The sequence below is a fragment of the Labrys sp. E2SS-1L genome (assembly GCF_057073705.1).
This window is the reverse complement of sequence record NZ_CP172712.1, coordinates 2,770,472-2,828,142: the sequence shown is the minus strand read 5'-3', so window position 1 is coordinate 2,828,142 and position 57,671 is coordinate 2,770,472. Positions and strand designations below refer to the sequence as shown.

General features: G+C 64.1%; 48 protein-coding genes and 1 riboswitch (2 of these 49 running past the window's edge). Of the genes, 16 read left to right on the top strand and 32 right to left on the bottom strand.

What is annotated here, in order from left to right:
• Positions 1-868, bottom strand: the 5' portion of a protein-coding gene (locus ACIGJE_RS12995) for a CaiB/BaiF CoA transferase family protein (RefSeq protein WP_415083721.1). Its footprint begins 281 nt before the window's first position; 868 of the gene's 1,149 nt are visible here — the first part of the coding sequence; the start codon lies at positions 866-868; its stop codon lies off the left edge, out of view.
• Between the two features lie 90 nt (positions 869-958).
• Here ACIGJE_RS12995 and ACIGJE_RS12990 point away from each other — a divergent pair, with 90 nt between their 5' ends.
• The gene (locus ACIGJE_RS12990; RefSeq protein WP_415083723.1) at positions 959-1,888 is read left to right on the top strand and encodes a LysR family transcriptional regulator; all 930 of its coding nucleotides are present in this window, start codon (positions 959-961) and stop codon (positions 1,886-1,888) included.
• A gap of 28 nt (positions 1,889-1,916) precedes the next feature.
• Here the strand turns inward: ACIGJE_RS12990 and ACIGJE_RS12985 are convergent, their stop codons facing one another.
• The 3 genes from ACIGJE_RS12985 to ACIGJE_RS12975 form a co-directional block, all read right to left on the bottom strand.
• A complete protein-coding gene (locus ACIGJE_RS12985) occupies positions 1,917-2,363 on the bottom strand; it encodes a DNA polymerase III subunit chi (RefSeq protein ID WP_367625645.1) in 447 nt (148 codons plus the stop codon).
• A gap of 121 nt (positions 2,364-2,484) precedes the next feature.
• Positions 2,485-2,997 carry a glutathione S-transferase family protein gene (locus ACIGJE_RS12980; RefSeq protein ID WP_483677620.1) on the bottom strand — a complete coding sequence of 171 codons (513 nt, stop codon included), beginning with the start codon at positions 2,995-2,997 and terminating at the stop codon, positions 2,485-2,487.
• Complete coding sequence (locus ACIGJE_RS12975; RefSeq protein WP_415083726.1) at positions 2,994-4,490, bottom strand: leucyl aminopeptidase; 1,497 nt, start codon at positions 4,488-4,490, stop codon at positions 2,994-2,996. Before ACIGJE_RS12975 ends, ACIGJE_RS12980 begins: the two co-directional genes overlap by 4 nt.
• A 293-nt stretch (positions 4,491-4,783) precedes the next feature.
• Here ACIGJE_RS12975 and lptF point away from each other — a divergent pair, with 293 nt between their 5' ends.
• The 5 genes from lptF (at position 4,784) to rsmA (ending at position 11,389) form a co-directional block, all read left to right on the top strand.
• The gene (gene lptF, locus ACIGJE_RS12970; RefSeq protein WP_311933166.1) at positions 4,784-5,950 is read left to right on the top strand and encodes an LPS export ABC transporter permease LptF; all 1,167 of its coding nucleotides are present in this window, start codon (positions 4,784-4,786) and stop codon (positions 5,948-5,950) included.
• Positions 5,947-7,026 carry an LPS export ABC transporter permease LptG gene (lptG, locus tag ACIGJE_RS12965; protein WP_311933167.1) on the top strand — a complete coding sequence of 360 codons (1,080 nt, stop codon included), beginning with the start codon at positions 5,947-5,949 and terminating at the stop codon, positions 7,024-7,026. The genes lptF and lptG overlap by 4 nt, the downstream gene beginning before the upstream one ends.
• A complete protein-coding gene (locus ACIGJE_RS12960) occupies positions 7,026-9,470 on the top strand; it encodes an LPS-assembly protein LptD (protein ID WP_367625641.1) in 2,445 nt (814 codons plus the stop codon). Before lptG ends, ACIGJE_RS12960 begins: the two co-directional genes overlap by 1 nt.
• Positions 9,471-9,539: 69 nt before the next feature.
• On the top strand, positions 9,540-10,544 hold the full coding sequence (gene pdxA / locus ACIGJE_RS12955) for a 4-hydroxythreonine-4-phosphate dehydrogenase PdxA (RefSeq protein ID WP_483677618.1): 1,005 nt from the start codon (positions 9,540-9,542) through the stop codon (positions 10,542-10,544).
• Positions 10,545-10,546: 2 nt separating this feature from the next.
• On the top strand, positions 10,547-11,389 hold the full coding sequence (gene rsmA, locus ACIGJE_RS12950; protein WP_311933170.1) for a 16S rRNA (adenine(1518)-N(6)/adenine(1519)-N(6))-dimethyltransferase RsmA: 843 nt from the start codon (positions 10,547-10,549) through the stop codon (positions 11,387-11,389).
• A gap of 2 nt (positions 11,390-11,391) precedes the next feature.
• Here the strand turns inward: rsmA and gmk are convergent, their stop codons facing one another.
• The 16 genes from gmk to mobA all read right to left on the bottom strand — a co-directional run bounded on the left by gmk (position 11,392) and on the right by mobA (position 28,748).
• Complete coding sequence (gmk, locus tag ACIGJE_RS12945) at positions 11,392-12,057, bottom strand: guanylate kinase (protein WP_311933171.1); 666 nt, start codon at positions 12,055-12,057, stop codon at positions 11,392-11,394.
• Positions 12,054-12,941: a YicC/YloC family endoribonuclease gene (locus ACIGJE_RS12940; protein WP_367625638.1), complete on the bottom strand. Its 888-nt coding sequence runs from the start codon at positions 12,939-12,941 to the stop codon at positions 12,054-12,056. The genes gmk and ACIGJE_RS12940 overlap by 4 nt, the downstream gene beginning before the upstream one ends.
• Positions 12,942-13,102: 161 nt before the next feature.
• Positions 13,103-14,542 (bottom strand): endolytic transglycosylase MltG, encoded by a 1,440-nt coding sequence (mltG, locus tag ACIGJE_RS12935; RefSeq protein ID WP_367625637.1) that lies wholly within the window; start codon positions 14,540-14,542, stop codon positions 13,103-13,105.
• A gap of 158 nt (positions 14,543-14,700) precedes the next feature.
• Positions 14,701-15,078 (bottom strand): hypothetical protein, encoded by a 378-nt coding sequence (locus ACIGJE_RS12930; RefSeq protein WP_483677615.1) that lies wholly within the window; start codon positions 15,076-15,078, stop codon positions 14,701-14,703.
• A gap of 29 nt (positions 15,079-15,107) precedes the next feature.
• Positions 15,108-16,367: a beta-ketoacyl-ACP synthase II gene (gene fabF / locus ACIGJE_RS12925; RefSeq protein WP_311933174.1), complete on the bottom strand. Its 1,260-nt coding sequence runs from the start codon at positions 16,365-16,367 to the stop codon at positions 15,108-15,110.
• A gap of 255 nt (positions 16,368-16,622) precedes the next feature.
• Positions 16,623-16,859 carry an acyl carrier protein gene (locus ACIGJE_RS12920; protein ID WP_068287214.1) on the bottom strand — a complete coding sequence of 79 codons (237 nt, stop codon included), beginning with the start codon at positions 16,857-16,859 and terminating at the stop codon, positions 16,623-16,625.
• Positions 16,860-17,103: 244 nt separating this feature from the next.
• Positions 17,104-17,841, bottom strand: a complete 738-nt coding sequence (gene fabG, locus ACIGJE_RS12915) for a 3-oxoacyl-[acyl-carrier-protein] reductase (RefSeq protein WP_415083739.1) — start codon at positions 17,839-17,841, stop codon at positions 17,104-17,106.
• A 104-nt stretch (positions 17,842-17,945) separates the two neighbouring features.
• Positions 17,946-18,890, bottom strand: a complete 945-nt coding sequence (gene fabD, locus ACIGJE_RS12910; protein ID WP_440724403.1) for an ACP S-malonyltransferase — start codon at positions 18,888-18,890, stop codon at positions 17,946-17,948.
• Positions 18,891-19,127: 237 nt separating this feature from the next.
• The gene (locus ACIGJE_RS12905; protein WP_311933177.1) at positions 19,128-19,724 is read right to left on the bottom strand and encodes an NAD(P)H-dependent oxidoreductase; all 597 of its coding nucleotides are present in this window, start codon (positions 19,722-19,724) and stop codon (positions 19,128-19,130) included.
• 187 nt (positions 19,725-19,911) lie between these two features.
• Entirely contained in the window at positions 19,912-21,615 is a 1,704-nt protein-coding gene (gene ade, locus ACIGJE_RS12900; protein WP_483677611.1) for an adenine deaminase, read from the bottom strand.
• A 191-nt stretch (positions 21,616-21,806) separates the two neighbouring features.
• Positions 21,807-22,439: a thiamine ABC transporter ATP-binding protein gene (locus ACIGJE_RS12895; RefSeq protein ID WP_311933179.1), complete on the bottom strand. Its 633-nt coding sequence runs from the start codon at positions 22,437-22,439 to the stop codon at positions 21,807-21,809.
• Positions 22,423-23,979 carry an ABC transporter permease subunit gene (locus ACIGJE_RS12890; protein WP_483677609.1) on the bottom strand — a complete coding sequence of 519 codons (1,557 nt, stop codon included), beginning with the start codon at positions 23,977-23,979 and terminating at the stop codon, positions 22,423-22,425. The genes ACIGJE_RS12895 and ACIGJE_RS12890 overlap by 17 nt, the downstream gene beginning before the upstream one ends.
• A gap of 209 nt (positions 23,980-24,188) precedes the next feature.
• Positions 24,189-25,202 (bottom strand): thiamine ABC transporter substrate binding subunit, encoded by a 1,014-nt coding sequence (gene thiB, locus ACIGJE_RS12885; RefSeq protein WP_483677607.1) that lies wholly within the window; start codon positions 25,200-25,202, stop codon positions 24,189-24,191.
• A 53-nt stretch (positions 25,203-25,255) separates the two neighbouring features.
• Positions 25,256-25,368: riboswitch (TPP riboswitch) on the bottom strand.
• 133 nt (positions 25,369-25,501) lie between these two features.
• Entirely contained in the window at positions 25,502-26,164 is a 663-nt protein-coding gene (locus ACIGJE_RS12880; RefSeq protein ID WP_367623913.1) for an HAD family hydrolase, read from the bottom strand.
• 15 nt (positions 26,165-26,179) lie between these two features.
• Positions 26,180-27,925 (bottom strand): ABC transporter ATP-binding protein, encoded by a 1,746-nt coding sequence (locus tag ACIGJE_RS12875; RefSeq protein ID WP_367623914.1) that lies wholly within the window; start codon positions 27,923-27,925, stop codon positions 26,180-26,182.
• A 226-nt stretch (positions 27,926-28,151) separates the two neighbouring features.
• The gene (gene mobA / locus ACIGJE_RS12870; RefSeq protein WP_367624304.1) at positions 28,152-28,748 is read right to left on the bottom strand and encodes a molybdenum cofactor guanylyltransferase MobA; all 597 of its coding nucleotides are present in this window, start codon (positions 28,746-28,748) and stop codon (positions 28,152-28,154) included.
• 232 nt (positions 28,749-28,980) lie between these two features.
• Between mobA and ACIGJE_RS12865 the strand changes: the two genes are divergently transcribed.
• From ACIGJE_RS12865 to ACIGJE_RS12855, 3 genes are all read left to right on the top strand, one after another.
• The gene (locus ACIGJE_RS12865) at positions 28,981-29,247 is read left to right on the top strand and encodes a sulfurtransferase TusA family protein (protein ID WP_311933184.1); all 267 of its coding nucleotides are present in this window, start codon (positions 28,981-28,983) and stop codon (positions 29,245-29,247) included.
• Positions 29,247-29,765, top strand: coding sequence for a molybdopterin-guanine dinucleotide biosynthesis protein B (gene mobB, locus ACIGJE_RS12860; RefSeq protein WP_311933882.1), 519 nt, complete (start codon positions 29,247-29,249; stop codon positions 29,763-29,765). Before ACIGJE_RS12865 ends, mobB begins: the two co-directional genes overlap by 1 nt.
• Before the next feature lie 62 nt (positions 29,766-29,827).
• The gene (locus tag ACIGJE_RS12855) at positions 29,828-30,580 is read left to right on the top strand and encodes an SDR family oxidoreductase (protein ID WP_415083751.1); all 753 of its coding nucleotides are present in this window, start codon (positions 29,828-29,830) and stop codon (positions 30,578-30,580) included.
• 149 nt (positions 30,581-30,729) lie between these two features.
• Here the strand turns inward: ACIGJE_RS12855 and ACIGJE_RS12850 are convergent, their stop codons facing one another.
• The 6 genes from ACIGJE_RS12850 to ACIGJE_RS12825 all read right to left on the bottom strand — a co-directional run bounded on the left by ACIGJE_RS12850 (position 30,730) and on the right by ACIGJE_RS12825 (position 43,543).
• Positions 30,730-35,034, bottom strand: coding sequence for a translocation/assembly module TamB domain-containing protein (locus ACIGJE_RS12850; protein WP_415083753.1), 4,305 nt, complete (start codon positions 35,032-35,034; stop codon positions 30,730-30,732).
• Positions 35,034-37,019, bottom strand: a complete 1,986-nt coding sequence (locus ACIGJE_RS12845) for an autotransporter assembly complex protein TamA (RefSeq protein ID WP_367623918.1) — start codon at positions 37,017-37,019, stop codon at positions 35,034-35,036. The genes ACIGJE_RS12850 and ACIGJE_RS12845 overlap by 1 nt, the downstream gene beginning before the upstream one ends.
• Positions 37,020-37,492: 473 nt before the next feature.
• Entirely contained in the window at positions 37,493-38,590 is a 1,098-nt protein-coding gene (locus tag ACIGJE_RS12840) for a TRAP transporter substrate-binding protein (protein WP_415083756.1), read from the bottom strand.
• Positions 38,591-38,687: 97 nt separating this feature from the next.
• On the bottom strand, positions 38,688-39,584 hold the full coding sequence (locus ACIGJE_RS12835) for a glycosyltransferase family 2 protein (protein ID WP_415083758.1): 897 nt from the start codon (positions 39,582-39,584) through the stop codon (positions 38,688-38,690).
• A gap of 60 nt (positions 39,585-39,644) precedes the next feature.
• The gene (locus ACIGJE_RS12830; protein ID WP_367623921.1) at positions 39,645-41,561 is read right to left on the bottom strand and encodes an ABCB family ABC transporter ATP-binding protein/permease; all 1,917 of its coding nucleotides are present in this window, start codon (positions 41,559-41,561) and stop codon (positions 39,645-39,647) included.
• 251 nt (positions 41,562-41,812) lie between these two features.
• Positions 41,813-43,543: a LysM peptidoglycan-binding domain-containing protein gene (locus ACIGJE_RS12825; RefSeq protein WP_483677603.1), complete on the bottom strand. Its 1,731-nt coding sequence runs from the start codon at positions 43,541-43,543 to the stop codon at positions 41,813-41,815.
• Positions 43,544-43,901: 358 nt separating this feature from the next.
• Between ACIGJE_RS12825 and ACIGJE_RS12820 the strand changes: the two genes are divergently transcribed.
• From ACIGJE_RS12820 to ACIGJE_RS12810, 3 genes are all read left to right on the top strand, one after another.
• Entirely contained in the window at positions 43,902-45,032 is a 1,131-nt protein-coding gene (locus tag ACIGJE_RS12820; RefSeq protein ID WP_311933192.1) for a COG3904 family protein, read from the top strand.
• Between the two features lie 55 nt (positions 45,033-45,087).
• Complete coding sequence (locus ACIGJE_RS12815; RefSeq protein ID WP_311933193.1) at positions 45,088-45,690, top strand: LOG family protein; 603 nt, start codon at positions 45,088-45,090, stop codon at positions 45,688-45,690.
• 106 nt (positions 45,691-45,796) lie between these two features.
• Complete coding sequence (locus tag ACIGJE_RS12810) at positions 45,797-46,381, top strand: YceI family protein (protein WP_415083765.1); 585 nt, start codon at positions 45,797-45,799, stop codon at positions 46,379-46,381.
• A gap of 37 nt (positions 46,382-46,418) precedes the next feature.
• On the opposite strand, the gene cimA is transcribed toward ACIGJE_RS12810, so the two are convergent.
• From cimA to cysS, 3 genes are read right to left on the bottom strand one after another with little or no spacing between them, the layout of a single operon-like run.
• Positions 46,419-48,014, bottom strand: coding sequence for a citramalate synthase (gene cimA, locus ACIGJE_RS12805; protein WP_415083767.1), 1,596 nt, complete (start codon positions 48,012-48,014; stop codon positions 46,419-46,421).
• Positions 48,011-48,520: a GNAT family N-acetyltransferase gene (locus ACIGJE_RS12800; RefSeq protein WP_311933196.1), complete on the bottom strand. Its 510-nt coding sequence runs from the start codon at positions 48,518-48,520 to the stop codon at positions 48,011-48,013. Before ACIGJE_RS12800 ends, cimA begins: the two co-directional genes overlap by 4 nt.
• Positions 48,520-49,962 (bottom strand): cysteine--tRNA ligase, encoded by a 1,443-nt coding sequence (gene cysS / locus ACIGJE_RS12795; RefSeq protein WP_367623927.1) that lies wholly within the window; start codon positions 49,960-49,962, stop codon positions 48,520-48,522. The genes ACIGJE_RS12800 and cysS overlap by 1 nt, the downstream gene beginning before the upstream one ends.
• A 332-nt stretch (positions 49,963-50,294) precedes the next feature.
• On the opposite strand from cysS, the gene ACIGJE_RS12790 reads away from it, so the two are divergent.
• The gene (locus tag ACIGJE_RS12790) at positions 50,295-50,597 is read left to right on the top strand and encodes a hypothetical protein (protein WP_068287134.1); all 303 of its coding nucleotides are present in this window, start codon (positions 50,295-50,297) and stop codon (positions 50,595-50,597) included.
• 51 nt (positions 50,598-50,648) lie between these two features.
• Here the strand turns inward: ACIGJE_RS12790 and ACIGJE_RS12785 are convergent, their stop codons facing one another.
• Positions 50,649-51,164: a CreA family protein gene (locus ACIGJE_RS12785; protein ID WP_367623928.1), complete on the bottom strand. Its 516-nt coding sequence runs from the start codon at positions 51,162-51,164 to the stop codon at positions 50,649-50,651.
• 130 nt (positions 51,165-51,294) lie between these two features.
• Positions 51,295-52,623: a glutamate--tRNA ligase gene (gltX, locus tag ACIGJE_RS12780; RefSeq protein WP_367623929.1), complete on the bottom strand. Its 1,329-nt coding sequence runs from the start codon at positions 52,621-52,623 to the stop codon at positions 51,295-51,297.
• A gap of 361 nt (positions 52,624-52,984) precedes the next feature.
• Between gltX and ACIGJE_RS12775 the strand changes: the two genes are divergently transcribed.
• Positions 52,985-53,818, top strand: coding sequence for a MipA/OmpV family protein (locus ACIGJE_RS12775; protein ID WP_311933200.1), 834 nt, complete (start codon positions 52,985-52,987; stop codon positions 53,816-53,818).
• A gap of 143 nt (positions 53,819-53,961) precedes the next feature.
• On the top strand, positions 53,962-55,923 hold the full coding sequence (locus ACIGJE_RS12770) for an oxidoreductase (protein ID WP_367623930.1): 1,962 nt from the start codon (positions 53,962-53,964) through the stop codon (positions 55,921-55,923).
• Between the two features lie 73 nt (positions 55,924-55,996).
• Here the strand turns inward: ACIGJE_RS12770 and ACIGJE_RS12765 are convergent, their stop codons facing one another.
• Positions 55,997-56,701, bottom strand: coding sequence for an SDR family oxidoreductase (locus tag ACIGJE_RS12765; protein WP_367623931.1), 705 nt, complete (start codon positions 56,699-56,701; stop codon positions 55,997-55,999).
• Between the two features lie 128 nt (positions 56,702-56,829).
• On the opposite strand from ACIGJE_RS12765, the gene ACIGJE_RS12760 reads away from it, so the two are divergent.
• Positions 56,830-57,671 carry the 5' portion of a LysR substrate-binding domain-containing protein gene (locus ACIGJE_RS12760; protein WP_483677597.1) on the top strand. It continues 118 nt past the right edge of the window, so only the first 842 of its 960 coding nucleotides appear in the window; the start codon lies at positions 56,830-56,832; the stop codon falls past the right edge of the window.

Sequence of the window (57,671 nt, the reverse complement as noted above, 5' to 3'; positions counted from 1 at the left end):
AGACGCGCAAGGATGGTTCATTGTCCGAGCGCAGAGAATCGCTGCGATAACGCGGATCGCTCGCCAGTTCGGGCTGCCCGATGGTCGCGGCAAAATCGGCAAATAATTTCTCGTTGAGGACCGCAATCACCGCGTGGCCGTCCATGGTCCGATAGGCCCCGAATGGCGCCGAGAGTGGGTGACGGTTGCCGGCACGCATCGGCACGGCCCCCGTCGCCAGATAGCGGCACGCTCCGGTCGGCAGCAGCGACAGCAGGGCATCGAACATGGCGAGATCGATATGGCAGCCGCGCCCGGTGCGCTCGCGCTGCCACAACGCGGCGGTAACGGCCCAGGCGCCATACAGCCCAGCGCCGATGTCGCCGATCGCCTCCCCGACCAGGGTCGGCGGCCCGTCCGGCATGCCCGTCATCGCCATCAGCCCGCTCTCAGCCTGCACGATGATGTCATAGGCTGGCCGATCACGCCCGACGCCGTTCTGTCCGAAACCGGAAATGCTGAGATAGACGAGATCGGGATTCTCGCCGACGAGATCGGCATAGGCGATGCCGAGCCGGGACGTGACGCCCGGCCGGAAATTCTCGACCACGACGTCCGCCTGGGCGGCCAACCGCCGCGCCGTGATACGGTCGGCCTCGGCCTTGAGGTCGAGCACGATGCTGCGCTTACCGCGATTGGCAAACTCGAACATGGCGCTGTCATCCCCGACGAACGGGCCGACATGGCGATAGTCGTCGCCGGCGCTTCCCTCCACCTTGATGATATCGGCGCCGGCGTCGGCGAGAAGGGCGGTGGCGAAGGGGCCCGCAAGCACGCGCGAGAAGTCCAGGACGACGAGGCCCTCGAGCGGCAGGTCAAATCCAGTCATGGCTGCTCCTTGATGCCTGCGCAGGATTTGACAGCCCATGAATAAAGGCAAATATTCTTATTGCATTAAGAGAATAAGTTTTTCCTATTCATGGTCACCGTCCGCCAACTGAGCTATTTCGTGGCTGCCGCCGAGCATGAGGGCACGGCGCAGGCGGCACGCGCCCTTCATGTCTCCCAGCCGGCGATTTCCGTGGCGATCCGTCAATTGGAGGAAAGGGTCGGTCAACCCCTGTTCGTGCGCCGCCACGCTCAGGGCCTCGTCCTCACCCAGGCCGGACGCGACAAGCTTGCCGAAGCCCGTTCCATTCTCTCGCAGATAAATGCCTGGGCCGCCTCCCCCGGCGTTTCGTCCGGGCGTCAGACCTTCGTCGACGTCGGCTGCCTGACCACGCTGGGCCCGCTGCACATGCCGCCGATCATCAGCGCCTTTCGCCACTCCCACCCACATGTCGAAGTGCGGATGCGAGAGGGCGACATCGAGGAATTGCACCGGCTGGTCGACAATGGCCTGATCGAGGTCGCTCTGCTCTACGATCTCGACCTCGGCCGAACCGGCGCGGCCGAGACGGTCGCGGAATTCCAGCCCTACGTGCTCGTTCCGGCCGGTCACCCGCTTGCCGACAAGCGTCGCGTCCGGCTGCAGGACGTCGCCGCGTGGCCCCTGATCCTCATCAACCTGCCGCACAGCCGCGACTATTTCCTGGCGCTGTTCCGCCAGGCGGGTGTGACACCTACCCTGGGCATGGAAGCACGCACGATCGACATGGTACGCGGCCTCGTCGCCAACGGTCTCGGCATCGCGCTGCTGACCACACGTTCCCGGTCCGGTGTCAGCGAGGATGGCCTGCCGCTGGCCATCGTGGAACTCGAGGATGCGCTCCCCCCGCAGAAGGCAGCGATCATCACACCGCGCCAATTTCCGATCACCTGGATGGCAAGCGCGTTCATCGACCATGTCCGCGCGCATTTCGGGCAGAGCCAGGAAACTTCGTCGGCCGAGGGACAGCAGTGCGCCTAGATCGATTGCCGATCCGGTCGGACCTGGCCTAAGCCTTCTTCTCCCAGCGTCCCTCGTCGCTCTGCTGCCAATAGGTCGCAGCAAAGCCAAGTTCCTTGGCCTGCTTCCACTGATCCCGCGCCCCTTGCACCGCATCGGCGTCATTGCCGTCGAACATCAGCACGATGCGCTCATAGCTCGGGGCATCCGCCGGCAAGGGCGCGCCATCGACGAGGAAGCGGATCGCAGCGCCGTTGGGATTGCCCTCATGCGTCACCAGCACGATCGGCTGGGCGGGACCATCGTCGCTCTCCAGCCCATGCGGCAGAAAGGCTTCGTCATTATAGGTCCAAAGCACGTCGTCGAGTGCACGCAGCCGCTCCTGCGGCCCCTGCACCGCGCAGCGCCAACCCCGCTGCAGGGATTTTTCCAGAAGGCCCGGTAGAACCCGTTCGAGCGGGGCCCGCTGCAGATGATAGAAGAGCAATTCCGTCATCGCCTCGCCTTTCTCAATAGTGGCTCTCCCGGGAGCGTGTCCTCACCATGGCAGGCGCGTTCCGCACGGAATGCCACCATTCTTTCAGAACCGGTACGCGAGCGATCAACTCGCTTCCGGCCTAGACACTGTCGGCAACGGCCAGGACCGGCGCGAGGTAGCACCAAGCCAGGTTGGGAGAAAGTCCCACGCCCCCCTCACCCACCAATTCTTGCAAGGCACGCAATGCCGTCTCGGCTTCCGCCAGCATCTCTCGAGTGGGCATCGTGCCATCACGCCACCACAGCGGCACGTAAATTCCCCAGACAAGCGGTCGATAGGCGTAATGATCGACAACGCGCATGATCTGACGCATGCGTGCCGCGGTGCGTGCATCCGCAGGCACCAACGAAGAATCGGGAAGCAGTGCCTCTATATAATGGGCAATGGCGTCGGTCTCATAGACGACCGTGCCATCGATCTCGATGCTCGGGATACGCCGGAACGGATGGCGCCGTTCATAATCATCCGGTATACCCCTGTCGTCAAAAATGTCAGCCATGACAAAGTCATGACCGACATTCTTCAAATCGAGAACCAGCCGGATGATCCGCGTATAGACGCTGTCAGGCGTGCCGAACAGCGTGATCCTCACCCCTCGTAATGCTCCGCCACCAGCCGGTCGAGCAGGCGCACGCCCCAGCCCGAACCCCAGCTGCGGTTGACGTCGCTGGCGGGCGAACCCATGGCGGTGCCAGCGATATCGAGATGGGCCCAGGGCGTCTCGTTGACGAAACGCTGCAGGAACTGGGCGGCGGTGATCGAGCCGCCATTGCGGCCGCCGGTGTTCTTCATGTCAGCGAATTTGGAATCGATCAGCTTGTCGTATTCCGGGCCGAGCGGCATGCGCCAGACCCGCTCGCCCGTCGTCTGCCCGGCCACGAAGAGGCGCCCGGCCAATTCGTCATTGTTGGAGAAGAGGCCGGCATATTCCTGGCCGAGCGCCACCATGATGGCCCCGGTGAGGGTGGCGAGATCGATCATGAATTGCGGCTTGTACTTGTCCTGGATGTACCAGAGCACATCCGCCAGCACGAGCCGGCCCTCGGCATCGGTGTTGATGATCTCGATGGTCTGGCCCGACATCGAGGTGACGATGTCGCCCGGGCGCTGGGCATTGCCGTCCGGCATGTTCTCGACCACGCCGATGGCTCCGATCACATTGGCCTTGGCCTTGCGGGCGGCAAGCGCATGCATCAGCCCGACCACGCAGGCCGCACCGCCCATGTCGCCCTTCATGTCCTCCATGCCGGAAGCCGGCTTGATGGAAATGCCGCCGGTGTCGAAGGTTACGCCCTTACCGATGAAGGCAACCGGCTTGGCCTCGCGATTCTTGGCGCCGTTCCAGCGCATCACCACCAGCCGGCTGTCGTGCTCGGAGCCCTGACCGACGCCGAGCAGCGCCCCCATGCCGAGCTTCTTCATCGCCTTGACGTCGAGGATCTCGATTTCGACGCCGAGTTCCTCCAGTTCGGCCGCCCGCTTGGCGAAGGCTTCGGGGTAGAGCACGTTCGGGGGCTCGTTGACCAGGTCGCGCGCGAGCCTGACGCCGTCGGCGATCGCCTCGCGCGACTTGCCGGCCTTCTTGGCTGCGCCATCGACGCTGCTGGCGATCGTCAGTTCCAGCACCTTGTTCGCCGCATCGTCCTGCTTGCGCGTCTTGTAGCGTTCGAACTTGTAGGCCCTCAGCCGGGCGCCGAGGGTGAAGTCAGCCACCTGATCGGCGGTGATGGCGGCATCCGGCAGGTCCAGCACCACAGTCGCCGACTTTGCCGAAGCCGGCAGCTTGCCGACCACATTGCCTCCGGCCTTGACCCAATCGGTGCGGGCGCTGTCCTCGGCCTTGCCGAGCGAAACCACGATCACACGATCCACCGTCAGGCCCAAGGGCGCAAGAATGTCGAGGGAGGTCAGCGCCTTCCCCTTGAAATTATCGGCGGAAGCCGCACGTTTGACCAGACTGCCGATACCCGGTAGAGCAGCTTCCGTTTCAGGCGATACCGCCAAATCGATATTTGTGAATATGACGGCAATGCCGTCGGCAATTTTCTCGACTTTTGAAAAAGACAGTTTCAATTCGGAAACCATAATTGATGCCCATTCCAAGCGAAGTTTCTCAATTATCGCCCATTCGTGGACACTATCGAGAAACTTTGCAAGCGGTTGATATTCTGCCGATTCCTTCTCCCCGCGCCAATGGCTCGGGGAGAAGGAATCGGCTTGGAAGCTGCCGCGCGGTTGACGGCTTGTTGGGACTTTTGCATGTCAATCCGTAACCATGTCTACAACAATTCGCTTGCAGCCTCGGTCCTGCCATACAAACGTCTCGCCTCCTGCCTAGCACGAGGCTACAAGCAACGGGTAGGAGACCCGAAAAGGCAATGAACCTCGTCAGCCGATATATTGCCAGACAGTTTGGCTTTGCCTTTCTGGTCTGCCTCGTCGTGCTGACGCTCCTTGCCTGGATGGTCGGAGCCCTGCGCGAATTCAACGTCATGACGGCACAAGGCCAGTCCGTGCTGGTCTTCCTGGCCATCAGCTCGCTCGCTTTGCCGGCGCTGGTAGTCGTGGTCGCACCGCTGGCGGTCTTCCTGGCGGCCGTGTGGCTGCTGCAGCGGCTCAATGCCGGCTCTGAACTCGTCGTCCTCAACGCTGCGGGCTATTCCCCCTCCCGGCTGATCACGCCCTTTGCCGGCATTACCGGTCTCGTCGCTGCGGGAATTGCCGCCGTCACCCTCTATATCCAGCCCGCCAGCCAGCATGAGCTGACCGCCTGGCGCGTCGCGGCAGCGGCCGACGTAGTGCAGCACTTCCTCAAGGAAGGCCAGTTCACTGCCCTGCGCGGCTTCACCTTCCATATCCGTGAGCGCCAGCCCGACGGGACGCTGCTCGGCATTTTCGTGCAGGATGCCCGCGACAAGGGCAAGACCAAGACCTACATCGCCGGAACCGGCAAGATCGTCGATACGGCGACGGGGCTGGTGCTGGTTCTCAACAACGGCTCGCTGCAGCAGCAGGAAGGCGGCGCTTCCTCCGACGCCTCCATCGTCACCTTCGAGCAGTATCAGTTCGACCTCTCGCAGCTCGCCCGCGACGACAACGACACCATCAACTACAAGCCGCGTGACCGCTACACCAGCGAACTGTGGAATACCCAGCCATCCGAGATGAAGGGACAGGCCGAACGCGGCCGCATTCGCGGCGAACTGGTGGACCGGTTTACCGCTCCCCTCTATCCGATTGCCTTCATGCTGGTCGCCCTTGCCTTCCTGGGCCAGGCGCGCACCACCCGCCAGGGGCGAGCCAGCGCGATCGGCTTTGCCATTCTGAGCGTGCTGGTGGTGCGCATTCTCGGCTTCATTGCCACGCAGAGCCTGAGCGTGCATTCGGCCGGCGGCGTCTATATCGCATTCGGCGTGCCGATCCTGACCTCGCTGATCTGCCTTGCCGTGATCACCGGCCATCTGCGCCTGTCGCTGCCGCGCGGAGTGACGAACTGGTACAATGAGCTGACTTCGCGCCTCGCCAACCGGACGGCGCGCGCATGATCATGACCTCCACCCTCGGCCGCTACCTCAGCAAGCGCTTTCTGATCGCCATTTTCGGCGTGCTTGCCTTCCTGTTCGTCATGATCTTCCTGCTGGATTTTGCCGAGACCAGTCGGCGCGCCAGCGACCTGCCCCGCGTGTCCGTGGGCTCGATCGCGGCCCTGTCCCTGCTGCGAACACCGTCCATCATCGAGCAGACCCTGCCCTTCGTCTTCCTGTTCGGGGCCATCATCTGTTTCGTCAATCTCAGCCTGCGGCTCGAGCTGGTGGTGATGCGTGCCGCCGGCCTGTCGGTCTGGCAATTCCTGGCCCCACCGATCATCTGCGCCATCCTCCTCGGCATCCTTGCGGCAATTGCCTTCAACCCGCTGTCGGCGGCGCTGAAAACCAGAAGCGATCTTCTCGACACCCGCGTCTTCGGCGCCCGCCAGATCCGCGACGACGACAAGAGCCGCTGGATCCGCGACGGCCAGGCCGTCATCCATACTTCGGCGGAGAACAGCGACGACGGCACGCTGACGGGCGTTACCATCTATGCCCTCGATGCCGACGGTCGCTTTGTCAGGCGGCTGGAAGCCGATACCGCAAAACTTGACAAGGGCGCCTGGCATCTATCCAACGTCCAGGAATTCATTCCCAACCAACCGGTCAAAACGTCGGAAAGCATTGATTTTCCTAGTAATTTGACCAAGTCCCAGGTTGACCAGAAATTTGCGGTGTCTGCGGACAGCGTGTCTTTCTGGAGACTCCCGTCATCAATCGCACAACAGGGCGCCGCGGGACTTGATGCAAATGACTACCGGTTGCAATATCAGACGCTTCTAGCTCGTCCCCTGCTGCTCGTAGCGATGGTGCTGATCGCCGCGACGGTATCGCTGCGGTTTGCGCGTCTTGGCGGTATTGGTGTGATGATCTTGAGTGGAATCGGGGCGGGTTTCTTGCTGTATGTCGTAACCAAAATGGCCAAGGATCTGGGCATTGCGGGGCTGGTTGCGCCGGCCGTCGCCGCTTGGACTCCGGCTGCCGTTGCGGCCCTGATCGGATTTACCGTGTTGCTTAACCAGGAGGATGGCTGATGCGCGTATCAGCTCGCCACTTCCTTACGACCATGCTGTGCACCACCGTCGCGGTTGCAGCGCTGTCGTTTGCGTTGTTGCCGTCGAAAGCCCATGCCCAGGAGAACCTGCTCGGGCCCTTGGGTGCGCGTTCCGATGGTGCCGGAGGTCAGGGCAGCTCCAACATGGTCCTCAAGGCCAGGGAGATGCAGTATGACCAGGACAACGAGGTCGTAACCGCCATCGGCACGGTGCAGATCTATTACAACGGCCGCGCCCTGCAGGCCGACCGCGTGGTCTATGACCGCAAGGCCAAGCGCGTGCGGGCCAATGGCAATGTCGTCATCACCGAAGCCGACGGCACCAAGACCTATGCCGACAATTTCGACCTGACCGACGATTTCAGGGACGGTTTCGTCAATTCGCTGAAGATGGTGACGGCGGACGAACTCTATATCGCCTCCAACCGGGCCGAGCGCACCGGCGGCAATGTCACCGTGTTCCAGAACGGTGTCTATTCGGCCTGCTCGCCCTGTGCCGACAATCCGCAGAAGCCGCCTTTGTGGCAGATCAAGGCCGTCAAGGTCATCCACAACCAGCAGGAGAAGATGATCTATTTCGAAGATGCTCGCTTCGAGTTCTTCGGACTGCCGATCGCCTACCTGCCCTATATGTCGACCCCCGACCCGTCCGTCACCCGCAAGAGCGGCTTCATCACGCCGCGCTATTTCCACTCCTCGCGGATCGGCTACGGCCTCGAACTGCCCTATTTCATCGACCTCGCACCCAATTACGATCTGACCCTGACGCCCGGCTATGCCAGCAGCCAGGGTCCGACGGGCCAGATCGAATGGCGCCATCGTACGCTCAACGGCGCCTATTCGGTGATGGCGTCGGGCGCCTTCATCAGCGACCCGGACAAGTTCGCCAATGAGGATATCGGCAGGCCGAACTGGCGTGGCTCGATTTCGTCCAAGGGTGAATTCTGGCTGAACGACAAATGGCGTTTCGGCTGGGACGGCTCGCTGCTGAGCGACAAATATTACTGGCGCGACTACCGCCTCGACAATCTGCGGGGCAAGACGGAGGCAACCTCCACCGTCTATCTGACCGGCGTCGGCACCAAATCCTGGTTCGATCTGCGCGCCTATTATTTCCAGGGCCTGACCACGGCCGACGTGCAGAAGCAGCTGCCCGTCGTCGCACCTGTGCTCGACTATGACTACATCGTCGACCGCCCGGTCTTCGGCGGCGAACTCGGCTGGAACCTCAATCTGACCAGCCTGACCCGCCAGCAGGCCGCCTTCGACAACATCCTGGGCTACAACTGCGACAATCTCACGCCGAAGACGCGGACGAACTGCCTGCAGCGCGGCATCGATGGCACCTATACGCGCGCCTCGATCAATGCCTATTGGAAGAAGACCTTCACCGATACCTATGGGCAGCAGTGGACCCCCTTCGCCTATGTTCGCGGCGATCTTGGCTTCACCCAGCTCGACGGCAATCCGGCCGACCAGTTCGTCAGCAACAAGAAGAACGACACTGCGGCGCGCCTGGTGCCGGCCATCGGCCTCGATTATCGCTACCCCTTCATCTCGCAATCCGATTGGGGCACGCAGATCATCGAACCGATCGCGCAGGTCATCCTGCGCCCCAAGGCGATGCAGAGCGGCGTCTTCCCGAACGAAGACGCCCAGAGCCTGATCTTCGACGACACCAACCTGTTCGATTGGGATAAGTATTCCGGCTATGATCGGGCCGAGGATGGCTCTCGCGTCAATGCCGGCCTGCAATATTCGCTGACCACCAATGGCGGCGGCTACTACAACGCCATGTTCGGCCAGTCCTACTCCTTCGGCGGCACCAATTCCTTCACCAGGGGCGACATGGCCAATACGGGCCTGCAATCGGGCCTGGATCGCAACATTTCCGACTATGTCGCGCGTGTTTATCTGCAGCCGGTAAACAATTTCGCGATCCTGTCGGGTGCCCGCTTCGACCAGAAAAACTGGGACATGCGACAGTTCGAGGTCGGCGCCCTCGGCACGATCGGGCGCCTGAAGGCCGACATCATCTATGCACGCTACGATGCCCAGCCCCTGCTGGGGCTCGACGATCGCGAAGGCATCAACGGCAAGGCCGCCTTCAAGCTGAGCGAGAACTGGATTGCCAGTGCCGGCGCTCTCTACGACATGAGGACCAAGAAATTCTCGTCGAGCTATGCCGGATTGACCTATGTCGACGCCTGCATTGCACTCGGCATGAGCGTCTCGCGCTCCTATGACACCACGTCGTTGAAATACGACACCACGGTGCAGTTCCAGCTGCAGCTGCGCGGCCTGGGTGTCAGCGGCAGTCCGAAGGAATTCACCGACAAGATCTGGAACAACGACTTCGACAATCTCAATGTCACCAAGCCGAGCAGCTATACCGACCGCTACGGCAATCTGAAGACCTTCTGAGACGAAGCGAGCCGGCCTGCCCCGCCCGGGGCTGGCCCGCTCATGCAAGCGAGCTCATCTGACCTGATCATGCCGACCGAACAGTCCTCGCTGCCAATTGCCTTGACCATGGGGGAACCGGCAGGCATCGGCCCGGAGCTGATCGTGACGGCAGCCTCAGCCCGCCGCGAAGCCGCGCCTTTCTTCGTCTATGGCGATCCCGGCCTGTTATCGGACCGTGCTCGGCGCATCGGTCTCGATCTGACCATCGTCGAGACCGACGAAGCCGGCGCATTCGCAGCCTTCGCACGTGGCCTTCCTGTGGTTCCCTTGGCCAATCCCGCCCCTGACCAGCCCGGCAGGCCCGATGTCACCGGTGCCGCCGCGGTCATCGAGTCGATCGAACGCGCCGTGCTGTCTGTTCGCCGCGGGCAGGCCCGGGCCGTGGTCACACCTCCGATCATGAAGGAGGTGCTCTATCGCGCCGGCTTCAGCCATCCCGGCCATACCGAATTCCTGGGTGAATTGGCGCACCGCCATTGGGGCCACGACGGCAAGCCGGTGATGATGATCTGGTCCGAAACGGTGGCCGTGGTGCCGGTGACCATTCACATTCCCTTGGCCGAGGTGCCCGCAGCCCTCAGCGAGGAGCTGATCTTTGAGACCGGGCTGATCGTTGCCCAGGATCTCAAGGCTCGTTTCGCCATCATGGCTCCGCGGCTCGCGGTCGCCGGTCTCAACCCGCATGCCGGCGAGAATGGCACGCTGGGCCGGGAGGACAATGCCGTCGTCGCGCCCGCAATCGCCCGGCTGAGAGCGGCCGGCATCGACGCTCGCGGTCCCCTGCCCGCCGACACCATGTTCCATGCTCGCGCGCGCCAGGGCTTTGACGTCGCCTTGTGCATGTATCACGATCAGGCCCTGGCGCCGGCGAAGGCGCTCGCCTTCGACGAGGCCGTCAACGTCACCTTGGGCCTGCCCTTCATACGCACCTCGCCCGACCATGGCACGGCCTTCGACCTTGCCGGTACCGGCAAGGCCAACCCTTCCAGCTTCCTTGCCAGCCTGGCGCTGGCCGACAGGATGTCCCGCTGACCATGGCCCAGATCGACAACCTTCCTCCGCTGCGCGAGGTCATCCGACAGCACGAGCTGATGGCCAAGAAGTCCCTCGGCCAGAACTTCCTGCTCGACCTCAACCTCACCGCCAAGATTGCGCGGGCGGGCGGCTCGCTGGAGGGGGTGAATGTCGTGGAGGTCGGCCCCGGTCCCGGCGGCCTGACCCGCGCTCTGCTGGCCTGCGGCGCTCGCCATGTGGTCGCCGTCGAACGCGACGAGCGCTGCCTGGCGGCCCTTGCCGAAATCGCGGCCCACTATCCCGGCCGGTTGACGGTCCATGCCGGCGATGCCCTCGAAGCGGATTGGCCGGCGCTGATCGCCGGGCTGGAAGGGCCGGTGCGCATCACCGCCAACCTGCCCTACAACGTGGCGACTCCCCTGCTGATCGGCTGGCTGAAGACCGAGCCCTGGCCGCCCTGGTTCCAGTCGATGACGCTGATGTTCCAGAAGGAAGTTGCCGAGCGCATCGTGGCCACCGAAGCGGACGGGGCCTATGGCCGCCTCGGGGTCCTGGCCGGATGGCGGACGGAAGCGGAAATCGTCTTCGACGTGCCGCCGAGTGCCTTCGTGCCACCGCCCAAGGTCACCTCGTCTGTGGTGCATCTGCGCCCCCGTCCGGCGCCACTGCCCTGTACTCCGGCGGCCCTGGAGCGGATCACGCAGGCCGCCTTCGGCCAGCGGCGCAAGATGCTGCGCCAGAGCCTCAAAGGGCTTGGTGGTGACCTCGCGGCCGCGCTGGCCGATGCGGGCCTGCGCCCGGAGATGCGCGCCGAGGAAGTCCCGGTCGCCGCCTTCGTCGCGCTGGCGCATGCCTTGAAGTAGCGTCAGCGCCCGCGTGTGAGTGCGTCGAGGTCGGCCTTCAGCGTATCAACCAGCTGGCCGACCTGCGACTTGTCCTGGCGCTTCATGCGTTCGACGTCGAGGATTTCCTTGAGCTTGGCATAGGTCGTCTGCAGGTCGGTGTTGACCAGCACATAGTCATATTTCGTCCAGTGGCTGATCTCGACGCGGGCATTCTGCAGGCGCTGCAGGATGATCTCGGGACTATCCTCGGCCCGCCGCTCCAGCCGCGCCTTGAGTTCGGCCACCGACGGCGGCAGGACGAAGACGGAGACGATATCCGGCCTCATCTTGTTGTAGATCTGCATGGTGCCCTGCCAGTCGATATCGAACAGGACATCACGCCCGGCGGCCAGGGCCTCTTCCACCGGCCCGGCCGGCGTGCCGTAGTAATTACCGTGTACCTTGGCCGATTCCAGCAATTCGCCCTTCTCGCGCATGGTCTCGAAGCTACCGGCGTCGATGAAGCGATAATGCACGCCGTCAATCTCGCTGCCACGGCGCGGCCGCGTCGTTACCGAGATCGACAGATGCATCGACTTGTCTTCGGCCAGAAGAAGGCGTGTCAGCGTGGTCTTGCCGGCACCGGAGGGCGAGGAAACGATCAGCAGGAGGCCCCGGCGCTGGGGAACGGACGCAGTGCTACTCATTCGATATTCTGAACCTGTTCGCGGAATTGCTCGACCACTGCTTTGAGAGAAAGACCGGTCGCGGTCAAGCTGACATCATTCGCCTTGGAGCAAAGGGTGTTGACTTCCCGGTTGAACTCCTGCGCGAGAAAGTCGAGGCGCCGTCCCACCGGGCCGCCCTTGGCCAGCAGATCGCGCGCGGCGGCAACATGCGCATGCAGCCGGTCGAGTTCCTCGCGGATGTCGGCCTTGGCTGCCATCAGGATCGCCTCCTGGTGCAGCCTGTCGGGGTCGAGCGACGACGAGGCGTCGAGCAGGGCGGCAATCTGGGCGGCAAGCCGCTCCCGCACGGCCGCGGGCTGGCGCGCTGGATTGGTGTCCGCCTCACGGGTGAGGGCCTCGATCTCGTCGATACGGCCGAGCAGGACGCGGGCGAGCGCCTGCCCTTCCCGCCGCCTCATCTCGGCGCATTGGGCTACGGCCCTGGCGAACCCCTCCAGCAGGACCTCCTGCAGCGCGGCGCGTCCCGCCTCGTCCTCCTCCTGCTCCTCGACCTCGAGCACGCCCTTGATGGCAAAGAGGCCATCGAGGCGCGGCGCCGCCGCATCGACCTTGTGCGAGGCCTCGGCCATCGCCGAGACGATGGCATCGAGCACCGCCTGGTTGATACGCACCACCGGCGCCACGGCATCGCGCTTCAGCGACAGGCCGATCTGGCACGAGCCGCGAGCAAAGGCGGCGCCCAAGGCGGCGCGTGCCGAAGCCTCCAGCGCCTCGAATCCGGGCGGCAACCGGAAGCGGACGTCGAGGCTCTTGCCATTGACGGTCTTGATTTCCCAGGCCCAGCGGTTCGCGCCGGTCTGTCCTTCCACCCGGGCAAAGCCGGTCATGCTGACAACGGACATCTTCCAACGTTCCATACGGTGATTTCAGCATCCGACCGGACGGATTTCACCGGCAACCGGAACTGAGCGCTCGCTCCCGACGCGCCGCGAGCGCGTCGAATAAGCCTGACGGAAGATAGAGCCCCGCGGCCCCGCGCTCAAGCGGCTCGCACGCAGCCAGCCTATTGCACCGACTGCGGCGAATTCAGATCGAAGGTCTTGTCGAGCAGCGGGTCATGGTTGGTATTGGCGACAGGATCGTCAAAGCCGCCCTTCTTGGGCTTGCCAGCCTGGGCCGGGTCGGCATTGGGTGCGGCCGGCGCCTCTGCAGCCGGGGGCGCCGAAGGAGCAGGCAGCGGGACATCGGCTGCAGGTGCCGGTGACGGAGCGGGTGCTGGTGACGGAGTTGGTACCGGTGGCGGCGTGGGTGCAGACGGCGCCTCGGCCTCCGTCTGCTGCTTGCAGGCCTTGCTGCCTTTCTTGCAAGGCTTTGCCGGTGGCTTGGCTGCGGGGGCCTCGGCCGGGGCTGGCGCCGGCGCCGCTGCGGCATTGTCCGGTGCCGGCGCAGGTGTCGGCTGCGGCGGTGCGACGGTGGCATTGCCGCCCTGCTGCTGGAACTGGCGCCATTTGGCGACATTCTTGTTGTGCTCGTCCAGAGTCGGAGCAAAGGCATGCCCACCCGTGCCATCGGCAACGAAGTAGAGATCCTTGGTCGCCAAGGGGGTCGCCACGGCCTGCATGGCGGCCCTGCCGGGATTGGCGATGGGGGACGGCGGCAGGCCGGCTATGGTGTAGGTATTGAAGCGCGTCGGCTGCGAGAGGTCGGCGCTGGTCAGCGCCCTGTCGAGCTTACCCTTGCCGCCGACCATGCCGTAGATCACGGTCGGATCGGATTGCAGGCGCATGTTCTTCTGCAGCCTGTTGATGAAGACGCTCGCGACATGGGGCCGCTCATCCGCCTGGCCCGTCTCCTTCTCGACGATCGAGGCCAGCGTTACCATCTCAGCCGGGCTCTTCAGCGGCAGATTGGGCGCGCGCTGCTTCCAGATCTGATCGACCAGGGCCTTCTGCTCTTCCTGCATCTTGCGCACCATGGCCGAGCGCGTGGTGCCACGCTCATATTTGTAGGTGTCGGGCAGGAGAGCTCCTTCGGGCGGCACCGGCGGGGCATCGCCGGTGAGCAGGTCGTCCTGGCTCAGACGATCGATGATCATCTGGCTGGTGAGGCCCTCGGGAATGGTGATCGAATGCTGGATCACCTTGCCGTCCACCAGGATGTTCATGACGTCATACATCGAGGCGCCGGGCTTGAAGGCGTATTCGCCCGCCTTGAGATTGCTATGTCCCAGGATCAACGCGCCGGTGGTGAAGACGGTGGCACTGTCGATCACGCCCTGGCGCTCGAGGGAATCGGCGATCTCGTCACGGCCACTGCCCTTGGGCACATAAACGGTCTTGGCTTCGGAGAGCGGCCCGGGCGAGGTGAACTGGCGCAGACCGAAATAGCCGCCGATGGCGATCAGCATCAGCAGGACGAAGATCGCGTTGCCCGCGACCACGAAGGGATTGCGCACGGCGCTCGAACGTGTCGGCGGCTTGGCGACGGCATCGGGCTGGATCATGTTGCGGGATCCGCGCGAGCCGGCAGCACCTTTCCCGAAGGAGCGCGAGCGTTCGTTCGCTAGTCCCGAATCATCCCGATCATCGACCATAGAAACCTCGTACGCCTACATATTTGCCCGCCTCGACCGCGGGCCGCAGAGCCTGGCAACTGGCGGATCTATTGTGCCATGCCCGAGGCGCCCTGTGTTCCCACAGAATCGCCAAGAATCGCAAAAACGCGTCGAAACAAAGAGTTAGAGCAAAACACGGCCTTTGCCAAAATGCGCTTTGCCGCACAAATACCAGTGTGTTTCGGCGAAAATGCATCAAAATACGAACAATAAGGCGACCTCCGATTGCCGAAACCGGAAGCCGTATCACCTCTGCTCCGGCGGGCATGCCCTGCGAATATGGCAGAAATGCCGGCCAGCTCCCCCATGCCTGCCATGCGCCACGCGTTTTGCGATTTCTCGGAAGTACCAGGAACCGCAAGGACGCCCGAGCCGATCCGCTGGATTGGCTCGAAAACAAAGAACCCGAGCAAATCGACGTTCACGCCTGTACGCGCTCTGCTCGGGCAGAGGATCAATCGGCCTTGCGCAGGATCAAGGAGGCGTTGGTGCCGCCGAAGCCAAAGGAATTGGAGAGCACCACATTCACCTCGCGCTTGCGCGCCTGCAACGGCACCAGATCGATCGGCGTCTCCACTTCGGGATTCTCCAGATTGATGGTGGGCGGCACGATCTGGTCGCGAAGGGCCAGGATCGAGAAGATCGCTTCGATCGCACCGGCAGCGCCGAGCAGATGGCCGGTCGCCGATTTGGTCGACGACATCGAGGCCGTCGCGGACGCATTTCCGAGCAGGCGCTGGACGGCGCCGAGCTCGATCGTATCCGCCATGGTGGAGGTGCCGTGGGCGTTGATGTAGTCGATCTCGCCGACGGAGATACCTGCCCGCTTCACTGCCATCTGCATGCTGCGGAAGGCGCCGTCGCCGTCTTCTGACGGCGCAGTGATGTGATAGGCATCGCCGGAGAGGCCATAGCCGATGACTTCGGCGTAGATCTTGGCGCCACGCGCCTTGGCGTGACCATACTCTTCGAGCACCACGCAGCCGGCGCCCTCGCCCATGACGAAACCGTCGCGATCGCGGTCATAGGGGCGCGAGGCACGTGTGGGCTCGTCGTTGAAGCCGGTCGACAACGCACGGCATGCGGCAAAACCCGCAAGGGCGAGACGGCAGACCGGGGATTCGGTGCCGCCGGCCACCATCACCTCGGCATCGCCGAGCGCGATCAGGCGGGCGGCATCGCCAATGGCATGCGCACCGGTCGAGCAGGCCGTGACCACCGCGTGGTTCGGCCCCTTCAGGCCGTGACGAATGGAGACCTGGCCGCCGGCCAGGTTGATCAGGCGGCCGGGAATGAAGAAGGGCGAGATGCGGCCGGGACCGCGATCGCGAAGCGTGATCGCGGCATCCTCAATGCCCTGCAGGCCGCCAATGCCCGAACCGATCAGGACGCCGGTCTCTTCCTGGTCCTTCTGTGAGGCGGGATGCCAGCCGGCATCGTCGAGCGCCTGGGTGGCCGCGGCCATGGCGAAGACGATGAAGTCGTCGACCTTGCGCTGCTCCTTGGGCTCCATCCACTGATCGGCATTGTAGGTGCCGTTGCTGCCATCGCCATGCGGAATGAGGCCGGCAATGCGCGCCTTGAGATCCTCCGTCTCGAAACGGTCGATCTTGACGATGCCGCTCTTGCTCGCAAGGAGATTGGACCACGATGTTTCGACATCGCCACCCATCGGGTTGACCATGCCGAGACCTGTTACGACAACGCGCCTCATATAACCTCCAAAGGCCGGGGAATCGCCCTCCCCGGCTACTCAAACCCGTTTGATCGCAAAATTGCCTGACGCAAGGCGGGCATTGAAAGGCAGGCGCCCTGAGGGCTGCCCTTCCAATGCCTCGAACGCATTGCCTTTACGCTGAACTGGCAGCCGCTATGCCTGCTGTCACTCCAGGGTTCCCGGCAATGATGCAATCTCGTCCCCCGGCCGGTCGATGGATGGATATCGGGGAGCTTTCGCTCCCCGATCGTCTCAGGCCGTAGCCTTGGTCAGGAACTTGACGGCATCGCCGACGGTCAGAATCGTCTCTGCGGCATCGTCGGGGATTTCGCAGTTGAACTCTTCCTCGAAAGCCATGACCAGCTCAACCGTGTCGAGCGAGTCAGCGCCCAGATCGTCGATGAAGCTCGCATTCTCGGTGACCTTGTCCGGATCGACGCCGAGGTGTTCAACCACGATCTTCTTCACGCGGTCTGCGATATCGCTCATTTTTCGTTCCTTTGATAAACCAAGACTGCCTGCCGGCACTTTATTCCGCCGCCGGTGAGGCGGTCGGTGTTTGGATAGTTCCTTGAGCCGGGGCCAATCCTTCGATTGACCTCCGATTATCCCGGACAATCACATTCGTAGGGGCCATCGGAATGTCCCTCGGCGGTGATTAACACACTTCAAATGCCATTGCCAGCGGGCATCCCGCCAGTGGAAATCACTGTGGAATTGACGCCTAACTCGTTCAAATCATTGCCATTCCGCCGTTAATATTCAAAGTTTGCCCGGTGGTATAGGCAGCCTCTGAAGAGGCAAGGTAAACGGCTGCCGCCGCAATCTCGTCGACATGACCGAGCCGATGCACGGGGATCGCGGCAAGGATCGGTTCCATTTGCTTCTCGTTGAGGGCATCCGTCATCGCCGTTTCGATGAAGCCCGGCGCGATGCAATTGACGGTGATTCCGCGGCTCGCAACCTCATGCGCGAGCGACTTGGACATGCCGACCAGGCCGGCCTTGGAGGCGGCATAGTTGGTCTGGCCGGGATTGCCGATGACACCGGAAAGCGAGGCAATGTTGATGATGCGGCCGGTACGGCGCTTCAGCATTCCCTTCACCGCGGCCCGCGACAGATGGAAGGCAGCAGAGAGGTTGACGGCGATGACGCTGTCCCAGTCCTCATCCTTCATGCGCAGCATCAGATTGTCGCGGGTAAAGCCGGCATTGTTGACCAGGATGTCCAGCTGACCCAGGGCCCCCTCGACACTCGGGACCAGCGCGCCGAGCTGTTCCTTGTCGGTCAGGTCGCAGGCGAAGACGTGGGCACGCTCGCCCAGCTTGGCCGCCAGTTCCTCCAGCACCGCCTTGCGCGTACCGGAAAGCGCCACCGTGGCGCCCTGCCGATGCAGGGATGCGGCAATGGCCGCTCCGATTCCGCCCGTGGCGCCGGTCACCAGGGCTATCTTGCCAGTAAGGTCGAACATCGTCATCCCCAATCGAGTGCTGCCGGCCACTGCGGGCGCACCCTTTATTGTTTATCCTCACCCGAAATGACCACCCGCTATCGGGCGGGTGGCCGTGGGCCCTTTCATCGCAGTGTCGGCGCGAATGCCGCTACATCGTCCGGTGTACCAATGCTCACCGCTTCTACGCCGGAGGCTATACGCCTGACCAACCCGCTCAGAACCTTTCCAGAGCCGACCTCCACCAGCTTGGTGACACCGGCCCCGGCAAGATATTCGACACTTTCCCGCCAGCGGACGGTTCCCGTCACCTGCTCGACGAGGCGGCGGCGGATCTCGGAAGGATCCGAGATCGGCTGGGCAAGGACATTGGCAACCAGAGGCACGACCGGTGCTGCGATGGCGACCTTTTCAAGCGCCTCGGCCATGGCATCGGCAGCCGGTTGCATCAGGGCGCAATGGAAGGGAGCCGAAACCGGCAGGAGGATGGCGCGCTTGGCGCCCTTGCCCTTGGCGATCTCCACCGCCCGCTCGACCGCTGCCTTGGTGCCGGAAATGACGACCTGGCCCGGCGCATTGTCGTTGGCAGCCTGGCAGACTTCGCCCTGCGCTGCTTCGGCGGCGACGGCGGCCGCCTGCTCGTAGTCGAGACCGAGGAGGGCGGCCATGGCGCCGGTCCCCACGGGCGTCGCGGCCTGCATCGCCCGCCCGCGAATGCGCAGCAGGCGGGCCGTATCGGCGATCGTCAGCGCCCCCGATGCAGCCAGGGCCGAATATTCGCCGAGCGAATGGCCGGCAACGAAGCTGGCATGTTTCCGGAGATCGAGGCCAGCCTCGTCCTGCAGCACACGGAAGGCTGCCAGGGAGACGGCCATCAGCGCCGGCTGGGCGTTCTCCGTGAGCGTGAGGTCGTTGTCCGGGCCATCCCAGATCACGGCCGTCAGCTTCTGGCCAAGCGCTGCGTCGATCTCGTCGAAGACGGCGCGGGCCACGGGAAAGGCATCGGCAAGCGCCTTGCCCATCCCCACGCTTTGGCTTCCCTGGCCGGGAAACGTGAAGGCGATACTCATGCAAGAACCCCGTTTGAGACGGCGCGTTGAGACAATAGGCTGCTGCCTGAGTCAAGTCCGAAGGGTGAGAATACCCGTTCATCTTACACAAACTTGGCAAAACTCGGTCTTTGCGGATCTTTCGGCAGAGCTCGCTGGCAATTCCGCCGCCCGGGGCGCATCCGCGTCAACCGACCGCGTGTTTAGAATTGGTCAAATATCCTCCCAACATTCTGCGGAACCGCCTTCCGGCACTTCTCAATTCTTGAGAGATGCCAGCCTCTTCTCGACTTTCGCAAGAAAATAGCGACGCTGCTTTTCGGTGGTTTCGTCGAGACGGTGCAGTGCCAGCCACATCGTGCGACAATGCGGAGCGCAAAGACTCTTCAGGCCGCGCAGAAGAATATTGCGTCCAGGCGCCTTCATGAACAAGGTCCACCACCACCAGGGCGATCCCAATGTGGAGATGACGCCCAGCAGGCGGATCTGTGTCAGCACCGGGCCGATCGCCTTGCCGTTTTCGGGCATGGTGAAGGTGGCGTGCGGCACCCAGACCCGCTCGAGCCAGCCCTTGAGCATGGCCGGCGGTCCATACCACCAGGTGGGATGAATGAAGATGAGCCCCTCGCACCAGCGCAATTGCGCCAGATGCTCGGCCACGGGCGCCTCATTGCTGCCCGGCTCGTGATAGCCGCGCCTTTCCTCTGCACTCATCACCGGATTGAAACCCTGCGCATAAAGGTCGATCAGGCGGACCTCATGCCCCGCCTTGCCGAGCGCGCGCAGGGCGGTATCCCGGATCGAGGCGCCAAAGCTCTCCGAACAAGGATGGCAATAGACGACGAGGAGTTTCATCGCGGGTACTCTGAAGCGAAGTGCGCTTTGATAAGAAACGCACTTTTATACTAAAATCGGCTCGACGCATCGCTGTGATTTGAGTTTATTTATTCAAATCACAAAAGTTTTTAGCCGGAAACTGAGTCCGGAATACTGCATGAGCGGTGGTTGCAGAATGCTGATGCAGCACCGTCAAGACCATGACTCAAGCGGCGATCAATTCGAAGCGATCGACGTCGACCATGCCCTTGTCGGTGATCTTGAGATGGGGAATGACCGGCAAGGGCAGGAAAGCCACCTGCAGGAAGGGTTCGGCCAGGGTGACACCAAGGGATTTGGCGGCTGCGCGCAGCGGAATCAGGTGGTCTCGCACTTCCTCGAAAGTCAGCAAGCTCATCAGGCCCGCCACCGGCAGCGCCAATTCGGCCAGGATGACGCCATCCCGGGCCACCACGAAGCCGCCGCCGATCTCGCCGAGGCGGTTGACCGCCAGCGCCATGTCGGCGTCATCGGCACCGACCACGCAGATATTGTGCGAATCGTGTCCCACCGAGGAAGCGATTGCCCCCTGCTTCAAACCGAAGCCCTTGACGAAGCCGCGACCGATATTGCCGTTGACGCCATGGCGCTCGACCACGGCCACCTTCACCACGTCCTGGTCGAGGTCGATATTCCGATAACCACTCTCATAGGGCAGGCTCAACCTCAGATGCTCGGTGATGATCTTGCCGGGCACCACACCCATCACCGGCCCGGTCGGCCCGCCTGCCTTGACGCGGAAATCGGCCGCCGAAACGCGGGGAGACTTCATCGAGCCAAGCCCCACCGGTGCAATGCGGGTCCGCCCCTCGAACAAGCCGTCCTCCACCAGCCGGCCGGCGCTGATCACCTGGCGCACGGCACAATGGTCGAGATCCTCGATGAGCACGATATCGGCCCGCTTGCCGGGCGCGATCACGCCACGATCCCTGAGCCCGAAGGCCATGGCCGCCGACAGGGTCGCGGTGCGATAGGCCGCCAGCGGCTCGGCGCCGAGGGCGATGGCGGTGCGGATCATGAAATCCAGATGACCCTCCTCGGCAATGTCTAGGGGATTGCGATCGTCGGTGCAGAAGGCGAGATAAGGCGAGTTCCTGACCGTGATCAACTCGGCAAGGGCATGCAGATCCTTGGAAACGGAGCCTTCCCGGATCAGCAGCGTCATGCCCTTGGCAAGCTTTTCCCGGCCCTCCCTGGCCGTTGTCGTCTCATGGTCAGTACGAATGCGGGCGGTGAGATAGGCATTCAGATCCGTGCCGATGAGAAGCGGGGCATGGCCGTCGATATGGCCGTCCTGGAACGGCAGAAGCTTGGCGAGGCAGGCAGGATCGGCGTTGATCACGCCCGGGAAATTCATGAACTCGGCAAGGCCGATCACGCGGGGGTGGTTCTTGAAGGGTGCGAGATCCGCAGCCTCGAGCCTCGCACCGGCGGTCTCCAGATGGGTGGAGGGCACGCAGCTCGAAAGCTGGACGCGCAGGTCCAGCGCCGTCTCACCGGCCGCCTCCAGAAAATAGCGGATGCCATCGGCCCCGACCACGTTGGAAATCTCATGCGGATCGCAAATGGCCGTGGTCACGCCATGCCGGAGCACGCAGCGGTCGAATTCGGGAGGGGTGACAAGCGAGGATTCGACATGCAGATGCGTGTCGATGAAACCGGGCACGGCCACAAGCCCGCGCCCGTCGATCTCGCGCCGGCCGCGATAGCTGGCATAGGTGCCGACGATGCGATCTCCGCCGATGGCGATATCGGTCTCGGCGAGGTCGCCGCTGACAAGGTCGAGGAGGCGCACATTCTTGATCACCAAATCCGCCGGCTCGGTGCCCCGCCCCTGGGCGATCAATCGGGCGAGTTCGCTGGCGTCCATCCGGGCGATTCCTTCTGCATGCAAAGGAGCAACTTAGACCTTGGAGCGCGGACTTCCAGTCCGCTTTTCCTTGTCGGCGAAGGCACGGCACCCTGGAGGATCGATCTCCGCAGTTCCATCAATTGAGGGAGCAGATCGACCATCTCGGAAACGTGTCGCACGAGGGGATCGCCCCTCCGTGTTGCCTCGCCTCAGCCCACGACCCGTCCATCTGCAACCGTGATGACCTGATCGGCCCTGCCCTCGACATCTTCGGGCGTATGCGTGGTCATCAGCACGGTCAGATTCTTCTCGCGACGCAGCGTATCGATGAGATCGATCATGTCGGCACGCATGGTGGGATCGAGCCCTGTCAGCGGCTCGTCGAGCAGCAGCAGCGGGCGCGTGGTCAGCATGGCACGCGCGAGCGCGACGCGCTGGCGTTGGCCACCGGAGAGCTCTGAAGGCAGGCGCGCTTCCATGCCGGCCAGATCGACATGGTCGAGCATCGCCGAGATGGCCTGGCGATCGGCCGCCGAGAGCCGAAGGGAGGGCGACAGGGCGAGACCGGCATTCTGCAGGGCTGTGAGATTGGGCAGGAGATTATGGTCCTGGAAGACGATGGCCACCGGCCTGTCAGCCGGCTTCAGCGGCAGGAGATCGATCCCCCCGAAGCTGAGCCTGCCGCTCGCCGGCTTTTCGAAACCGGCAATGGCGTGCAGCAAGGTGGACTTGCCGCCGCCGGAAGGACCAACCATGGCCGCTAGCGCACCGCGCGGAACCGTGAGGTCGTAGCGCCCGGTCCAGTCGTCGATGATGATGGTGAGATTATCCACGACGAGCATACCGGCCTCCAAACCGCCCAGCCACCAGGAACAGCACGAGCACGAGACCGGCAAGCAGCGCGGCAATGCCGTCCGCCTCGGCGACACGGTAGGAGCCGAGCTTGGCGTAGAGCAAGGCCGGCAGTGTCACCAGGCTCTGCGAGCCGAACAGGGCCACCACGCCGAGATCGCCGAGCGAGAGCGCCATGGCAAGGGCGAAACCCGCCGTCGCCGAGGGGGCCAGCAAAGGCCACTCGACCAGACGCAACCGCGCCCAGCCGGTCAGGCCGAGATTGTCGGCCAGTCGGCCATACCGCTCCTCAGCCAGAGCCATGGGCGGATCGACGAGCCGGTGCACGAAAGGCAGAGCCATCATCGCATTGACCAGGATGAGAGCCGGCATCGCCACGAAATCGGTCGCGCCCAAGGCGCGGGCGATCACGTAGAGACCCGCTGCGAAAGCCAATGGCGGAGCGGCCAGTGTGAGCAAGGGCCCCGCGGCCATCAGACGGGCGAGACGGGGCCAGCCCTGCTTTGTCAGCGACAGGCGCGAACGCGACAGCAGGAGGGCAGCGGCCAGCGACAGCAAGGCAGCCGCCAATGCAACCACCAGACTGGTCACGAGGGCTCGGGGCACCTGCGGATCGATGCCAGCCATCAGCGTGCGGCCCGCGTGAATGACCGCCAGCAAGGGTGGCAGCAGCAGAAGCAGCGCAAAGCCGATGACCAGTGCATCGGCCAACTGCAGCCAGCCAGCTTCGCGATCGGGCCGTTCCAGCCTGCGTCCGACACTCGCCGCTTCCGGCGGGCGCACCAGCAACGGCGCGGCAAGCGTCACCAGCAGTGCCATGGCGACGATCTGCAGCAAGGCCAGCACCGCGGCCCGGGCAAAATCGGCATCGGAATGGATGGCCTGGTAGATTGCAACCTCAAACGTGGCACTCCCCGGCCCGCCTCCGAGCGTAAGGGGAATGGCGAAGGACGTCGCACAGGCGATGAAGATCAGGAGCGCGAGCGCCGGCAGGTCCCGCCTCAGCACCGGCCAGTCGATGCGACGAAAGATGGTAGCCGGAGGCATGCCGAGCGAGGCTGCCAGCCGCCAATGCTCGCCCGGCACCGCCTCCAGCGCCGCAAGGAACACCCGGCTCGCGAAGGCACCGTTGAAGAACACATGCACCATCAGGATGCCGGTGAGCCCGTAGAGCGAGATGGCCGGCAGGCCGATGGCGCCCAGCACGGTGTTGGCGATGCCGGCCCTACCGTAGATACCGGCAAAGGCGAACACGGCGACGATCGAGGGCAACGCCGCTGCAACGCCGAACAGGGCCAGCAGCAGCCGACGTCCGGGAAATTGCCGCCGGGCCAGCGCCAAGGCCACGAGCGCCCCGAACGAGAGGGACAGCAGAGTGGAGAGCAGCGCCTGATAGACGGTGAAACCGGCGATCGAGACGAGATAGCCGACATTGCCCTGCCAGGCGTCGCCGCCAGCCGCGAGAAACAGGCTGGCGAGCGCGGCGAGCACGAGTGCGGCAAGGCCGCCGAGGAGAATCAGGCCGGGCATTCAGATTGAAGCATCTTTACCCTCCCCTGGAGGGGGAGGGTCGGCCTGAAAGGCCGGGGTGGGGTGACTCTTTGCAAAATATTTCAGCTTTGGCCGAGGGAAGACGATTTGGAAGGGCCAGTGCATCCCACCCTACCCCGACACTTCGTGTCGACCCTTCCCCTCCAGGAGAGGGTAAAGGACCAGCGTCGAGCTTCACCTGCCCTTCCTCACTTCGCCATGGCGGCCAGCCATTCGTCGATCCAGGCCTTGCGGTTCTCGGCGAGCTTGGCCGGATCCGCCATCAAGGCCTTGGCGGGCACGGCAACGGCCTTGAAGCTCTCCGGCAGGCCGGCAGCGGGCGTCCTGGCCGGATACATCCAATTGGTCTCGGGCAGGACGGACTGGGCCTCGTCGGAGATGAGGAAGGTGAGGAACTGGCGCCCGAGTTCCTGCTGCTTTGAACTCGCCGTCACCCCGGCGACCTCGACCTGGGTCTGATGGCCTTCCGGGAACATCGCAGCCTTGTAGTTGGTCTTCTTCTCGGCACCGATATGGTAGGCGGGCGAGGTCGAATAGGAGAGCACCATGTCGGCCTCGCCCTTCAGGAAGAGCCCATAGGCTTCCGACCAGCCCGAAGTGACCGTGACGATGCGAGGCTTCAAGGATTTCCAGGCGTCGGAGGCCTTGTCGCCATACACGGCCTTCATCCATGCGAGTAGGCCAAGGCCCGGCGTGGAGGTGCGCGGATCCTCGATCACCAGCTTGGGACCGTTCTTGTCGTCGACGAGATCCTTCAGGCTGGCGGGCGGGATCTTGAGCTTGTCGCTGTCATAGACGAAGGCGAAATAGCCCCAGTCATAGGGAATGAAGGTCTTGTTGGTCCAAGGCTCGGGCAGGGAGAGCTTCTCGGCTGCCACGCCATGCGGCGCGAACAGGCCTGATTTCTCCGCCTCTCCCATCAGATTGTCGTCGAGCCCGACGACGACGTCGGCCTTGGTCGAGGCCCCTTCGAGCTTGAGCTTGGCGAAGAGGGCACCACCGTCATCGGCGGTGACATAGGTCAGCTTGCAGTTGCACTTGGCCTCGAAGGCGGTTTGCAGCGGCTTGCCGGGGCCATATTCGCCGGAGAAGCTCTCATAAGTGTAGACGGTGAGCACCGGCTTGTCGTCGGCCGAGGCCGTTGTGGCGACGGTGGCCAGTGCGAGAGCGGCGAGCAGTTTCCTCAGCATAGCGTCCTCCATGTCGAAAACGGTTCGATACGGATGACGGCGGTGAAGAAAATTGAGGTGAAGCTGAAAGCTTCGAAGCTCATCCCTCCGCCGGCACGACCCGGATCAGGTTCGATGGGTTAGACGTAGCTTGCGGCCATCGTCTTCTCAGCCCTTGCGGGCACCCCATGAGACAATTCTCGTGTTAGCGCTTTCCCGGCACGAGGGAAAGTCCGTTTCATCGCGGCAGCCGCCCTCTGCCGACGACAGGCCAAGACTTGGGGCCTCACCCAGCATCCGCGCCATGACGGAGCTGGGTCACCGGCCTGCGATCAGGCGATACCGAGCCGAGCTGCGGCGAAAGGTCGGAGGCGCGAATCCGTATAGTCGGGAATCGCCAGTTCCACGCCGGCCGCCAGCAGCGCCTCCTCGCTCATGCTGGTGGCAAGACCGATCACGGCAAGGCCCGCTGCCTTGCCAGCCGTGATGCCCGAGCGCGAATCCTCGAAGGCCAGGCTGGAAGCGGCCCGTCCGTACAGGCGCTCCAGGCCGACAAGGTAAGGATCTGGATGGGGCTTGGGATTGGCAACCTCAGCGCCGATCACCACGGTCGGAAAGCGTTCCACCAGGCCCAGATTGACCAGCTGATGCTCTGCATTGTCCCGCGGTGCATTGGTGACCACGCCGACCGGCACCCCGTTCTGCTCCAGCCAGTCGAGGAAATCCGTCAGTCCCTTCGCCGGCTTCAGCCCCACGAAGAGGCTGCGGAACATCGCCTCCTTGTCGTCGACGAGCTTGAGGGCGGCATCTTCGTCGAGATCCTTCAGGAAGTTCCTGGCAAGCAGGCTGTTGGGCTGGCCCATGATCTCGGAGACATAGGTGTCGAGGGAAAGCTCGATCCCGTGCGGCGCCACCATCTCGCGCCAGGCCTCGTAATGCAGGTGATCGGCATCGACCAAAGTGCCGTCGAGATCGAAGAGAGCAACGGATTTCACGAAACAAAACCTTCTTCAGAGAGGCAGGAGCTGGGGCTCGTCGCGGAACTGCACGGCATGGAGGGCGGCATAGCGCCCTGCCCTGGCGAGCAGCGCCTCATGGCTGCCCTCCTCCACCAGTCGGCCGCCGTCGATCACGCAGATCTTGTCGGCTTCCTGGATGGTCTGCAGCCGGTGGGCGATTACCACGACGGTGCGGCCGGCGCAGAGATCGTCGAGGGCATTCTGCACCGCCTGTTCGGATTGCGAGTCCAATGCGGCCGTGGCCTCGTCCAGAAGAATGATCGAGGCATCACGCAGGATGGCACGCGCGATCGCGATGCGGGCGCGCTGCCCGCCGGAAAGCTGCAGGCCGCGCTCACCGACCTCGGTGTCGTATTCCCGGTCGAAATCCACGATGAAGTCATGGGCATAGGCGGCTTTGGCCGCCGCCTCGATCGCCTCCTGGGAGGCACCCGGCCGGCCAAAGGCGATGTTCTCCCGGATGGTGCCGGCGAACAGGAAGACGTCCTGGCCGACATAGGCCATGGCACTGCGGAGGCTGGCGACGGAAACCGACGCGATGTCCTGCCCGTCGATTTCGATCGCGCCGGAGCCCGGCTCATAAAAGCGCAGGATCAGGTTGAGCACGGTCGACTTGCCGCTGCCGGACGGACCGACCAGAGCGGTCGTCTTGCCGGCCTCGGCGACCAGGGAGAGATCCTGCAAGACCGGCTCGTCCGGCTTGTAGCCGAAGCTCACCTGATCGAAGGCGATATGGCCACCTCTGTTGACGAAGGCGGGTTTCTTGCTCTCGCCTGCCCCTTCGCGCGCCGGCTGATCGATGATGTCGTAAAACATGCTCACGCCGGCAACGGCGGCGTTCAGGTCGACATTGACGCGAGCGAGTGCCTTGGACGGCGCATAGGCGGTGAGGAAGGCGAACAGGAAAGAGATCAACTCGTCGACTGTGAGCTGGCCGGCGGTGATACGCCAACCGCCATAGATGATGACCGCCGCAACGGCAAAACCGGCCATCGTCTCCATGATCGGGCCCGAACGATTGCCGAGCCCCGCCATCTTGTTGGCGGCTGCCTGGGCCTCGGCCACGCCGGCTGCCATGCGGGCCCGCATGGCCTGCTCCATGCCGAAGGACTTGACCACCCGGATCCCTTGCGAGGTTTCCTGAATGATTCCGGTGATCTGCGCGGTGCTCTGATATTGGCGCTTCACCACACGCCGGATCCGCTTGGTGATGTAGCGGATGCCGAGCACGGCAGGCGGCATCACCACGAGGGCAGACAAGGCCAATAGCGGATCACGCATGATCATCACGGCGATCAGTGCACCGACCTGCAGCACGTTGGAGACCGAGGTGACCAGAAGATTGGAGGCGATGCGCGAGGAATTGGCCACGAAAGTATTCGAGGCCACCATTTCGGTGGAATGGCGCGCGGTGAAATAGGCCATGTCCTGCTTCACGACATGATCGAACAGCCGCTGCTGCACGCTGGCGATGATGGAGTTGCCGATGCGGGCGAGCACGGTGTCCTTGGTATAGGCAGCCGCGCCGCGAACCAGGAAGACCACGACGACCAGCAGGGCAAAGCCTGTGATCTGCCCCATGCTCTGCTTGTCCCACATGGCGCGAATGACCGGTCCGATCAGCCAGGCCACCAGCCCGCCCATGGACGCTTCGATCGCGCCGGCAGCAATCGCCACGCCATAGGCGCGGGTGTGCTTGCTTCCTTCATCGGAGAACAGGCGCCGCAGCAACGGCATGGCGCGGACTGTGTTCTGAGCCTCTGTGGAAATGGTGGCAACTCCTGGAACAGCGCAGGTTCTTGCCAAACCCCCGCTGCACTCCGACCTTGGTTTCAACGCGCCTCTGCGTTTCCCGGGATGCCCCGTCGGTCGCAAAAAGCTCTGGCAATCGCCGCGCTTCTATCACCGGCGCGGAATTAAGGCCAGATGGCGGCACTAGCGCGCGATGGGACGACTTCCGCAGTCAGGCCGCCGGGAAACGGGCGAGGAGCGCCTCCGCCTCAGCCATTCCGGCGGAATCGTTGACATTGGCGAAGGGATCGAAGGGCTCGGCCGGCCACGTCACTTCCGCGAAATCGTGACGGCGAAGAATGGCCTCCACCCGGCGCTGATCCTCCTCGACCAGAGCCTTCCGCAGGGCACTACGCAGATGAACGGGCCAGAGCGCCGCCGTCGGATGGCGCCGGCCGGCGGAGACTGCGACGGCGCCCCTTCCTGCCTGTGTCCCGGTCCGCAGCCTGGCCACCAGATCCGCCGGCAGGAAGGGCGCATCGCAAGGTACCACCGCCACGTCGTCAAAACCGGCCTGCGCCGCATGGTCGAGACCGGCGAGCACACCGGCCAGCGGCCCCGGGAAATCCGGCACGTTGTCCGGCAGAATGGGAAGAGCCAGCGCCTCGAATCGTCCGGCATCCCCGTTGGCATTGAGAAAGAGGGCGCCGACCTGCGGACGCAGGCGCATGACGATGCGCTCGAGGATCGTCCGCCCGCCCAGCAAGGACAGCCCCTTGTCGCCGCCGCCCATGCGACGCGACAGGCCGCCGGCAAGGATCAGCCCCATGACGGCGTTGCCTGTCTTCTGCTCGTTCTGGTTCAACGACACTGCCTCGCCTTTCCGAGATCGATGGCGGCTGAAGGTCGCCGTGCCGCCGCTGAGGATGTTCCATGCCAACGGCATGTCGAGCAAGCCCAGAGGGACTTTTCCGGGATTTCTTCAACCCCGATAGGGCGGAGATGCGTCGCGACGACGCACAATGGTTGAATGGCGGCCCTCGGCTCGCTAGAGCGGTGATATGTCCGCTCATCCGTCTTCTCCATCGGCGACCGATCCGGCCCAGCGCATCGACCTGCGCGGCCTCAAATGCCCACTGCCCGTGCTGCGTGCGCAGAAGGAGCTTGCGCGCCTGGCGCCCGGCGACCGCCTCATCCTCGAATGCACCGATCCGATGGCTGCGATCGACCTGCCCAATCTCATGCGCGAGACCGGGGACATCTACGAAGGACGCAGCGAGGAGCAAGGCTTCACCGCGCACCACATCCGCAAGGGACCGACGCCATGATGCGGCTGATGGGCCTGTCGGGCTGGAGCGGCGCCGGCAAGACGACCTTGATCGCCGCCCTGATTCCGGCCCTGCTCCAGCGCGGCCTCACGGTGTCGACCATCAAGCACGCCCACCACGCCTTCGATGTCGACAAGCCGGGCAAGGACTCCTACATCCACCGTGAATCGGGTGCCCGGGAAGTGCTGGTTGCCTCGGCCCATCGCTTCGCCCTGATGCATGAGCTGCGTGGCGCTCCCGAGCCCCCCCTCACCGAACTCCTGCGGCGATTGTCGCCGGTCGACCTCGTCATCGTCGAGGGTTTCAAGAGCGATCCGCATCCGAAGATCGAGGTGCATCGCACGGCGACCGACAAGGATTACATCTATCCCGGCGATCCCTATATTCGCGCCATCGCCACGGACGCACCCGGCCCCTTCCCGATGCCGCGCTTCGCGCTCGACGACATCGACGGGATTGCCGAATGGGTGATCCGCGAGGCAGTTCCCATCGAACCGGGAGATGTCTCCCCTCTCTGAACGATCAGATCACGTCCATCCCCTTGAGCCAGCCAAGGTCGATCACAAGCCGGGAGTTTTCCATGTCACAGCGCCCTCTCCTCCTCGTCACCGGCGGAAGCCGCGGCATCGGAGCCGCCGTCTCGCTCAAGGCCGCCGAAGCCGGCTACGATCTCGTCATCAATTACCGTAGCGACCATGTCGCGGCCGAAGCCGTGGCGGAGGCTGTCCGGCGCGCGGGTGCGCGGGTACTGCTCCTTGCCGGCGACATGGCCAAGCAAGACGACATTGCGGCCCTGTTCGCCGCCGTAGACGCGTTCGGCAGGCTGACCCATCTGGTCAACAATGCCGGCATCACCGGCAAGTCCGGAAAGCTCGCCGACACCGATCCGGCTATCATCCGTGAAACCATCGACCTCAACGTCACCGGTGCCATCCTGGTGGCACGCGAAGCGGCCAAGCGGCTTTCGACCCGGCTGGGCGGCCCGGGCGGGGCCATCGTCAACATGTCCTCCGCCGCGGCGACCTTGGGCTCGCCGGGCGAATATGTCTGGTATGCCGCGTCAAAGGCCGCGATCGACGGATTGACCTACGGCCTCGCCCGGGAACTCGCCACTGAGGGCGTTCGTGTCAACGCCATCCAGCCCGGCATGGTCGACACCGAGATCCATGCGCGCAGCACGGGCGACGCCGGACGCGTGGAGCGCATCAGGCCGAGCATTCCGATGCAGCGTATCGGCACCGCCGACGAAATTGCCGATGCAACGCTCTATCTGTTGTCGGAGGCTGCGAGCTACGTCACCGGCTCGATCCTGCGCGTTGCAGGCGGCCGCTAAGGCATCGACCGGTGACACCTAAACGCCGCCTTTGTCATGCCCGGGCTCGCCCCCCGGGGGCAGCGGGTCTGGATTGCCGGGTCAAGCCCGGCAATGACAAAGGCCGGGCCGATTCAGTCATTGACGAACCCTAAAGCGAACGCCGTTCCTCAATATTCGCGCTCGTAGTAGATGCCGCCCTTCGAGCCGTCGGTGCCGGCCTGGCCGCGCAGCTTGAGGTTCCTGGTGACGTCGAGATTGATGGTGGCGTCGGTCTGGCCGCCGACGCCCGAGGTCACGCCCAGATAGATCTTGTCGCCGATATAAGTGCCGGCCTGCACGGCGGCGTTGCCGCTGGAATCGGTGACCACGCCGAGATTGTCGAGGCCGGTCGACTTGCGGATGCTGTCGAGCAGGCCGGGACCGGAGGGGCCGCCGGCGAGCTGGGCCACGGCCGTGGCAAGCTGGGCGAGCTGCAGCGGCGACAGGTCCTGGATGCTGCGACCGAACAGGAAGCGCGCCATCACCTCATCCTGCGGCAGCTGGGGCACCGAGGAGAGCACGATCTGCGGATCGGAAGCCCGCCCGGTCACCCGCACCGTCACCGTGATCGAGCTGTTGCGGGTAGAGGCGACGAAATCGATGTTGGGATCGAGATCGCCGACCAGGGTTACCTTGCCCGAGTCGAACACGATGTGCTGGCCGATGACGTCGAGCGAACCACGCCGCATCTCCAGGAAGCCCACCGGCGATATGTTGGCGACCGAACCCTTCAGCGCCATCTGGCCGCCGAGTTCGGCATCGATGCCGCGGCCACGCACGAAGATGCGGGCCGGCGCATCGATGGTCAGGTCGAGCACCACATTCGGGCCGGAACTGGCCTTGCCCTTCTTGGGTTTGCCTGCCGCGGCGGTGTCCTTCGCCTTTGCCAGGGTCCGGGTTACTTCACGCGGCGGCTTGAGATGCCTGACACCGAGCATGGCGGCATTGGCGGCAAAGCGCTCGGGAATGGTGATCTCTGCACGCTGGATCTCGATACGGCCACCGATGACCGGCTTGACCATCAGGGGGCCGCGCACCGTGATGTCGCTGGAGACGATCGCCGTCGCCAGATTACCGTCGGTGAGCTTGGCGTTGCGCGTGGTGATCTTCAGGTCGGCGGCGAAATCCGGCTTCAAGCCGACCGAACCGCTGACACCGATCGAACCACCGCCCTGGGTGGTTGCGCTGAACTGGGCAATGGTCGCCCGGTCACGATCGAAGCGGATCGTGCTGCCGATCCCCGTCAGCTTCATGCCGGTCTCGGGATCGGTCACCGTGCCGCCTGATATCACCGCCTGGCCCGACACGGCCGGCGCGGCGATCGATCCGCCTGCCTTGGCATTGAGGGTGAGCGTGCCGGTGGCGCGGCCGCCGCGATCACGCAGGGCGCCGTTGGCCAGAGCGAGCGGCGCCGAAGCCTGCACGTCGACGGAAAGGCCGGCCCCCTGTAAGGGCACGTGGCCGCGCGCGGTGACCGACAGCCCCCCCGCTCCCGTCAGGCTGGCGCTACCGATCGTGACGGCCTTGCCGGCATAGCGGCCATTGGCGGCAAGCTGCAGAGCCGGAATGCCGAAGCCCTTCGCGGCGGCGACGCCGAGGCCGCTGCCCTTCACGTCGAACTCCGCCACCGGATCGGCGGGCTTGCCGGAGAGCTTCACATTGGCCGACAGCGTGCCCGTGGCACCAAGGCCGGGCGAAGCGATATTGGCCAGAGACAATGGCAGTTGGCCGACGACGATATTCATCGCCAGCGTCTCGCCGACCTTGCCGTCGACGGACACGACGCCGCCCTGCCCGATCCTGAGCACGGCCTTGGGGATGGTGACCCCGCTCTTGCGGCTGGCGATGGTGACCGGCGACTGGAGGGAGGCGGAGATACCCTGCTGTGAAACGTCAAGCTTGTCGAGCCGGGCATCGAGCCCATCGCCGGCCGGCTTCACCGCGCCCGCGAGCGCGAGCTTGCCCTTCGGCATGGTGCCCTGAAGCTGGAAGGCGGTGGCATTCTCGCCCTCCGGCTTGGCGCTGGCCTGCAGCTGGCTGAGGATGAAGGAGCCGGCCTGGACATTGGCGGCGTTGGCTGTGCCGGCGAGTGCCGGAACACCCGTGAGATCCCGCCCGGTCAGATCGATGGTGGCGGAGCCGATGCTGTTGGCCTCGACCTTGAGCGCCTTGGCCTGCGCCTTGATGGCCGCATTCTGCTTGTTGCCGTCGATGGACAGGCCAATATTGGCGGTCAGCGAACCGGAAGCCTTCATCAGCAGCAGCGGCGCGATCGCGGCCATGTCCGGGATCGCCGCATTGAGCTGGCCACTGGCACGCCCGTTCGGGGTGACGGCAAGGTCGCCGGCAAGCTGGGCAGCTCCCGCGCTGGCATTGAGGCCATTGATCTGATGGGTACCGTCGGCCAGCGTGGCGATGGTCGCACCCGCTTTCACCGGCATGCGGTCGAGCTGGCCGGACAGCGAGAATACGCCGTTGACGGCGGGGCCGGCGACACTGCCGGTGAAATTGGCCTTGCCGTCGCTGAACGGCTTGCCCTGCAGCACCAGCTTGGGTGCGACGAGATCGGCGACGACGTCGGGCTTTTCGGCGCTGCCCTTCAGGCTGGCGTTGACCTCGACGGCGCCGGAAGCGTTACCCGTCACCAGCTTGATGTCGGCAAGGCTGGCCGTGGCCTTGAAATCCATCGCCTTGGCGCCATAAAGCCCATCGGCCGAGGCATTGAACTGCTGGTTGCCCAGGGTGATCTTGTCGAAATGCAGGCCTTCGGCGTCGCGTCTGACGCCGCCCTTGAGATCGGTCGCTCCCTTGAGCACGGCATCGAGGCGCGGATCGCCGAGCACGATGTCGCTGGCCTTGCCTTCGAAGGTCAAAGCGAGACCGCCGCCCGCGAGAGCGACGTCGCCCTTGGCGGTCAGATCGGCCTTGCCGCGCAATTCGCGTCCCGCAAGGCCGGAGAACACCGAGATATCGGGCGTGGCCAGCGAGTAGATGCCGCTCATCTTGGTGCCGACGAGCCCGGTGAAGCCGGCCTGGAAGGCGTTTGCGGCAAGGCGCACGCCGTCGACGACCACAGGCTGCCCCGCCTGCCACTTGCCGGCTGCGGTGAGACCGAGGCTGTTGCCGAGCGCCTTGGCAAGCCCGGCGTCGGACGAACTGAGCTTGTCGCCCCGCCCGTCGACCTTGAAGGTGAGGCTCCGCTTTTGTGGATCGGCGAGGTTCTGGGCGTCACCCCCGGCCTTGATGGTGGCGCTCTCGGCAGCAACCGTCCCGGCAACCAGCTTCTGCAGGTCGAAATTCGCGGTCCAGCCGCCATCGCCGAACTGGGCGGCCAGGGTCATTCCCCTGATACGGGCATTGCCTCCCGGCAACAGGATGTCGTGGCCGTCCTCGGCACCGAACTTGCCGTCCAACTTGAGCTTGGTCGGAAAGGCATCGGGCGATAGCGTACCCGCGAGGGCAAGGTCCAGCACGCCGGATTTGACGGTCGCATGCTTGAGTTCATAGCCACCGCCCGCAACCTGGCCGCCCTCGATCGAGAGGGCCGACTGGCCCCGGACGAAATCCGCATAGGCCGGATCGACCAGCCGTTCCAGATTGCCCCCGAGATCGGCCTTGAAGGTAACGCCATTCCCCCCCTGGGCAAGCGTCGTCTTGCCGCCGAACAGTTTGTTGCCGTCGGCCGAAAGGGCGATATCGGCGGCGAAATTGTCGAGGGGGCCGGAACCGACGATGGTGAAGCCGAGCGGCGGCGAGCCGGGCACCTTCAGCATGCTGCTCAGGAAGCCGCCATGCGGTTCCTGCAGTGAAAGATTGAGGCCCAATTGCTTGGTGGCATTGTCGAAATCGGCGGTGAAGGTGAGATCGCCACCGGCCGGCTGCGTACGCTTGATCAGCAATTCCGAATGCAGCTTGCCATCCGCCAGCAGGGCATTGCCGCCGACGTCGAACACCGTATCCTCTCCCGCGAGGGCCGCGGAGAGCTTGACCACGGGCACGGCGAGCTTGCCGAGTTTCACCGAAACCGGCAGTTCGGGCAGGGAGAAGCCGCCCTCGCTGGCGGCCGGCTGCACGCCCTGGGGCGGATTGGGCTTGCGGGTGATCTCGATCGAACCCGCTTCGAGAAGGTCGACATCGAGCTTCTTGCTCATCAGGGCAAGCCGGCTCCAGACCAGATGGGCGTCCTTGATGGTCAGCCACACGCCTTGCCGGTCGGCGATGGTGATGGAAGAGATCCTCACATCGGACGACAGAGCGCCATCGATCTGGCCGAGCGAAATCTTCTGGTCCGGTGTCGAGATGGTGTCCTCGACATAGGTGATGAACCACGACTTCTCGCTGGCGTCATCGGCGCGCGCCGGCGCGAGCGCCTTGAGACCGAGGGGAACGGCCACCACCGCGACGGCAGTGAAGAGAACGATCCGGCGCCGCATCAGAAGCTTTCTCCCAATCCGATATAAAGGGCGAAAGGCGGTGTGTTCTTCTTCTTGACCTTACCATCCTCGATGACGAAGCCCTTGACGGGCGTAAGCCCCCTGGCGATGTCCACGCGGATCGCTCCGAGGCTGGTATAGTAGCGCAGACCGACACCGGCACCAATCTTCATGTCCTCGTCGAAAGAAGGATAGGAGGTCGAGAAGGCGCTGCCCGCATCGACGAAGGGCACGATGCCGATACTGTCGGTGACCTTGATGCGCATTTCGAGCGAGCCCTCCAGCAAGGAGCGGCCGCCCACGACGAAGCCATTGTCGAGCTTGGGACCGAGGCTGCGGAAATTATAGCCGCGCACCGAGCCACCGCCGCCCGCATAGAACATGCGATCGCCCGGCAATTCGTTGGCCGGCGCCCCGACGATGGAGCCGACCGCAACCCGGCCGGCCAGGACATAGCGCCCCATCGCATCGAAGGAGAAATAGGCAGAACCGTCGATGCGCGTCACCGCGCCGAAATTGCCGAACTTGGCCTCGTAGAATGGCTCGAGCGTTCCTTTCAGGCGATAGCCGCGCGTCGGCTCGAGCTTGTCGTCGGTGGTGTCGTAGGCAAGCTCGCCAGGCAGGCTGAACAGCAGGAGATTGCGCTTGCCGTAGAAATCTTCGACCTGGTCGTATTCGCCGTTGATCGCAATCTTGCCGGTCAACCGTTCGGAGAACTCGTGGGCAAGCCCGACGCGGGCACGGAACGTATTCTGGGAATAGGGATCATAGACCTCTCGCTTGGCCAGCAATTGCGCGGTGAGGTCGGTGAAGGGGTCGAAGATCCCCGGCTTCACGAAGGTGACGCCGCCCGAATAGGTGAACTTGGTCGGGTCGGTCGAATCGACGCCCGCGACCGTTGCATCGAAACGCAGGCGCTCGGCCTCGCCGAACAGGTTGCGATGCTCCCAATAGCCATTGAGGCCGATGCCGTCGGTGGTGGAATATTCAGCGCCGGCACCGAAAACATGCAGCGGGCGTTCCGACACGGTGACCATCAGCGGCATGGTGCTGTCGGCCGCAATCGCATCGCCCTCCACGATGCTGGTGGTCGAGAACACCTGTAGGCGCTGCAGGCGCCGCTTGGCGAGCTCGATCTCGGCCGGATCGTACTGATCGCCGGGCCGGAGCCCGGTCTGGCGCGCCACGAAGGCCGGATTCATGTCCTTGGTGCCGTCGACGGTCATGCGCCCATAATGGGCCAGGCGCCCCGGTTCGACCGCCAGTGTGACATCGAGCCGGTTGTTGACGTGATCGGCGGTGATGACGCGCGGCAGGGCCTTGGCCTTGGGATAGCCCTGGCGCCGCCAGGCATCGATCATCGCCTGTTCCGCCGACAGGACGATGTCCGAATTGGCCTGATGCCCTGGCTCGAGGCCGAGACGCTCGGGCGTCTTGGTCTTGGGAATGTCGTCGATCGGGCTGTGCGGCGCCCGATTCTCCATCCTGATCCGGCCGAAAGTGAAGACCGGGCCAGGATTGACGTTGATCACCACCGGAACCGGATGCGGCAAGGTGGCATCGATGGGAATATCCTCGAGCTTGCGCCCATTGACCATGATCGAGATGGAGGCGCCATAGCGCGCATTGGCATAGAGCGTGCCGAGAATGCGATCATATTCGGTCCGCGCCTTGGAGAGGAAGGCGGGCGTGCTCGGCGGCGGCGTCTCATCCTTACCGCTATAGAGGGAGGATGCGCCCTCGACCGCCGACTTGATCGTCTTGTCCCCGCCCGCGATCACCACTTCGATCTTGTAGGTCTGGGCATCGGGTGAGACCGGCTTCTCGTCCGATCCGAAGAAATTATAGCCAAAGAGCTTGAAGGCTGCGGCAGGCTGAGGCTTTGCCCCGGCAATGAGCGCTGCGACAGCCACTGACAGGGCCAACCCCTTGGCCAGACGCTGCCGCGCCGGCATCAGGCGTTCGAGCCTGCTGAGCCCCCTCATCGCTTGTCGATCGCCCCACGCCATAGACCAGCGCCCCCACTGAACCCCTATACGAGGGCGCCGCCCCGGAGCCGAACCTTACGCCAAACAACCTCCGCCAATCAACCCACCACCGTATATCATCATGAATAAACGGTTAACCACGCAATCAATCCTATCACCTCAATAAACTGATCCACCGAAGCATTCGATAAAGTTTGAACATTCCGCATATTCTTAAATAGGGAATTCCCATGAAGTGATGCATATTTGCATTCAAAGGTAATCGGCTGGCGTTTTTCTACAAGTCAACGATCGAAAACTTCGAAGCGACGTTGCCATTGGATAAGAAAATAACTTTACGTCATACCAATCGTATACAAATGGTAAAAAACATCGCTACACGGCAAACCTGCCCCTCGAGCTCCAAGCTCCGGCCCAAAACACAGGCAAGAATTGTCCGGTCGGCGCACACCGACAGGACAAGGACGCAATCAGCTGCCTTTGGGATAGTCGTAGGTGAGCAGGCGCATATTGGCGTAACCTTGGTCGCCGATACGGGTCCACAGCAGGGTCTGCTGGCGGAAGCCGAAATAAGAGGCGGCGAGGCGGCGCATGAATTCGTCGCCATTTTCGATGATTTCGCTGAGAACCTGCCCGCTGGCCGTACCGAAGGCCTGAAACACCTCGTCGGGGAACTGCTTGAGAACGACGCCCTGCTGCGTCACCGCCTGGGCAATCGCTGCGGGCGCTCGGGCGCCGTATTCGGCCAGGGAGCGGGCATTCTCCTCGGCGCAGGCAACCTCGATCGCCACTTTGTGGGTGGCCGGCAAGTCGTCGAACTTGGCACGGTTGACCTGGAGCTGCAGCGCCGCACAAGGCTCCTGGAAGCCAGGCCAATAGCAGAACTTGGCGGCATTCTGGAAACCGAAGCTGAGATCGTTGACCGGTCCCATGAACTCCGCCGCATCCAATTCGTCGGCCTGGAGTCTGGGCAGGATCTGGGAGCCGGGCATCAGCATCTGCTGAATGCCGAGCCTGGCGAGGGCCTGGCCGGCCAGGCCGCCGATGCGGAAACGCAGGCCCTTGAGATCGGCGACATTGTTGATCTCCCGGCGGAACCAGCCGCCCAGGCGCGCGCCGGTATTGCCGGCCGCAAAGGCCTTGATGCCGAACTGTCCGCCCAGTTCGTCCCATAGCGCCCTGCCCCCGCCGGCATAGAGCCAGGCATCGAACTCCTGGGCGATCAGGCCGAAGGGAATGGCCGAAAAGAAAGCGAAGGCCGGCGATTTGGCAAGATAATAGGCCGACATGTCATGCGACATCTCCACCTCGCCGGCCATCACGGCCGCCATGTTCTGGTCCCCCGGCACCAATTCGCCGGCCGCGTAGAGCTTGATGGTGAGCTGGCCCTGGGTGAGCACGCCGATCCGATCGGCCAGGCGCTGAGCGCCGGTGCCCGCTCCCGGCAGGCCCTTCGGCCAGGCCGTCGCCATCCGCCATTCGATCAGGTTCTGCGCCAGCGCAGGAGCGGCAAGCATGGTGGCGCCGGCAGCGGCAGCTCCAGCGAGAAAACGACGTCGGGTCGACATGAAGAGGGATCCTGTAACGCAAGACTTGCACCCAGCCGGGTGAATAAGCAGCCTACAAGATGAACCGGGGCTGAACTGAGGCCGGGACCGCCCTTCCCTATGCCTCCATGCGCCGAAGGAAGGCCTGTCGCGCCTTCTCGCTCCAGCCCAGAAGATCGGCCAATTCGGCCTCCTCATAGCGGGCTTCGGCATGCACCGGATCACCCCAGCCATTCCGCCGCCGATAGGCGGCCAAGGCCGCCATCTCAGCCAGGAACGACTGGCGGCGCCGATGGGTCTGATGGACGTTGCCGGGGTGAGCACGATAGTGCAGGAGAACCTCGGGGTGGTTGCCCAGCATGCCGACCTCGCCGAGGCGAAACCACAAATCGACATCCTCGGCATGATCGAAGGCAGGCCGATACCCGCCGACGCTCAGGACCGCCTCGCGCCGCAATATGGTGGTCGGATGGGCCAGGCTTGGACGGGAATGCAGGATCTGTGGATCGGTTTCGACCTTCGACGGCGGACCGGCGATGTTTCCTCCCGCATCGATCATCCTGAGGGCACTGCCGGCGGCCAGAATTTCGGGATGAGCAGTCATGAACGCGACCTGGCGCGCGAGTCTTTCGGGCAAAGAGATGTCGTCCGAATCCATGCGAACCACCAGATCGCAGCGCGCTTGCGCGATGCCGTGGTTCAGGCTGGCGGAAACACCCCGATTGACCTCATTGCGGAACAGCCGGATGCGCACGTCCAGCCCGCGATACCATTCGAGGAAGGCGGAGGTGCCGTCCGTCGAGCCGTCGTCCACGATGACGAGTTCGAAATCGGCCAGCGTCTGGCTCAATATGCTGTCGATCGCCTCGGCGCAGTAGCGCACCCGGTTGTGGACCGGCATCACCACGCTGACCAGGGGCCGCGCGGCCGGAGCCGGCGCCATGGCTGCGGACGTCGGGAAGGGCTGGCGAACGGTAGCCTGCGGGAAGGGTGGCTGACGCTTCCTGCCCGTCATGGAGCCTCCACACCGACCAAGCCGGTTGCTCATAGCACGAAAACGGGACTTCCGTACCGCTTATCCGGCCAGAGCGTCGCGGTAATCGGCCGCCGGCGAGGCATCGTCCTGGGTGCGCTGGAGCTTCTCGCGAGCCTCGTCGGCTTCGCGCTGGCGGTTCCACATGCCGGCATAGACGCCGCCGAATGCCAGCAATTCCTCATGATTGCCGCGCTCGACGATCACGCCTTTGTCGAGCACGATGATCTCGTCGGCATTCACCACCGTCGAAAGACGATGAGCGATCACCAAGGTGGTGCGGTTCTCCGAGATGCGCTCGAGCGCCGCCTGGATCTCCATCTCGGTGTAGCTGTCGAGGGCCGAGGTCGCCTCGTCCAGCACCAGCACCGGAGGCCCCTTGAGGATGGTGCGTGCGATAGCGACACGCTGCTTCTCGCCGCCCGACAGCTTGAGGCCGCGCTCGCCGACTTCGGTCTCATAGCCCTTGGGCATGCGGCGGATAAAGGTATCGATCTGGGCGAGGCGAGCAGCCTCCTCCACTTCCGCGTCGGTGGCGTCCCAACGGCCGTAACGGATGTTGTAGCGGATGGTGTCGTTGAACAGCACGGTGTCCTGCGGCACCATGCCGATAGCCGCGCGCAGCGATTTCTGGGTGACCTCGCGCACATCCTGCCCGTCGATCATGACGCGCCCGCCATTGACGTCGTAGAAGCGGAAGAGCAGGCGCGAGATGGTCGATTTGCCGGCGCCGGAGGGACCGACGATCGCCACCGTCCTGCCAGCCGGCACGTCGAAGGACAGCCCCTGCAGGATGGGGCGATCGGGGTCGTAGTTGAACACCACGTTCTCGAAAGTCACCCGCCCCTCACGGACATCGAGCGCCGGCGCCCCAGGCCGATCCTTCACCTCGGCATCCTTGTCGAGCAGTTCGAACATGGTCTCGATGTCGGTGATGCCCTGCTTGATCTCGCGATAGGCAAAGCCGAGAAAGTTCAGCGGCGTGGCGAGCTGCAGCCACATCACGTTGAGCAAGGCGATGTCGCCGACGGTGTTGACGCCGTGATAAACGCCCAGGCCCGCCAGCAGCAGCGAGGCCAGCATGCCCGCCATGAAGATGATACCCTGGCCGATATTGAGCCAGGTCAGGGTGATATAGGTCCGGATCGCCGACTTCTCGTAGGACGCCATGGCGCGGTCGTAGCGCGCCAGTTCACGGTCCTCGTTGGAGAAATATTTGACCGTCTCGTAGTTGAGCAGGCTATCGATCGCCTTCTGGTTGGCATCGGTGTCGGAATCGTTCATCTCGCGGCGGATGCTGATCCGCCATTCGGTCGCCTTGACGGTGAACCAGACATAGACCGCCGTGGTGACGAGCACGATCAGCGCATAGCGCCAGTCGAATTGCAGCACCAGCATGACCAGGTAGAGCGCCAGCTCCACGATGGTCGGCAGGATGTTGATGGTGGCGAAGCGGACGATGTTCTCGATGCCGGTGCGCCCGCGATCGATCACCCGCGACAGCCCGCCAGTCTTGCGCTCGAGATGATAGCGCAGGCTGAGATTGTGAATGTGCTCGAAGGTCTCGATCGCCAGCCGCCGCACCGCGTACATGAACACGGCGGCGAACAGCCCATCCTTCCATTGCGAGATCGCCGTCATCAGGATGCGCGCGACGCCATAGGCCACAAGCATGGTGAGGGGTACACCGGCCAGCAGCACCGCGAGCGTATGGCCCGTGAGCTCACGACCGCCGCCGACGGCTGCCAGACCGTCGGTCGCCCATTTGAGCGTATAGGGCACGACCAGGGTGATGAGCTTGGTCAGCAGCAGGAGCACGAAGGCCCACACCACCCGCATGCGCAGATCCGCACGGTCCTGTGGCCACATATAGGGCCACAAATGCTTCATGGTCTGGAGAAAGGCGCCCTGGTCTGCGCTGACGCGCTTGGGGGCGGCGGAAGGGTCGGCGGAGGGCATCAACGGTCTTTCGGCCGGCGAGCGGAGAGCGCCGGCATCAGGGGTTTTCCAAAGCGTTTTGCGATTTGACGGAATCGCCTCGAATCGCAAAGACGCGTCGAAACAAAGAGTCGGAGCAAAAAGCGTTCAGGCCTGAAGGCGCTTTGCTCTCGATGACGCTGCGTAGTTAGGTCTGGAACGCCGTGACCGCAAGCGTCTTGCGACGAAATCTCATTTTGCTGCCCCGAGCCGGGGCCCGCGGCCCGCTCTGCTCAGGGAGTTTTCTTGTCCGGCATGACGAAGATCTGACCCGGATAAATCAGATTGGGATTGCGGATCTGATCGGTATTGGCGTCGTAGATCCAGGTATAGCGGATGCCCTGGCCATAGACCTTGCGTGAGATCCGCCAAAGATTGTCGCCCTGCACGATCGTCGTGGTGCGGATCTCCGGGATCACCGCCACCGAGGGCGGCGGCGAAGGTTGGGCCGGCTTGGCCTCGCTGGTCTGCACCGGCTCCGTGGCGGGCGTCGCAGGGTTGGAGGCGGATGGCGTCGTAGCAGACTTCGGCACCACGGCATTGCCGGAGGCCGGCGGTGCGGCTTCCGCCTGAGTCGGAGACGAGGCAGCTCCCGTAGCGCCTGCTCCCGGGCTGCCGGACTCCGTTGCTGGGGAGGCCCCCTGGGCGGGTACGGAAGCCGCGGCCGGCTGCGTCCTGCTGCCAGGAGCCGTTTCGCCAGGGAGCGACTTACCCGGGGACGGCGTGGCGGCACCGGGTACGGCGGTCGACGGCGTGGTCGCTGGCTGGGTCGGTGTCGCGGCCGGCTCTCCGCTGCGACTGCCCCCCGAACGCGACGGTGTGGCGATCGCCGCCACCACGGCCGGAGCCGAGGCGGTAGGAGCCTTGTCGACCATGGTGAAGGGTACCTCGGCCCGCGTCATCACCTGCCCGTTGGCAGCTGCGACATCGTCGACACGCACCCGATAATTGCCCGGCTGCATGCCTTTCTCGATGGTCATGCCGAAGGTCCCGTCCTTGGCCGCGGTCACGCCCGTCACCAAGGTATCGTTGAGATAGATACGCAGGGCAGCCCCCGGCTCGGCGCGGCCCGTCACGAAGAAGCGGCCCATCTCGTCCGCTTCGACGGTCCGGATCGAGACATTGGCCCGAGACGCTGCCTTGTCCGCATCGGCAGAGGCGCTTGCCGCTGCCGGCGTTACCGGTTGTTCGGGCGCCTTGCCTGGCGGCTGCGCCGCATCGGTCAGAACCTTGGAGGGTTGGTCGGGCGTGTTGAGGACGACCACCACCTCTTCGCCCGGCTTTTCGGGAACGCGCACGGAGAGGGTCTGCTCGGACAAGGTCACCTTGCCGTCCGGCGATGTGGTGCGCAGTGTCAGCTCGCAGGGGCCCTTCGGCAAGGCCGGCGGCGTGATCGCCCAAGTTCCATTGATGTCGGCGACCACGCGGGCATAAGGATTGCCGTTGCGCAGCAATTCCACCGTGGCGCCGGAAGCGGCCCGGCCGGCGATCACCGCGCTGCCGGCCGGCTCGATGCGGGCAATGTCGAAGGTCGGGGCAATCTGCCCCTTGGCCGCATCCGGCTTCGGTGCCTCGGGCTTGGGAGATTGAGGTTTCGGCGGTTGGGCTTGGGCGGCTTCGGTTTTGCCTGCCTCGGGCTGCGCTACCTCCGTCTTTCCAGCCTCGGGCTTGGCGGCCTGGGTGCCCGCGGCCGGGACTTTCGCGGCTTCGGTCTTGGCGGCGTCAGGCTTGGTGGCCTCCGGAGCGCTCGCACCCGGCTTGCCGGCCGCCTGATCGCCGCTCGACGCCGGCCTCTGTGCCTTGTCGGCAGGAGGATTGGCAGCCACCACCGAATTTGTATCGCCGACGGCCGGCGACGGCGACCGGGCAGGCTCGCGCACCAGCACGCTGTAAAGCGTACCGACGCTGACAACGCTCGCGGCTCCGACTATTCCAGCCAGACTCTTCCAGCCCACTGCCATCATCTACTCCCGACGCAAGAACGCGCATCGTTTCATCCAATTTTACTTATCCGCTTCGCCTGCAAGACGAAAGGCCACGCCGCCAAGATGTCGGGCAAACAAAGTATCGCGCCGGTTTATTTCACCTGCAACCGTATCATATCCGGCGCGTGCCGGTATCGCCCGACTGCAGCGCCATTGCCGCAGAATTGTGATGAAATTCGAGGAACGCACGATATTCTTCGTCGGACGGGCTTGATCGGAAGGTTCCATGAAACGAGCGGCGCTGTTTGTATCTGCTCTTTGCCTGACACTTCTTTTTGGAATCCTACCATCGCAAGCCGGCCAAACAGAGGCTGGTACAGGTCCGAAAGGCTCGCCCATGCGCATTTTCATCGTGCGCAACGCAGCAGTGGATTGTGAACCCGATTGTGCGGAATGGATTTCCGCAGAAGGCGACATCACCGCCGCGACGCCGGCACTGCTGCGCAAGGTCCTGAAAGCCGCCGGCGGCAGGAAGCTGCCTTTCATCCTCACCTCGCCCGGCGGAGACGTCGCCGCCGGTTACGCCATGGGACGTCTGATTCGCCGCGCAGGCCTGGAGGTCACCATCGGCCGGACCATGCTGGCTGCCTGCAAGCCGGGTGAGAAAAACTGCACGGCCTCGATCACGAAAGGCCGCCGCGGCTTCGCCAACAATGCGGGCGCCTTTTGCAATTCGGCCTGTGTGTTCGTGCTGGCAGGCGGCGTCGCGCGCCACGTCTTCTGGATGAGCCCGGTCGGTGTGCATCAATTCGCCAGTTCGCGGACCCTGACACGCTGGCGCCAGACCACTCTGAACGGGCGCGTCATCCGGCGGGAGATTCTGTCGGTCAACCGGATCAAGGTAAAGACGACACAGGCGCAATATGATCAGGCTGCCCGCTTTTTCGACGAAATGGGCATCGATCCCAGTATCAACGAGCTGGTTCAGCTTGCGAGCAACAGCAATATCCACGTCATGAGCCGTCCCGAACTTCTAGCAACGAAAATCATCACTGACGGCCAGGATGCGAGAGGGCAGGTTCTCAAGCACCAGGCGGCACTGTTTACTCAAAAGAATGCCGAGCGCGTCGCAGCCTTTACCGCGACTGCCGCCGACGTGCCGGCGGGTCTCTACGATGGCAACGCGATCATCTCGCATGTCGAGTTGCGCCAAGCGCCGAATGTCGCCGGCGTCCAAGCCAGCGTCATGCCGACGACCGGCGGCGGTCCCGTGCCGACCGCCAATCTGATCGCGATCCTTCAAATCGGCGACGTACTGGCCTTCTCGAATCTGTCGAGGAATGCTTCCGGCCCTGCCCTGACAATCACCCTCGATCCCGTCGCTTTCTGCACGCTCGCCGAAAGGCGTTCGCTGAAACTCGCAATTGGCCCGAAAGAGAGCAGCCCCGTCAAAGCTGAAACCGTTACGGTCTCGACGGGACGTTTCCGCGATCTCGATCTCCTTCTCGCCAAAGTCTGCATCAAGTAAGGGGCTTCCGGCAAAGCAACTTGACCCACCCATGCCGCAGTGCGAAACCGGGGGCATGACAAAGCTTCGTTCGATTTGCGTCTATTGCGGCTCCAGCAATGGCACTCGCCCCGAATATGTCGCCGGCGCCGAGCGCCTGGGCCGGGACATGGCTGAAGGCGGCATTCGCCTCGTCTATGGCGGCGGCAATGTCGGCCTGATGGGCACGGTCGCCCGCGCCGTCATCGAGAATGGCGGCCAGGTCACCGGCATCATCCCGACCTTCCTGCAGCGGCGCGAGCGCATGCTCACCGAGGTCGAGGAACTCATCGTCACCAAGGACATGCATGAGCGCAAGCGCCTGATGTTCGAACGGGCGGACGCCTTCGTCGCCCTGCCCGGCGGCGTCGGCACGCTGGAGGAACTGGTCGAGCAGCTCACCTGGGCCCAGCTCGGCCAGCACAAGAAGCCGATCGTGCTGGTCAATATCGACGGCTTCTGGACACGGTTCCTCGACATTCTTGAACACATGCGGGAGGAGGGCTTCATTCGGCCCGAAACCGCGGTGGATGTGCTGGTGGCCAACACACCCGAAGAGGTCGTGCCGATGGTCACGGCAGCGATCGAAAAGATCTCGCGCGCCGAAATGGCGATGAGCGTCGCACCCGAGACGCTCTGAAGCCGCCTCCAGGGGTTGCGGTCGAATAGGAGCTGCGGTCGAATAGGATCGCGGCCTCGGGTGTTCATGCCACGGTGTTTTGCGATCGGGCGGCATGGACAATGCGATGAGGCAGTTTTTCCAGGCGAGCGCGGCGGCGCTGTTTTTCAGTACCTGCCTTTCGTCCCCTGTCCTGGCGGGCGACCTCTACGATCTCGACCCCGACCATACCCAGACGATCTTCCATATCGACCATCTCGGCTATTCCACCGTCACGGGCAGTTTCCGCCAGCTGAAGGGCGTGCTGACGCTGGACGAGGCACATCCCGAGCAAAGCCTGGTCGAGGCGACGCTCGAGGCCTCGAGCGTCGATACCGGCGTGCCGGCGCGCGACGAGGATCTTCGGTCGAGCGAGTTCTTCGACGTCGCCCACCATCAGACGATCACCTTCCGGACCACGAAGGTGAAGCGCCGTAGCCCGCGCAGCGCCGACCTCAGCGGTGAACTGACGCTGCTCGGGATCTCCAAACCGGTGACGCTGCGAACCACCTTCAACCGCGTGGCACCGGATCCGTTGCGCGGCAACCGTATGGTCGCCGGCTTCACGGCCACCACCACCATCCGGCGTTCGGATTTCGGCATGAAGGCCTTCATCCCCCTGATCGGCGACGTCGTGCGCATCGATATCAACGCCGAAGCGATCCGGCGCTGAACGATGGAGTGTCGACCTCCAGGTCGACACTCTCTCTTCACACCTCCGCGCCCGCCTTGAGCAGTTTGTAGGTCATCGAATCCACCAGCGCCTGGAAGGAGGCATCGATGATGTTGTCGGAGACACCCACGGTGGCCCACCGGTCGCCGGCGGCGTCCTGGAATTCGATCAGCACCCGCGTCACCGCGTCGGTACCGCCCTGGAAGACACGGACCTTGTAGTCGATCAGCTTCAGGTCCTCGATGACCGACTGGTATTTGCCCAGGTCCTTGCGCAGCGCCGTGTCCAGGGCATTGACCGGGCCATGCCCTTCCGCCGCCGAGATCAGTTCCTCGGTCCCGACCTTGACCTTGACGATAGCTTCCGAGAACACGCCGAGTTCACCGCGCTCGTTCCAGCGCCGTTCGACATTGACGCTGAAACGCTCGACGAAGAAGAACTCCGGCACGCTGCCGAGGATGCGCTTGGCCAGGAGGAAGAAGGAGGCATCCGCCCCCTCATAGGCGTAGCCTTGCGCTTCCTTGTCCTTCAATGCGCCGAGCAGCCTGGAGAGGCGGGGATCATCCTTGTCGATCGCCAGCCCCAGGCGCTCCAGTTCCGCCAGGATGTTCGACTTGCCGGCCTGGTCCGAGACCAGCAATTTGCGCCGGTTGCCGACGCTCTCGGGCGGCACGTGCTCATAGGTGGAAGGATCCTTCATCACGGCCGAAGCATGGATGCCGGCCTTGGTGGCGAAGGCCGAGGAGCCGACATAGGGCGCATGATGGTCGGGCATGCGGTTGAGCAGTTCGTCGAGCTTGCGCGAGATGCGCGTGAGGTTCTCGAGCCGGGCCGCGTCCACCCCGATCTCGAAGCGCTCGGCATAAGCGGGCTTGAGCAGGAGCGTCGGGATCAGCGAGGTGAGATTGGCATTGCCGCAGCGTTCGCCGAGGCCGTTCAGCGTGCCCTGGATCTGCCGGACTCCGGCCCGCACCGCTGCCAGCGAATTGGCGACGGCCTGCTCGGTGTCATTATGGGCGTGGATGCCGAGATGGCTGCCGGGGATCACCTTGACCACTTCGCCGACGATGCGTTCGACCTCATGCGGCAGAGTACCGCCATTGGTATCGCACAGCACCACCCAGCGCGCGCCGGCTTCATGGGCCGTGCGGGCGCAGGCAAGCGCGTAGTCCGGATTGGCCTTGTAGCCGTCGAAGAAATGCTCGCAGTCGAGCAGCACTTCGCGCCCGCGCGCCTTGGCGGTGGCGACGCTGTCGCGGATCGAATCGAGGTTCTCTTCCAGGCTGATGCCGAGCGCCATGCGCACCTGGTGGTCCCAGCTCTTGGCCACGAAGCAGATCGCATCCGCCTCAGCATCCAGGAGGCCGGCGACGCCAGGATCGTTGGCGGCCGAGCGCCCTGCCCGCTTGGTCATGCCGAAGGCGGTGAACTTCGCCTTGAGGCCGTTGGGCTGGCTGAAGAACTGGGTGTCGAGCGGATTGGCGCCAGGATAGCCGCCCTCGACATAGTCGACACCGAGATCATCGAGCAGGCGCGCGATCGCCTGCTTGTCGGCGAGGGAGAAGTCGACGCCCGTGGTCTGGGCGCCGTCGCGCAGGGTGGTATCGAAGAGATAGAGGCGGTCGCGTGTCATTGCCGGCTCGCATCGGGCGGGGCCACGAGCGCCTTCTTCATGGTGGTGTTGCCGAGCCATTCGTCGCCGAGCGACACGGTGTTGCGCTGCTGGGGCACGAATCCCTGCTTGAGGAAAAAGTCTCGGGCGGTGTCGCTGGCATCCACCGTCAACTGGGTAGCACCGCGCGCCTTGGCAAGTTGCTCGATGGCGCCATAGAGCGTCGAGGCCACCCCCTGCCCGGCGACCGCGGGATGAACGTAGAGCAGATCGACCAGGTCCTTGCCCTTCAGGGCGATGAAGCCGACTGGGGAGCCGGAGACCGTGGCCACCAAGGTCAGACAGCCGGCAAGACGCTTGGCCCAGGCTTCCTCGTCATCGGCGGCCTCGGCCCAGGCTTCCTGCTGGCTTTCCGAGTAGTCGTCAGCCGTCAACTCGTGGATGCTGGCCCGGAAGATCTCGGCCAGGATCGGCGCATCTGCGGGCAGGAAGGGACGCAGCCCCGGCTTGGGCATGGATTGTGCCATCAGAGCTTGACCTCCCAGCTGGTGGTGCCGTCCTTGTTGTCCTTGACGGCGATGTTCAGCCGGGCAAGCTCGTCGCGGATGCGATCGGACTCCGGCCAGTTCTTCTCGGCGCGCGCCACCTTGCGGGCAGCCAGAAGCGCCTCGACCTCCTGCCTCAGACCATCGCTGACCTGGGTGTCTCCCTTCAGGGCGGCCACATCGTTGTTGAAGCCCAGGAAGGCGAGCGTCGCCGCCCGGTCGGCCGGGTCGACGATCTGATGCAGGCGGGCCAGCATGGCCGGCGTGTTGAGATCGTCCGACAGGGCCTCGATCACGCCGGCATCGACGCTTCCGCCCGCAGGCACCTCTTCGTACCAACGCAGCAGGGTCTGCTGGGCTTCGTTCAAGGCCTGCAGTGTCCAGTCGATCGGCTGGCGGTAGTGCGTACGCAACATGGCGAGCCGCAGCACGTCCCCGTGCCAGGCGCGCCCGCCGAATCTGTCGCTGCCGAGCAGTTCACGGATGGTGATGAAGTTGCCGAGGCTCTTGGACATCTTCTCGCTCTCGACCTGCAGGAAGCCGTTATGCATCCAGACATTGGCCATCACCGGCGTGTCGAAGGCGCAGCAGCTCTGGGCGATCTCGTTCTCGTGGTGCGGGAAGACGAGATCGATGCCGCCGCCGTGTATGTCGAAGACGTTGCGGGCCGGATCGTCGCAGGCGATGCCACCGCCATAAGGGGTGAGCAGCGTCGCCATCGACATGGCCGAGCACTCGATATGCCAGCCCGGACGGCCGGGCGTGGCGATGCCCAAGGGGCTCGGCCAGCCGGGCTGGTTGCCATGCGAGGGCTTCCACAGCACGAAATCCATGGCATCGCGCTTATAGGGCGCGACATCGACCCGGGCGCCGGCCAGCATCTCGTCGAGCGAGCGGCGGGCGAGCGCGCCATAGCGCGGCACTGTCGCGAGCTTCTCCATGGCATGCACGGAGAACAGCACATGCTCCTCGGCAACATAGGCGACACCGCGCGCCACCAAGCGCTCGATGATGGCCTTCATCTCCTCGATATGATCGGTCGCGCGCGGCTCCACCATCTGCGGCGGCTCGCCCGGCTGGTTGACCTGGTCGGGCATCAGCACGCCGAGTTCCCTGATGTCCTGGTGGAACTGGGCCAGGGTACCATTGGTCAGTTCGCGGATGGTGATGCCGCGCTCGGCCGCGCGCTCGTTGATCTTGTCGTCGACGTCGGTGATGTTGCGCGCGTAAGAGACATGCGAGGCGCCGTAGACATGGCGCAGCAGGCGGAACAGCAGGTCGAAGACGATGATCGGCCGGGCATTGCCGATATGGGCAAAGTCGTAGACGGTCGGGCCGCAGACATACATACGCACCCGATCGGGATCGATCGGCGTGAAATCGACCTTGGCGCGCGTACGGGTATCGTAGAGCCGTAAAACCATGAGTTCCCCACCTCGGCTGGCCGGGGGCGTCCTGCGCTCAAGATTTTGGGCGAATGACGGCGCCAGCCAGCGTTGCTGCTAGCTGCAAATAATCCGCGAAAGGATGGCCGTCTTTGTCATGGCCGGGAGCAATGTGCCATGCGGGCGACGTTGTCAAGCCACACGAGACAAGGACGGCATCCGCTTTCTCCAGTGCCAGAGTGATGCACCCAGGCAACAGAGTTTCGCCAAAAATTAAACACGCAGATTTACGTATGTTTAAAAACGCACAGCGATGATAGGCAGGCTCCGCTATCCGAACGGGGCAGACCCCGTTCACATGTGTGATTTCGATGAACCTGCGTACCCTCTCCTTCATCGCGGCTTGCCTGGCCTTCGCCAGCCCCGCCTCCGCCCAGAACGTGGCTTCCTTCGTCGTCAGCAGCGATGACGGCTATGGCGTCGACACCTGCCTGGAAAGCGGCTCGCCTTGCGGCCAGCCGATTGCCAGCGAATGGTGCGTCGCCAATGGTTATGCCAAGGCCGTCGCCTTCCGCCGCCAGACTGAAACCGACATCACCGGCGCCATCAACGCGCCCACGCAGGTGGCCGCTGCCGCGCAGCCGCACGCCGTCGTGATCACCTGCGAGAAGTAAAAACTTCACGGGAAGTGGGAATGTGGGCGGCAGCTCTGCCGGGTGCCGCCCTCAGTCCGTGACGAAATCGCCGCATTTCTGGGGCGGCTCCCCGGCCCAGGGCATCACCGGTACCGACGAGGTCGAGTTCTTCGGAGAGCCCTCGATCAGCTTGTCGGTGTAGACCAGATAGACCAGCACATTGCGCTTGGCGTCGCAGCCGCGCACAACCTGCATCTTCTTGAAGAACAGCGAGCGAGACTGGCGGTAGACCAGGGCCCCCTGCTCGAATTTTTCCTTGAACTTGATCGGCCCGACCTGCCGGCAGGCCAGCGAGACGTCCGACACCTCCTCGGCCACCCCGAACATGCCCTTGAGACCGCCCTTCTCCGGCACGGTGAAGTGGCAGGCGACCCCTTCGACATCGGGATCGTCGATGCCGTAGACCGCAAGCTTGTCATCCGGGGTCAGGAATTTCCATACCGTCGACTTGCGGAAGATTAGGTCGGGCTCCTGGGCCTGGGCAGCGGCGGGAGCCAGCAGGGCAAGTCCGATCACGGCAAAGCCGAAGCATATTCTACGCAGCATGCGGGGTCTCCTCATCGGGCCCCATATGGGAAGGCGTCGAGCCGGGCGCCAGGGTGGAGTCTCGACCTGCCGGTCGACGCTCCTCATAAATCCCCAATCCAATATCGACCCGGAGGCCGACACTCCAGCCTCAGCCTGCCAGCCGTGCCAACGCCTGTTCGCGGCCGATCAAGGGCAGCAGCGCCTTGAGTTCGGGACCATGGTCGAGCCCGGTCAGCGCCTGGCGCAGCGGCATGAACAAGGCCTTGCCCTTGGCGCCTGTGGCCTCCTTCACGGCCTGCGTCCAGGCGCCCCAGGTGTTCTCGTCCCAGGGCTCGCTGGGCAGCAGCCCTGCGGCGCGGCCGAGGAACTCCCGATCCCGTTCGCTTGCGGCGACCGGCCCCGTCACCACCTCCCACCATAATTTCGCATCGGCCAGCCTGACGAGATTGGAGCGCACGGCGAGCCAGAAATCCTCACCGCCCTCGATGCCGAGAGCCGTGAGCCGCTGGGAAACATCCGCAAAGGCTGTCTCGTGCAGCAACTTGGCATTGAGCGTCTCGATCTCGGCCGGATCGAAGCGCGCCGGTGCACGCGAGATGCGCGAAAGATCAACCAGTGCGGCGAGCTCCTGCAGCGACGCGATCGGACGCACAGCCTCGGCCGTGCCGGTCAGCACCGCCAGGCTCGCTACCGCCATCGGCTCGAAGCCGGCCTCACGCAGCGAGCCGATCGACAGCGCGCCGCTGCGCTTGGACAGCCCCTCGCCGCTCACCGTGGTGAGCAGGTTGTGGTGGGCGAAAGCCGGCACGGTACCGCCCAGAGCCTCGAAGATCTCGATCTGCACGGCGGTATTGGTGACGTGATCTTCGCCGCGAATGATGTGGGTGACGCCGAGGTCGATGTCGTCGACCACCGACGGCAGTGTGTAGAGATAGCCGCCATCGGCCCGGATCAGTACCGGATCGGAAAGCGAGACGGTGTCGACATGGGCGGGCCCGCGCACGCCGTCCTGCCACTCGACGATGCGGTGGTTGAGCAGGAAGCGCCAATGCGGACGCCGCCCCTCGGCCTCCAGGGCCGCCTTCTGCTCGGCCGTCAGGCGCAGGGCCGCCCGGTCATAGACCGGTGGCAGGCCGCGGGCCTTTTGCAAAGTGCGCCGGCGTTCCAGCTCCTCCTCGGTCTCGTAGCAGGGATAGAGCCGGCCGGCCTCGCGCAGGCGGGCGGCGGCGGCATCATAGAGCGCCATGCGCTCGGACTGTCGTGCCTGCACGTCCGGCACCATGCCGAGCCAGGCGAGGTCCACCGCGATGGCGTCGGCATATTCCTGGCGCGAACGGGCGGTGTCGGTGTCGTCATAGCGCAGGATAAAGCGCCCGTCCGCACGCTTGGCCACGCACCAGTTCAGCAAAGCGGTGCGGATATTGCCGATATGGATATAGCCGGTGGGGGATGGCGCAAAGCGGACGACGGGCGGCATGATGGGCTTTCGAAATTGGAATTATGGCCTGTCCTATACCGCGTCTCCTGCCTTTTGAAGGAGAGATTATGAACAGGCTCCTGCCATTTTTGCTGGCCACAAAATCGCCATCGTGTTTATAAGGGAGACGATAATCAATCGCAGCCGGCTCATAGACTCCTTTCCCGGCTGATCATCGCCACTCAGTGAATGCCGCCAAAATAGGCATCACGAAACTGACGATGCCCTCGGCATCCAAAACATGACGTTAGGGAATTCGTTGATTATTCGTGCCATCCTTCATTGTTTGTTGTCACCTCGAAGGCATTGTGCGGCCAGGTTCGCGGCCGTTCCTGCCGCGACCGGAAATGGGAATAAAGTGATGTTGCGTACCTCCCTGAAGACTGCCGTTGCGGCAGGAGTTCTTGCCGTTCTGGCGACGCCGGCGCTGGCCCAGTCCTCTTCCTATACGCCGACGGGATTCTGGGACAACTACATCGCCGGCGGCTGGTCGCTGGAGCTCGGCGCCACAGCCGCCATGGGCCCCAAATATGAAGGCGCCAAGGATTTCAGCTTCCTGCCCTCGCCCATCGTCTCGCTGTCGCGCCAGGGCAAGGGCCCGGCCTTCACCTCGCGCAACGACAATCCGGGCCTGGGCCTCCTCGACAATGGTTTCCTGCGCATCGGCCCGGTCGGCAAGATCCTGTTCGAGCGCGACGGCTCCACCGACGATGATCTCAAGGGCCTCAAGCCGGTACGCTGGGGCGGCGAACTCGGCATCTTCGCCGATATCTATCCGACCGAGTGGCTGCGTCTGCGGGCCGAATTGCGGCATGGCATCCGTTCGCATCACGGCCTGGTCGCCGATATCGCCGCAGACGCCTTCTATGATATCGCACCGGATTGGCGTATTTCCGGCGGGCCCCGGGTCTCCCTGGCTACACGCAGCTATTTCGACGCCTATTACGGCGTGAACCTGCAGGAATCGCTCGCTTCGGGCCTTAGCCCCTATTCGCCCGGCGGTGGCCTGAAATCGGTTGGCGTCGGCGGCGCGCTCACCTGGAAGACCACGGACAAGATCACAACCAGCGCCTTTGCCGAATATAGCCGTCTCACCGGTCCCGCTTCCAAATCGAGCCTGGTCAAGGAGCGCGGCTCCCCGAACCAGTTCACGATCGGCGTATCGGCCAGCTATCGCTTCGACTTCAATCTCTGAGACGCCCCGCAGCTATCCCCGGGTGCGCGGGCGCCCGGGATATGCCTCACCAGCGCCGAGCCATGCTCGTCGCGACAATCGGCCATGTTGATTGCGGGATCGGTCCCGTGCACCCAGTACGGGTCCAGCTTCTGCGAGGCCCCGTGAGCCAGTCCGCCGCCCTCCCCCACCTCTATTCGCCGTTCACGATCCGCAATCTGCGCATCAAGAACCGCATCATGTCCACCGGGCATGACACCACCCTGCCCACGGCCTTCGTGCCCAATGACGCGTTGATCGCCTATCAGCAGGCGCGCGCCCAGGGCGGCGTCGGATTGATCGTGCTGCAGGTTGCCGGCGTGCACGAGACGGCGCGCTACACCTCCCACCTCCTGATGGCGACCAGCGACGACTGCATCCCCGGTTACCGGCGCCTTGCCGAGGTCTGCCACGCCGAAGGTGCGGCCGTGTTCGGCCAGCTCTTCCATCCCGGCCGCGAGATCATGGAGACGGCCGAAGGCACCGCCCCCGTTGCCTACGCGCCCTCCGCCGTGCCCAACCAGCGCTTCCACGTCATGCCGCGCGCCATGAGCACAACGATGATCGGCGAGATCGTCGAGGGCTATGGCGAGGCTGCCCGTCGGCTCGAACAGGCCGGGATCGACGGGGTGGAGATCGTCGGCAGCCACGGCTATTTGCCCTCGCAATTCGTCAATCCGCGCGTGAATGTACGCGAGGATGCCTATGGCGGCTCGCTGGACAACCGCCTGCGCTTCATCCGCGAGAGCCTTGCCGCCATCCGTGCCAGGACGGGGCCGGATTTCGTGGTCGGCCTGCGCTTCTCATCCGAGGACAGTGACCTCAACGGCCTCACGCCCGAGGAAGTGGCGGAGGTGCTCACCGCCCTCGACGGAAGCTTCGATTATTTCAACCTGACGGTCGGATCCTCCGCCAGCTTTGGCGGTGCCGTGCACATCGCCCCCGCCATGGCCTTCTCCAGTGCCTATGGCGCGCCATCGGCGGCAGCGGTGAAGCGCAAGGTAAAGACCCCCGTCTTCTATGCCGGGCGCGTCAACCAGCCCCAGGATGCCGAGCAACTGATCGCCAAGGGCGAGGCCGACATGGTCGGCATGACGCGCGCGCTGATCTGCGACCCCGATATGCCCGCCAAGGCCGAGCAGGGCCGCTTCGACGACATCCGCGCCTGCATCGCCTGCAACCAGGCCTGCATCGGCCATTTCCAGCTCGGCGTGCCCATCTCCTGCATCCAGCACCCCGAGACCGGGCGCGAGCTGCGCTACGGCAAGGTGCTGCCCGCCGGCGCTGCGAAGAAAGTGTTGGTGGCGGGCGGTGGTCCGGCCGGCATGAAAGCCGCCAGCATCGCCGCCTCGCGCGGCCATGACGTCACGCTCTACGAAGCCTCGGGCCGGCTCGGCGGACAGGCCCTGCTGGCGCAATTGCTGCCGCGACGCATGGAATTCGGCGGCATCGTCACCAACCTCACCCGTGAGGCGGAGCTCGCCGGCGTCACCGTGGTGAGGAACACCAGGGTCGACCGTGCTCTGGTCGAGCGCGAACGGCCGGACGTGGTCATCATCGCGACCGGTGCCACGCCCCGCCATCCCGAACTGCCCGGTGCCGAGACCGCCCATGTCGTCGACGCCTGGCAAGTACTCCGTGACGAGGCCAATGTCGGCAGTTCCGTCCTGGTGGCGGACTGGCGCTGTGATTGGATCGGCATGGGCGTCGCCGAGAAGCTGGCGCGGGCGGGCTGCAAGGTCCGCCTCGCCGTCAATGGCTACATGCCGGGCCAGCGTATCCAGGCCTATGTCCGCGACCATTGGGCCGGCGTGCTGCACGATCTCGGCATCGAGGTCATCCCCTATGCCGATCTCTACGGCGTCGACGGCCAGACCGTCTATCTCGCCCATGTCACCGGGCGCGAGCCGATCATCATCGACGGCATCGACACGCTGGTGACCTCGCTGGGCCATGAGGCCGTCAATGCTCTGGAAGCCGAGCTGGAGGGCCTGGTGGCGGAGATCCACAGCATCGGCGACTGCCTGACGCCCCGCACGGCCGAGGAAGCCGTGCTGGAAGGCCTGAAGGTCGGCTGGGCCCTCTGAGAGCACGACGTCCTTCCGGGTGCGCGGACAAGACGTCCGCCTACCCGGGAATCGGCACTCCGACCATGTTCTGTCAGAGCGAGCGCATCAGCCCGCCGTCGACCCGGATGTTCTGGCCCGTGATGTAGCCGGCGCCCTCCGAGGCGAGGAAGGCGATGGTGGCGGCGATCTCCTCGCTGGTGCCGTAGCGCCCCATCGGCACGCTGTCGCGGCGCTCCTCGGTGGCCGGCAGGCTGTCGATCCAGCCCGGCAGCACATTGTTCATGCGCACATTGTCGGCGGCATGCTGATCGGCGAAGAGCTTGGTGTAGGCGGCAAGCCCGGCGCGGAAGACCGCCGAGGTCGGGAACATCGCCGTCGGCTCGAAGGCCCAGGCCGTCGAGATATTGATGATGGCGCCGCTCTTCTGACGGATCATCGCCGGTGCCACCACGCGGGTCGCACGGATCACATTCATCAGATAGACGTCGAGCCCCGTGTGCCATTGCTCGTCGGTGATCTCCAGAAGCGGCGCGCGCGGACCATGGCCTGCGCTGTTGACCAGCACATCGACACGCCCCCAGCGTTCGAGCGTCAGGTCAGTGAGGCGCTGCAGGTCCTCATTGGACTGGTTGGAACCGGTGACGCCGAGGCCCCCCAATTCCCGGGCGATGGCCTCGCCCTTGCCGGAGGAGGAGAGAATGGCAACCCTATAGCCATCCTTGGCCAAGCGCCTGGCGGCCGCCGCTCCCATGCCACTGCCCCCGGCCGTGACGATCGCTACTTTTTCTGCTGCCATCGGAATCATCCTTCCATGCCCCGGAGCGGCGGGAGGCCGCGACAAAGGGACCATGCACCTGATATACTGGCAATCCAGCTCCCATTCGAGCCAGAATAGCTGCTCTCATCCTGTAGAAAAACTACTGCATGCCGGACGCCCTGCCCCGCCTTCCTCCGCTCAAGGCCCTGCGTGCCTTCGAAGCCGCCGCACGCCATCTGAACTTCCGCCTCGCCGCCGAGGAGCTCAACGTGACCCAGGGCGCCGTCGCCCAGCATATCAGAGGGCTGGAGGCCGATCTTGGCGTCAAGCTGTTCGAGCGGCTGCCGCGCGGGCTTACGCTCACTCATGCCGGGCACGGCTACCTGCCTCCTGTCCGCCGAGCCTTCGAACTCATCGCCGACGCGACATTGGGCCTGCGGCCCGAGCCTGCCCGGCTGACGATCAGCGTCACGCCGAGCTTCGCCACCAAATGGCTGATCCCGAGACTGCCTCACTTCGTGGCCGAGCATCCGCTCGTCGACCTGCGCATTCTCGCTAATGAAAGCCTGTCGAATTTCCAGAGCGACGGTGTCGACATCGCGGTACGCCAGGGTCGCCTGCCCTTCGGGCCGGGCCTTGTAGTGGAGCGCCTGTTTCCGCAGCACGTCATCGCCGTCTGCGCCCCCGCCTTGCTGCCGGCCGGCTCGAACGGCATCGAACCGGCCGAGATCTTGAGCTACACGCTTCTGCACGACACCCATAATCTGTGGCCGGAGTTTCTCGAGCGGGCGCTGGGGCTGAAGCCGCTCGTCGAGCCGCGACGGATGCGCTTCAACCAGACGGGACTGGCAATCGAGGCGGCGGCCGCCGGCCAGGGCATCGCGCTCGCCAGCCGTTTCCTGGTCGCCGGCGATCTCGCCACCGGCCGGCTCATCCAGCCTGTGGCGACCGTAATGTCCGGCGGCCATGATTTCTACGTGGTGCTGCCGCGCCGGCAGCGCCATCCCGA

Excerpts from the sequence above, each read along its gene's own strand:
- ACIGJE_RS12990 (WP_415083723.1), top strand. The coding sequence starts at position 959 with ATGGTCACCGTCCGCCAACTGAGCTATTTCGTGGCTGCCGCCGAGCAT.
- ACIGJE_RS12985 (WP_367625645.1), bottom strand. The coding sequence starts at position 2,363 with ATGACGGAATTGCTCTTCTATCATCTGCAGCGGGCCCCGCTCGAACGG.
- ACIGJE_RS12975 (WP_415083726.1), bottom strand. The coding sequence starts at position 4,490 with ATGGTTTCCGAATTGAAACTGTCTTTTTCAAAAGTCGAGAAAATTGCC.
- lptF (WP_311933166.1), top strand. The coding sequence starts at position 4,784 with ATGAACCTCGTCAGCCGATATATTGCCAGACAGTTTGGCTTTGCCTTT.
- lptG (WP_311933167.1), top strand. The coding sequence starts at position 5,947 with ATGATCATGACCTCCACCCTCGGCCGCTACCTCAGCAAGCGCTTTCTG.
- ACIGJE_RS12960 (WP_367625641.1), top strand. The coding sequence starts at position 7,026 with ATGCGCGTATCAGCTCGCCACTTCCTTACGACCATGCTGTGCACCACC.
- pdxA (WP_483677618.1), top strand. The coding sequence starts at position 9,540 with ATGCCGACCGAACAGTCCTCGCTGCCAATTGCCTTGACCATGGGGGAA.
- rsmA (WP_311933170.1), top strand. The coding sequence starts at position 10,547 with ATGGCCCAGATCGACAACCTTCCTCCGCTGCGCGAGGTCATCCGACAG.
- gmk (WP_311933171.1), bottom strand. The coding sequence starts at position 12,057 with ATGAGTAGCACTGCGTCCGTTCCCCAGCGCCGGGGCCTCCTGCTGATC.
- ACIGJE_RS12940 (WP_367625638.1), bottom strand. The coding sequence starts at position 12,941 with ATGTCCGTTGTCAGCATGACCGGCTTTGCCCGGGTGGAAGGACAGACC.
- mltG (WP_367625637.1), bottom strand. The coding sequence starts at position 14,542 with ATGATCCAGCCCGATGCCGTCGCCAAGCCGCCGACACGTTCGAGCGCC.
- fabF (WP_311933174.1), bottom strand. The coding sequence starts at position 16,367 with ATGAGGCGCGTTGTCGTAACAGGTCTCGGCATGGTCAACCCGATGGGT.
- ACIGJE_RS12920 (WP_068287214.1), bottom strand. The coding sequence starts at position 16,859 with ATGAGCGATATCGCAGACCGCGTGAAGAAGATCGTGGTTGAACACCTC.
- fabG (WP_415083739.1), bottom strand. The coding sequence starts at position 17,841 with ATGTTCGACCTTACTGGCAAGATAGCCCTGGTGACCGGCGCCACGGGC.
- fabD (WP_440724403.1), bottom strand. The coding sequence starts at position 18,890 with ATGAGTATCGCCTTCACGTTTCCCGGCCAGGGAAGCCAAAGCGTGGGG.
- ACIGJE_RS12905 (WP_311933177.1), bottom strand. The coding sequence starts at position 19,724 with ATGAAACTCCTCGTCGTCTATTGCCATCCTTGTTCGGAGAGCTTTGGC.
- ade (WP_483677611.1), bottom strand. The coding sequence starts at position 21,615 with ATGGACGCCAGCGAACTCGCCCGATTGATCGCCCAGGGGCGGGGCACC.
- ACIGJE_RS12895 (WP_311933179.1), bottom strand. The coding sequence starts at position 22,439 with ATGCTCGTCGTGGATAATCTCACCATCATCATCGACGACTGGACCGGG.
- ACIGJE_RS12890 (WP_483677609.1), bottom strand. The coding sequence starts at position 23,979 with ATGCCCGGCCTGATTCTCCTCGGCGGCCTTGCCGCACTCGTGCTCGCC.
- thiB (WP_483677607.1), bottom strand. The coding sequence starts at position 25,202 with ATGGAGGACGCTATGCTGAGGAAACTGCTCGCCGCTCTCGCACTGGCC.
- ACIGJE_RS12875 (WP_367623914.1), bottom strand. The coding sequence starts at position 27,925 with ATGCCGTTGCTGCGGCGCCTGTTCTCCGATGAAGGAAGCAAGCACACC.
- mobA (WP_367624304.1), bottom strand. The coding sequence starts at position 28,748 with ATGGGGCTGATCCTTGCCGGCGGCCTGTCGCGTCGCATGGGCGGCGGC.
- ACIGJE_RS12865 (WP_311933184.1), top strand. The coding sequence starts at position 28,981 with ATGTCCGCTCATCCGTCTTCTCCATCGGCGACCGATCCGGCCCAGCGC.
- mobB (WP_311933882.1), top strand. The coding sequence starts at position 29,247 with ATGCGGCTGATGGGCCTGTCGGGCTGGAGCGGCGCCGGCAAGACGACC.
- ACIGJE_RS12855 (WP_415083751.1), top strand. The coding sequence starts at position 29,828 with ATGTCACAGCGCCCTCTCCTCCTCGTCACCGGCGGAAGCCGCGGCATC.
- ACIGJE_RS12850 (WP_415083753.1), bottom strand. The coding sequence starts at position 35,034 with ATGCGGCGCCGGATCGTTCTCTTCACTGCCGTCGCGGTGGTGGCCGTT.
- ACIGJE_RS12845 (WP_367623918.1), bottom strand. The coding sequence starts at position 37,019 with ATGAGGGGGCTCAGCAGGCTCGAACGCCTGATGCCGGCGCGGCAGCGT.
- ACIGJE_RS12840 (WP_415083756.1), bottom strand. The coding sequence starts at position 38,590 with ATGTCGACCCGACGTCGTTTTCTCGCTGGAGCTGCCGCTGCCGGCGCC.
- ACIGJE_RS12835 (WP_415083758.1), bottom strand. The coding sequence starts at position 39,584 with ATGACGGGCAGGAAGCGTCAGCCACCCTTCCCGCAGGCTACCGTTCGC.
- ACIGJE_RS12830 (WP_367623921.1), bottom strand. The coding sequence starts at position 41,561 with ATGCCCTCCGCCGACCCTTCCGCCGCCCCCAAGCGCGTCAGCGCAGAC.
- ACIGJE_RS12825 (WP_483677603.1), bottom strand. The coding sequence starts at position 43,543 with ATGATGGCAGTGGGCTGGAAGAGTCTGGCTGGAATAGTCGGAGCCGCG.
- ACIGJE_RS12820 (WP_311933192.1), top strand. The coding sequence starts at position 43,902 with ATGCGCATTTTCATCGTGCGCAACGCAGCAGTGGATTGTGAACCCGAT.
- ACIGJE_RS12815 (WP_311933193.1), top strand. The coding sequence starts at position 45,088 with ATGACAAAGCTTCGTTCGATTTGCGTCTATTGCGGCTCCAGCAATGGC.
- ACIGJE_RS12810 (WP_415083765.1), top strand. The coding sequence starts at position 45,797 with ATGAGGCAGTTTTTCCAGGCGAGCGCGGCGGCGCTGTTTTTCAGTACC.
- cimA (WP_415083767.1), bottom strand. The coding sequence starts at position 48,014 with ATGACACGCGACCGCCTCTATCTCTTCGATACCACCCTGCGCGACGGC.
- ACIGJE_RS12800 (WP_311933196.1), bottom strand. The coding sequence starts at position 48,520 with ATGGCACAATCCATGCCCAAGCCGGGGCTGCGTCCCTTCCTGCCCGCA.
- cysS (WP_367623927.1), bottom strand. The coding sequence starts at position 49,962 with ATGGTTTTACGGCTCTACGATACCCGTACGCGCGCCAAGGTCGATTTC.
- ACIGJE_RS12790 (WP_068287134.1), top strand. The coding sequence starts at position 50,295 with ATGAACCTGCGTACCCTCTCCTTCATCGCGGCTTGCCTGGCCTTCGCC.
- ACIGJE_RS12785 (WP_367623928.1), bottom strand. The coding sequence starts at position 51,164 with ATGCTGCGTAGAATATGCTTCGGCTTTGCCGTGATCGGACTTGCCCTG.
- gltX (WP_367623929.1), bottom strand. The coding sequence starts at position 52,623 with ATGCCGCCCGTCGTCCGCTTTGCGCCATCCCCCACCGGCTATATCCAT.
- ACIGJE_RS12775 (WP_311933200.1), top strand. The coding sequence starts at position 52,985 with ATGTTGCGTACCTCCCTGAAGACTGCCGTTGCGGCAGGAGTTCTTGCC.
- ACIGJE_RS12765 (WP_367623931.1), bottom strand. The coding sequence starts at position 56,701 with ATGGCAGCAGAAAAAGTAGCGATCGTCACGGCCGGGGGCAGTGGCATG.